Origin of the sequence: Cypionkella aquatica (assembly GCF_030161095.1) — a bacterium.
Classification (GTDB): Bacteria; Pseudomonadota; Alphaproteobacteria; order Rhodobacterales; family Rhodobacteraceae; genus Cypionkella; species Cypionkella aquatica.
The window spans coordinates 56557-112859 of record NZ_BSPP01000001.1 but is presented as its reverse complement, the minus strand read 5'-3'; the positions used below and the strand labels follow the sequence as shown (position 1 = coordinate 112859).

Genomic DNA, 56303 nt, shown 5'->3' with positions numbered 1-56303 from the left:
TGTTCACGATCCAGGAAGCGTTGCAACTGCTCGGCTTGGCCCACCTCAAGCCACAGCTTGATCAGGATGATGCCTTCATCGACCAGCATGCGTTCAAACTCGGGCAGTTGGCGGAAGAATTTCGCGCGCTGCTCGGGGGTGCAAAAGCCGAAAACATGCTCGACAATGCCGCGATTGTACCATGAGCGATCGAAAAAGGCGATCTCACCCGCCGCAGGCAGCCAATCGACGTAGCGCTGAAAATACCATTGCGCGGCCTCGCGGTCGGTCGGTTTCGGCAGCGCCACGATGCCCGCGACGCGTGGGTTGAGGTTTTCATGGGCTGCGGCAATCGCGCCACCTTTGCCCGCAGCATCGCGGCCTTCAAACACCACCACCATGCGCTTGCCAGTCGCCTTGATGTCGGCGGCCATGCGCACAAGCTGCACTTGCAGCGCCTCCATCTGGGTTTTGTAGTCGGATTTCTTCAGTTCTTCGCGGTAGGGATAGTCCTTCCACAGAATTTCATCCTTGCTGGCCTTTTCAATGGTCTTGCGCACCTCTTTCGGGGCGGCTTCCTTGAAATAGCGGCTGATCGCGCCGTCAAAGGGCAGGTCCATGATATCCTCCGGTTCGGGTTTGACCCACTATGGCGATTGCGGCGGGCTGTGCAATCCAGAGCGTTGAGCGGCGCGCGCAATCGCCGCAAGCGCCGCCGTGCGATGGCTGTAATGGGGCATGTGGCCCGCGCCGTCCAGCACGGTCAAATGCGCGTTGGGCATGCGGGCGGCAAACGGAGCTGAATGGATTGCCAGCGGCACGGTGGTGTCGGCGGTGCCGTGGATCATCTCTATCGGCAGGGTCAGCTGCGGATAAAGCGGTTCTTGTGCGACAATTTCAGGCCGCAGATCATTCACTTGCGCAAAATTCGCCCGCAAGGTGGTGCGCCGCAGCGCCAGTTTCGCCGCAATCGCTGTGGCATAGCCGGGCGGCACCGGATCGGGGGAAAACACGGCGGCGATGCTGCTGTCCACAAAGCTGTCTGGCACATAGGCTGCGGCAAGCGGCGGGATCAGGGCGGCACCGATGCGGCTGTCGCTCAGGCGGTAAAAGATGTCGAGCGGCCCCGGCCAAGGCAGGCTGGGGGCCGATATCAGCACCAAAGCGCGTGGTTTCAGCGGCGCAAACAGCGCCCAAGCCAAAGTGACCGAACCGCCGTAGCTTTGGCCGACAATGATCGGATCGTGCACGTTCAGTTGTGCGGCGGCGTCGGCAAGATGAAGGGCCTGTCCACGGATGGATTGATCGGGGATCGGGTCAGACCAGCCCAGACCGGGGCGATCAAAGGCAATCACCCGGTAGGATTTTTCCAGATCGGCGGCCAGCGCCACCGTCAGATCGCGCGCATTGCCCGAGGCACCGTGGATCAGGATCAGATCCGGGCCAGCGCCTGTGACATAGACATGCACCTGCACGCCGTTCACCGTCAAAAACTGGCCCTGCGCCGGAAACTCGGCCAGGATCGCGGCCTCGCGGCTTTGCGCGCGGTAGAGTGTGACGCCCGAGACGCCGCCCAAAAGCGCCGCTGCAATCAACAATTTACCGGCCAATTTCTGCCATGTCATAAGGCGTGCTCTGATAGATCTCATTGATCCAATTGCCATAAAGCAAATGGGCGTGGCTGCGCCAACGGTTCAACGGAGGTAGTGCTGGATTGTCGTTCGGGTAGTAGTTGTCTGGCACATTGATCGGGGTTCCGGCCGCAATATCGCGGTCGTATTCCTGTTTCAGCGTGTCGCTGTCATATTCAAAATGGTTGAAGATATACAACGCCCGGTGCGCGGGGTCTTCGACCAGACAGGGGCCGACCTGCTCGCTGCCCAAAAGCGTGCGCAGGCCGGGGGCGGCGGCGATTTCGGCGTCTTTCATCTCGGTCCAGCGGCTGACCGGGATGACAAATTCATCGGAAAACCCGCGCAGGAAAGGCGAAGTCGGGGCAAGGTTCTGATGGCGAAAGCACCCGAACGCCTTGTGATCCAGCATATGTTTGGCGACGCCGTGGAAATGGTTGATCATCGCCATGCCGCCCCAGCAAACGCCAAAGGTGGAATGGACGTTGGTTTGGGTCCAATCCATCACCTCGCGCAGCTCGTCCCAATAGGTGACGTCGCTGAACTCCAGATGTTCAATCGGCGCACCGGTGATGATCAGACCATCGAATTTATCGGATTTCACCTCGGAAAACGGGCGGTAGAAGGTTTCCATATGCTCTGCCGCAGTGTTTTTCGCCTGATGTTCCGACATGCGGATCAATTGCAGATCAATCTGCAGCGGGGTGGCCCCGATCAGGCGGGCAAATTGGTTCTCGGTCTGGATTTTCTTCGGCATCAGATTCAACAAACCGATGCGCAACGGGCGGATTTCCTGTGCCTGCGCCCGCTCTGGCGACATCACCATGACGCCTTCGTTCCGCAGAACGTCAAAGGCGGGCAGGGTGGCGGGCAGGGTGATCGGCATGGGTTTATCCTGATAAACGAGTGAGTTAGGCGTGGTTGTTCGTGCGTTCAAGTGCCGTCGCGATCATATCATCGAAATCGGCGGGCGATTTGACCTGTGCCACCTCTTCGGCGGTGACGGTGATGCCCCAGCGCGCCATCGCGGCATAGCGCGGTTGGCGGTGATCCAGCAGGCGGGCATAGCCAAAGCGCAGGAAGGCATCCGGGTCAACCGAGGTTGCGGATTTACCTTGCAGATCAAGATACTCCGCCCATAACTTCAACAAGAAGTCCGGCCGGTAATACATCGGCTTGGGGCTGCGATCAAAGCGGCGGGCCAATTCGGCCTTATGCGCATCCGAGCCTTTGATCCAGACCAGAAGCTGATTGCCCGCCAGCGCCTGCATCACCGGATCTTGCGGGTTTTCGGCATCGACCACTTCGCAGATCGAACCCGAGGTATCGCAGATAAAGTTCTGATAGCCATAGATATTCTGCGCACGCTCGACAAAGCGCGGCACGTCCAGCATCGCCGAAATTTCAGCCTGCGCATGTTGGGCTTGGCGGCGCTGATATTCTTCAAACGCAATGCCACCGCGCGCCGGATCACCGGGCTTGCCGAGATAAGTCGACAACGGCGCGAGATTGTTGAAAGTGATGTTCGAGGCGATATAGACCGAATCCGTCATCAAGAGTTCGCGCAACAGCGGCACTTTCATCGCCTCGCGCTTGAAATTGTCCGCGATGTATTCGTTCATATAGCGGGTGCCGATGCGGTAATCGACCGAGTAGTGGAACCAGCCGCCCGCGCCCGCTTGCCCCCCCATGACCTGAACAGAATCGCGCAGCATGTTCGACAGGTAGGTTTTGCCAAGGCCGGACATNTGCCAAAGAGCAAAACGCGCTTCTGCTCGGCGGCGCGAAAATGTTGTGCTGAGGTGTAGATCATCGCGGCCTCCGGGGTTTGGCAGGCTTTTGTTACAGGCGCAGGCCGGGAGGGGGAAGCGAAAATAAACGCGGCCCCGCAAGCACTGCGGGGCCGCAAAGTTAAAGACTGAGGATCAGAACGCGTAGGAAATCCGCATCCCAACTCCGATCGCCGAATTGTCCGAGAAATTCGAGGCCGTAGTGGAGTCGTTCAACGAAGTCTTTGCATCGCCGATGCGGATATAGGACACGCCGCCCGAGATTTTCAGCTTGCTTGCAGTGGTATAGGCAGCCCCGATGGTGATGCTGGTTTTGCCATCATGCGGCCCAAGGTTTGACGCGAAACCGCCGCTCTGATCCTCAAAACCGATCGAAACCGAGCCGGACCAGTTTTCGTTAAACCGACGGCCGACGCCCAAAGTATAGGTCACTGTGTCAGAGTCATACGACACCAACGGCGACGGGGCGGGATAGCCAGCAGGGTCGATCACGAAGGATGACCAATCCACCCAGCGTATCGAGCCGAACACCAGCGTATCTTTGGCGACACCAGACTGGAACTCAAGATTGACGCTTTGCGGCGAATCCACCGAGGTTGTGCCCGCCACATCCGCGCCGCCGGTCAGCAGGCTGGATTCAACTGTTTTGAAATCATGGCTGATTTTGGAATTATAGGTCAGTGCCACCCGCAAGGCGATCTCTGGTTTTTCATAAGCGACGCCGACCAGATAGCCCAGCCCGCTCGATTGATCCGACTCGACCTTATAGCTTGCCACGAAAGGCACCGAAGCCTTGGCATCCATCAGCTCGTAGCGCAGACCGCCAAAAATGCTGATGTTGTTGTCGGTTTTATACTTTAGCACCGTGGTCAGCGCGGTCGAATTCAGTTCCGCCGTGGAGCCTTGGGCGAAATAGTTGGTGCCCGCCGGATAGCTGACCTTCGCGCCAAACGGCTGGTCGAAAATCACACCCAGATCCCAGTGGTCATTCAGTTTGGTTTTCACCGCCATGCCGATCTGGTTATAGCCGCCCGCCATATCGCCGGACGAAAACCCACCCAAACCAGCCACGGCCGTACCAGTGACGTCCGGCGAGACATGGCCGAAGCTGAGTTCGACATAATCGCCGTCCTCAAAGATCGAAGCGATGCTTTGGCCCGAGCGATCAAGACCCCCTGCCTGTGCCAGCGTCGTGGTCAGTGCCAGCGCGCCGACGGCTGTGATGATGTGCTTCATGGTATACTCCCCGTAACCGATGCTGCATCTTGGCATGTCCCTGCTTTGCCGAGGGTTAATGCGTTCAATGCGGTGATTTGTCACGCTAAGCGGAACTTGGCGCATCGGTCAATCAATGACGCGGCGTCACCACTTTGGACAGAGTCAGATGTGACCTTTCGGCCTGATTTCCGCGCGGATGTTCAGCCAGATGCCAGCGAAGATCACCGCAGCCCCAAGGATCACATAGGGGTCCAGCGGCTCGGCATAGACCAGCGCGCCCACGATGGCGATCAGCGGCAGGCGTAGGAAATCCAGCGGCATCACATAAGAGGCGGGCGCGATCTTGAGCGCAGCGGTGACACAATAATGCGCGGTGACACCGGCAAGGCCGATCACGCAGAGCCAAGGCAGCGTCTGGGCGGTGGGCAGATGGAAGATGCCATCGCTCAACGCTGCGGCAAGGCCGAAAAAGAACTGCATCAAGGTCAGCCAGAACAAGATGCACAGGATAGAGATGCCCTTGGTCAGTTTTTTGGTGACGACATTGGTGGTGGCAAAGCAAAGCGCTGCCCCGGCTGCGGCCAGCACACCATGGTTGATATGCGCCATATCAGGGCGGGCGACAATCAGCACGCCGACAAAGCCCAACGCGGCCGCGATCAGGCGCGTTTTGGTCAGCTTTTCACCCAGCAGCAGGGCGGCAAGCAGCACGACCCAAAGCGGCGAGGTGAATTCGATGGCAAACAATTGCGCCAGCGGGATCATGGTCAGGCCCCAGAACCACAGGTTTTGCCCGGTGAAATGGATGACATTACGCACGGTATGACCACCCAGATTGCGCGCCGTAATCTCGGACAAACGTCCAGTTGCGGTCGCAAGTGCCACGACCAACACGAAACCGACAGCCGAGCGCACGGTCATGATCTCAAACGTGTCGTGGCGCGGGCCAATCTCTTTTGCGGCAATCGCCATCGCGGAAAACGCAAGGATCGAGCCGATCATCCAAAAAGCTGCGCGGATGGCGGGGGAAAGGGGGGCTTTGGAGGTGTTCATCCGCTGATCTGACTGCTCATGGCATGGGGGTGCAGGGTTTCGGCATCAGGCTCGGTGCCATCAAGGCGGTCGGCTTTGCGCAGGGCAGGGAACATCCATGCCCAAGTGCCGGTGACGATCATCGTGCCAATGCCGCCGAACACCGCAGCCCCGACCGGACCAAGGAAACGCGACACCACGCCAGATTCAAACTCGCCCAGCTCGTTCGAGCCCGAGATGAACAGGCCCGACACCGAAGACACCCGACCGCGCATATGGTCGGGGGTGACGATCTGCACCAAGGTTTGCCGGACATAGACCGAGATCATGTCAGCCGCCCCCAGCACCGCAAGCGCCGCAACCGACAGATACATATTTTTTGACAGCCCAAACACCACCGTCGCCAAGCCAAACGCGCCCACCGCCCAGAACATCCGCACGCCGGCGCGGCGCTTCAAAGGCCAACGCGCCAGCGCCAAGGCGACCAGCACCGCGCCGATGGCCGGGCCAGAGCGCAGGATGCCAAAGCCCTCGGGCCCGACATGCAGGATGTCGCTGGCGAAAGCGGGCAGCAAAGCGGTGGCGCCGCCGAGCAGCACCGCGAACAGATCAAGCGAGATCGCGCCGAACACGATCTTGTTGTGATAGGTATAGGCGAGGCCTTCTTTGATCTGCTCCCACTGGCCACCGGGTTGCCGGAGGGGGGTGGTGTTGGCGCGCATCCGCAGAATGATCAGCACGCCCAGCACATAAAGCACGGCGGTGGTGCTGTAGGCGGCCGCGGTAGAGATTGCACAGAGCATACCGCCCAACCACGGGCCGATGATCACCGCACCTTGCCAGCTGAGGGATTTCAAGGAGATCGCCTGCGGCATGTCGGCTTTCGGCACCAGCATCGGCACCAAAGCGCTGGCCGCAGGTGACAGAAAGGCGCGCGATGCGCCGAACAGGGCTGCGATGGCAAAAATCGCGGTGAAGCCGGGCGCGGGATGGATGGCCAGCGCCACCAGCCCCAAAACCCCGATGGTTTCCGCCAAAAGTGCCAGTATCACGATCTTGCGGCGCGAAATGCGATCCGCGAGGGATCCGGCCCAAAGCGTCAGCGCGAACAGCGGCAGGAATTGGCACAGACCCACCATGCCAACCAGAAACGCGCTTTGCTCAATCGACATCGTGGCGCGGCCAAGGCTGTAGATTTGCCAGCCGATGGTGACGGCCTCGATCTGTGCGGCGATACTGACCAAGGCCATGCCGCCCCAGAACAGGCCGAAATCGCGGTGACGCAACAGAAAGTTTTGAGAGATCGCAGTCATGCCGCAAGGCTTAGACCTATCAGCAGGGCTTTGCCAGAGGCAGAGTTGCGTGCAAATTGGCACATCAGCTATGCACTGCGCGCCCTTGCTACAAGCGGCTGCGGCGTTATGTCTTGGGTAACATTAGCTGAAATTGGACCTGAAATGACCGCTCATACCGCCATCAAGAACACCCGCAAGGCCGACCATGCGATCCATGCGCAATTCACCTCGCGGTTTTCGCCGCGTGGGTTTACGGAAAAGACGCTGACAGAGGCCCAGTTGCTTTCGCTGTTTGAAGCCGCGCGTTGGGCGCCTTCAGCCAGCAACAATCAACCGTGGCGTTTTGCCTATGGTCTGCGCGGGGATGCGGCTTTTGGCAAGATTGTCGAAGGTTTGGTGCCGTTCAACCGCACTTGGGCTGAGAAAGCCGCGGCTTTGGTTGTGGTGGCCTCGCGCGGGACTGTGGAAAAAGACGGGGTTGAGACGCCCAATGCATGGGCGCAGTTTGATGCCGGGACGGCTTGGGGCTATTTCGCCTTGCAAGCGCATCACGCAGGCTTGGTGGCGCATGCGATGGGCGGCTTTGATGCGGGTATCCTGGCGAAAAATCTGAAGCTGCCCGAAGGCTATATGCTGCATGCGGTGGTGGCCGTGGGTGAGCATGGCGATATCGACAATCTGCCCGAGGCGTTGCAAGCGCGCGAAGCCCCGAATGACCGTCTGCCTTTGGCGAAAACGGTGGCGCATGGTGGCTTTGTCTGAGCGATAGAGAGGTGCCGTCGCGCGGGGCATCGAGCCCCTTGCGACGGCGCTGCCGGGGGATGGATCGGGGCTGTTGTGCTGCGTGATGGCGCGGAAGGGGGGCCAGCCCCCCAGCTTACGCTCCCCCCGGGATATTTATGAACAGGTGAAACGAGGCAGTTGCAGCTGGGGGGGACTCAGTCGCCGATGGCTTCGACGCGGAAATCGCGCAGGATCGGTTTTGTCGCCTCGAACCACGCGCTGGCGCGGGTGCGGGTTTGATGGGCGTTGAAATCTTCCTGCGTGCGGAAGGTTTCCATCACCTCCCACACCAGCGGATCGTCGGTCGGGGTGATTTCAAACGACAGGCAGCCCGGTTCGGCGCGCGACAGCCGCGTGTGCTCGGCGACATGTGCCTGCACTGCGGCGGCTTCTTCGGCGGTTGCGCAGATCAGATGCCCGCGCAACCTAATCATGGCGCAACCTAATCATGGTGGGGCCGGATCATTCGAGTTCAATCGTGCCGGGCGGCTTTGAGGTGATGTCGTAAAACACCCGGTTGACGCCTTTGACCTCGTTGATGATGCGGGTCATGGTTTCGCCCAAGAAATCATGGGTGAAGGGATAGGTGTCGGCGGTCATGCCATCCACCGAGGTGACGGCGCGCAGGGCCAAGGCGTAGTCATAGGTGCGCCCGTCGCCCATCACGCCGACGGTTTTCATCGGCAGGATCGCGGCGAAGGCTTGCCAGATCTCGTCATACAGGCCGTGCTTGCGGATCTGGTCGATATAGACCGCATCGGCTTGGCGCAGGATGTCGAGCTTTTCGGTGGTGATTTCGCCGGGGCAGCGGATCGCAAGGCCGGGGCCGGGGAAGGGGTGGCGGCCGATGAAGCTGGCGGGCAGGCCGAGTTCGCGGCCCAAGGCGCGGACTTCGTCTTTGAAGAGTTCGCGCAGGGGTTCGACCAGTTTCAGGCCCATCTTTTCGGGCAAACCGCCGACATTGTGGTGCGATTTGATGGTGACAGAGGGGCCGCCGGAGAAGCTGACGCTTTCGATCACATCGGGATAAAGCGTGCCTTGGGCGAGGAATTCTGCGCCCTCAATCCCATTGGCGTATTTCTGGAACACGTCGATGAACAAGCCGCCGATGATCTTGCGTTTGGTTTCGGGGTCAGAGACGCCTTGCAGCTTGCCCAAGAACAGTTCGGATTCGTCGGCGTGGATCAGGTTGAGGTTGTAGTTGTCGCGGAACATGGCGACCACCTGTTCAGCCTCGCCCAGACGCAGCAGTCCGTGATCGACGAACACGCAAGTCAGCTGGTCACCAATGGCTTCGTGGATCAGGATGGCGGTGACAGAGCTGTCCACGCCGCCCGAAAGCGCGCAGATCACCTTTTTGTCGCCCACGCGCTGCCGGATCGCGGCGATGGCTTGTTCGCGGTAGGCGTCCATCGTCCAATCGCCGCTAAAGCCTGCCAGTTTCACGAAATTCTCATAGAGTTGCGCGCCCTTCGGGGTGTGATGCACCTCGGGGTGGAACTGCACGGCGTAGAAGTGGCGCGCTGGGTCGGCGGTGACGGCGAAAGGGGCGTTCGGCGAGGTGCCGTAGACCTGGAAGCCGGGGGCGATTTTGGAGACGTGATCGCCGTGGCTCATCCAGACCTGTTCGCGGCCATCGGCAAACCAACCATCTAGGATCGACAGTTGATCAGCGGTTGGAGTGACGAAAGCGCGGCCAAATTCGGCGGTGCCGTGGCCGTGTTCGACCAAACCGCCAAGTTGCTGCATCATGGTCTGCTGGCCATAGCAGATGCCCAACACCGGCACGCCCTGGCTCCAGAGCGCTTCGGGGGCGCGGGGGGAGCCTGCGCGCGTCACCGAATCCGGCCCGCCCGACAGGATCACTGCCTTTGGCGCGAAGCTTTGCAGGAACGCATCATCCACTTTGTTGTAGGGGTGGATTTCGCAATAAACGTTCAACTCGCGCAGGCGGCGCGCAATCAGTTGCGTGACCTGAGAGCCGAAGTCGATGATGAGAAGGCGATCATGATGTGTCATAGCCTCGGGTAGCCTTTGGGGCCGGGAATCGCAAGATCGGATGCAGCGAAAATTCTTCTGCGCAGAATTTTTGGGGGCCGTTCAGCCTGCCTCGGTGTGCGGCCTCATCGCCTTGGGGGTAATTTTGCAAAGCGGATGACCATAAGTCGCTGCTGGGATGGAAGCATGTCGGTTTTGGCGGTTATGTGGCGTATTCAGGGGGCGGGGGCAGTGGGCTTCACGGCATAAGCGTATCAAAACAGTGCCGCGCGGGCGGCTGAGGATGGAGATTGCGATGAGCGATGTTGCAGAAACGGGTGGACGGCGGGCGCGGGGCGGTGGCGGGGCAACCCGGCGGGCAGAGCGCACGGCGGTCAGCTTTGAGACCGCGAAATTCATCCAGCGCAACATTCCGAACTTTGAAATTCTGAACGAAGAAGCCTTGCAGATCATCGAATACAACGCGGAAACCGTGTTGGAAGAGATCGGCGTCAATTTTGTAGAAAACGAAGCCGCGCTGGTGCGTTGGCGCGAAGCGGGCGCCGATGTGCGGGGCGAGCGGGTGCATATTCCGCGCGGCCTTGCGCGCAAGTTGTGCGCGACCGCGCCCAAAACATTTACCCAATACGCCCGTAACCCCGAGCGCAGCGTTGAGGTCGGTGGCCGCAATCTGGTGTTGGCCCCGGTTTATGGCCCGCCCTTCGTGCGCGATCTGGAAGGCGGGCGGCGCTATGCCACGATCGACGATTTCCAGAAATTCGTGAAGCTGGGCTATATGTCGAAATGGCTGCACCATTCCGGCGGCACGGTCTGCGAGCCAACCGATGTGCCGGTGAACAAGCGCCACCTTGATATGTTGCGCGCGCATATGGTGCTGTCGGACAAGCCCTACATGGGGTCGGTGACAGAGCCCAGCCGGGCGGCGGATTCGGTGGAAATGTCCAAGCTGTTGTTTGGCGCGGATTTTGTCGATCAGAACACGGTGATGACCAGCCTGATCAACATCAACTCGCCGATGACCTTTGATGGCATCATGATGGGCGCTTTGGAGGTTTACGCATCGAACAACCAAGCCAGCATCGTATCGCCGTTCATCGTCGGTGGTGCTATGGCGCCGGTGACGGTGGCAGGCACGCTGACGCAGGTATTGGCCGAGATTTTGGCGGGCGTGTCGTATTCGCAGCTGGTGCGGCCGGGCTCGCCGGTGATCGCGGGGGCGTTTGTGACCTCGATTGACATGAACTCGGGTGCGCCGACCTTTGGAACGCCAGAAGCCGCACACATCACTTACGGCACCGGACAGTTGGTGCGGCGTTTGGGTCTGCCCTATCGCTCGGCGGGGTCGTTCTGCGGATCAAAACTGCCCGACGCGCAGGCGGCCTATGAAACCGCGAACAGCTTGAACATGGGGCTGTTGGCAGGTGTGAACTTCATGCTGCATGCCTGCGGTTGGCTTGAAGGCGGTCTTGTGTCGTCGTTTGAAAAATTCGTCATGGACGCCGATCAGCTTGGCACTTTGCACCATCTGGCGCAGGGCGTGATGATGGACACCAATGGGCAGGCCATGGATGCGATCCGTGAAGTGGGCCCCGGCGGTCACTATCTGGGCTGCGAGCATACGCAAGCCAACTTCAAAACCGCATTCTGGCGCTCGGACCTGCTGGATTACAAGCCGTTCGAGACTTGGGCCGAAGAAGGCGCGCGCGACACGCAGACGCTGGCTGCAGAGCGCGTCAAGAAAATGCTGGGCGATTATGTCGCCCCGGCTTTGGATGAAGGCATCCGTGAGAGCATCGACGATTATGTGGCGCGCAAGAAGGCTTCGATGCCCGATGCGTTCATGTAATCTGCTGGGTTCAAGTCACAAGTAGAAAAGATCAGTTTAACGAGTGCTTAGGTATGAGTGGTAAGGGGCCCGCAGCGTTGCGGGCCTTTTGCTTTGTGGGCCACTGGGTGGGCGGATGCTGGCGTTACACCGCCTTGGGGCTGCGCGGCAGCAGTCGCACCTCGGCCATCAGGGCGATCAGCACCTCGATGTGACGCGCCACCGAATAGCTGGCAGCGCCGCTTTGGCGAATATCCTCCAGCCGTTCTTCTTCGACCAACAGCCGCGACACCGCGCGTTCGGGCGTTGGCATGCTGTCAACCAGCCGTTTCAGATCACGGTCGCGGCGGTAATCGACCACACCACAGCGGGCGGCACGGATCAGCAGGCGCGGGCGGCGCAGGGTTTCAAGCAAAGCGCGGAAATCGGTCATCGGACAAGCCTCCATTAAGTGGTGGAGCTTGCTTAGCACGGCACAACTGTGCGTTGCGCAAAGCCGAGTTGCAGCGCGCGCGAAGTTCCGAGATTGTTTAAGATTTGTAAACAATTATCGGAGTCAGGTCAGAAATTAACGATTGGGTAATCAATGCCTTCCACGCTTGTTAACGTTTCGGCGAGGTTTGATCAGGAAGGCGCGTCGGCGCGACAAAACATGATGCAACGCAATCTCTCTACCGTTCAATCTCTGCCGGGCTGGCTGCCGGATGCGGTGCGGCTCTATCTGGATCATACCGAAGATGGTCAATCTTATCGGTCACTTGCACGAAGAGAGGGCCGGCATGCCTCGACGGTGATGCGGGCGGTGCGCCGCTATGAGACCCGGCGTGATGATCCGTTGCTGGACGAGGCGCTTTGTGCGCTCAGCCACGGTCTGGACTCTGGCCTGCCCCTAATCAACAAGGATGATGACGCCATGACAGCCCCTTTGCGCCCGCATATGATCGTTGCCGATGAAGCGACAATCCTTTCTGAGGGCAAACGTATCCTGCGCCGTCTGGTGGAACCGGGCGCTGTCTTGGCCTTTGCGCCGGATATGGAGAAAGCCGTGGTGATGCGCGAGTTTCCCGATGGCCATTCCGCGCGGACGGCGGTGGTTGAACGGGTGATCGCGCAAGCCTTTGCGCTGAAAGACTGGATCAGCTGTCGCAAGCCGGGGCGGGTGGCGACATACGAGATCAGCACGCTTGGCCGCGCGGCGTTGAAGCGGATGGTTGCGGACGAGGATCGCGGCGGCGGCTTCGCCGAAGCGCAAGCTGCCTTCGGAGGCACGCCGCGCGGTTGGGATGCGCGCCTTCCAAGCGACGAGGCGGGCCCCCGCCGCATCCGCTACAATCTGGCCGAAAGCCCGGTTGCGGTGCTGGGGCGCAGGCGCGACAAGGATGGCAAGCTTTATCTTGAACCCGAGTTGGTGGTCGCAGCCGAACGTCTGCGCGAAGATTTTGAGCTGGCCCAGATGGGCCCCCGCGCGGCGCAGAATTGGGAGCGTTTTCTGACCGGCGCTGATCGTATCCCGCCGCGCGCCGAGCCTGGCATGGCCGAGGCGCCCCGGGCGGCGCGCGACCGGGTGGCGGCGGCCTTGCGCGATCTTGGCCCCGGTTTGGGCGATGTGGCGCTGCGGGTCTGCTGCTTTCTGGAAGGCATCGAGACCGCCGAGCAGCGTCTGGGTTGGGCCGCGCGCTCTGGCAAGGTGGTGCTGCGCATCGCGTTGCAGCGCTTGCGGCGGCATTTTGACGAAACCTATGGCAAATTGGGCCCGCTGATCGGTTGAACCGATCCGGGCGGCAGCCACAGCCGCCCGGATCAGCGAGGATTGCGCGATCAGTCGGCGCGGGTCAGGCCGATTTTATAGACCAGCCCCGCCACAGCGCCTCCGGCCAGCGGTGCCGCAATGAAGAGCCACAGCTGCGCCAAAGCGGTGCCACCGACGAACAAAGCCGGGCCAATCGAGCGCGCCGGGTTTACCGAAACCCCGGTCACATTGATGCCAACCAGATGGATCGCGGTCAGCGTCAGACCAATCGCAAGCCCGGCAAACCCCGCACTTGCGCCTGCTCCTGTAGCGCCCAAAATCACTGTGACGAAGATAAAGGTCATCACAAATTCAAACACCAAGGCTGCGGTGGCCGAGTATTCGCCCAGATAGCCCGCGCCATAGCCATTGGTGCCCAAACCGCCGGTCCAAGCTGCCGTGCCCGAGGCCACCAGATACAAAATCCCAGCGCCAAGGGTCGCTCCAATCACCTGCGCCACCGCATACCCTGCAAACTCTGCCACGGACATCCGGCCCGCCGCCACCATACCAAGGCTGACCGCCGGGTTCAGATGCGCGCCGGAAATCGCCCCAATGCCGTAAGCCGCCGCCACAATTGCCAGACCGAAGGCCAGTGAAATCCCGGTAAATCCAATCTCAGCGCCGCCAATCACCGCAGCGCCGCAGCCGAACAGCACCAGAATGGCGGTGCCAAAGGTCTCTGCTATCAATTTGTTGCCCATTCTTGTCCCCTTACACTTGTTACACTTGCATAGGGCTGCGCGGTGAACGCCGCAGTGAACGCCGTTGCCAAGCCCTGTCGGGCAGACTATTTGAAGAGGACGACCGATATAGGGGGAAAAACCGTTGCGCGATCTCAAGCTGCCCGACCAACGCCACCCTGAAAAGGCGCATAAGCCTGACAATGCGCAGCCGAAAAAGCCCGATTGGATCAGGGTGCGTGCGCCAACCTCGGAAGGTTACAAGAAAACCCGCGATATTCTGCGTGACAAAAAGCTGGTGACCGTCTGCGAAGAGGCTGGTTGCCCGAATGTCGGCGAATGTTGGTCGCAGGGCCACGCCACCATGATGATCATGGGCGAGATTTGCACCCGTGGCTGTTCGTTCTGCAATATCGCCACCGGCAAGCCGAAAAATCTTGATGCGTTCGAGCCGGGGCGGGTCGCCCATGCGGTCTCTGAACTGGGGCTGAACCATGTGGTTGTCACCTCGGTTGACCGGGACGATCTGGAAGATGGCGGGGCCGAGCATTTCGCCCAGACCATCCGCGCCATCCGGCATCGTTCCCCCGGCACCACGATTGAGATTCTGACGCCGGATTTCCTGAAATGCCCGCCCTCGGCACTGGAAAAGGTGGTCGAGGCGCGGCCGGATGTGTTCAACCACAACCTTGAAACCGTGCCGGGTCTTTATCCAACCGTCCGCCCCGGCGCGCGGTATTTCCACAGTTTGCGGCTGCTGCAAAAGGTGAAAGAACTTGATCCGACATTGTTCACCAAATCGGGCATCATGGTCGGCTTGGGTGAAGACCGCCAAGGCGTGCATCAGGTGATGGACGATATGCGCGCGGCGGATGTCGATTTTCTGACCATTGGCCAATATTTGCAACCGACGCCGAAACATCACCGGGTGGATCGGTTCGTTACGCCAGATGAATTCAAAAGTTACGAGCAAACCGCGTTCGGCAAGGGCTTTCTGATGGTGTCGGCGACGCCCTTGACCCGATCCAGCTATCACGCCGGTGACGATTTCGCGCGGCTGCGTGAGGCGCGGTTGCAGAAACTGGGCCGGGCCTGAACTGGGCCGGGCTTTACCTGAGACTGGCTTAGAGGATCGGGGCCTAGGCCGGCGGCTGGAAGCGCTGATAGATGGTCTGAAACGCGGGCGTGGCCTCTAGCGTATCCGTCAGCCGCTGCAATGACGGGTAATCGGCAAGGCCGATCAGCGCGCCATGCACCTCGGCCACAAAGCGCCAAGCACAGGCCACTGCAATATCGGCATGGCTCAGCGTGCCGAACCAAGTGGGGCCGGGGCGGCTGGCAAGATCGGCCTCTAGCGCGATCAGCACTGCAGAAATCTGATTTCGGCAGCGCGCCTCAAAACTGGCAGAAACCGTGGCGTGCAGCGCGCGTTCATAAAACAACGACACCGCTTTATCCGCCAGACCACAGCCCAAGGCCGCGACCTTCATCACCCGGTGGCGGTCCGGCTCGGCGCGCGGAAACAACGGCGCGTCGACCAGATGATCGAGATAATCCAGCATCATATGGCTGTCGGTCAGAACAAAGCCATCGTCCAGCACCAGCGTCGGCACACGGGTCAGCGGGTTGTAATGGCGCAGGCGGTCGGCGTCGCCGAATGAAGACCAAGGACGATGCTCGAACGCCATGCCGTAAAGCGTCAGCGCAATGCCGACACGGCGCACGAAGGGGCTGTCATATTGGCCAATCAGAATCATTCACTGCACCTCTGGCACAAGTTGCAGATAAGCCGCGACCGCCTTGCGATCCTCCTCGGGCAGCTTGGCCATATTCTCAACCACATGCGCCATATGCCCACCAACCGAGTCAAAATCTGGGGTGAAACCCGAGGTCAGATACTCCACCACCTCGGACTCAGTCCACTTCAGTTTGGCGGGGGTAATGTTCGGAGTGCGCCCCTTGCCATCGGGGTTGGGCGCACCCGCCAGCCAGTTGCCACGCTGCAAACCGCCCAAAGCATTGCGCGGCGTGTGACATTCACCACAATGCGCCATCGCTTCGACAATATAGCGGCCACGCGATTGCTCGGGCGTCAGATCACCTGCAATCACCCAATCATCGCGCAAAAACAACAGCTTCCAGATGCCTAGACTGCGGCGGATGTTGAACGGAAAGCCGATCTGATGCGGTTTGCTGGCCTCGGTCGACGGCGGCAGCCCATCCATGAACGCCTTCAGATCAGCCACATCTTGCGGCAGCATCTTGTTGTAAGCGCCGTAAGGCAGGGCAGGGTAAAGATGCGCACCCTCTGGCCCCACCCCCATCGTCACCGCATTGGCAAAGGTGATCAGGCTCCAACCGCCAATGCCCTGCGTGGGATCGGGCGAGATATTGGGCGCAAGAAACGTGCCAAAGGCCGAGGGAAACTCTTGCCCACCCGACAATACCAGTTCCGCCGCACCGCTGGCATCGGGGGCCGCGTGGCAGGACGCACAGCCTGTGGCCCAGAACACTTGCTCGCCCTTGGCGGCATCCCCATTCAGCCCGGCATAGTCATTGATATCAACAGTCTGCGGCGCTGTTGCCAGCATGAAGCCCGCTAAACCCAGCAGAACGATCCCCAGCAATGCTGAAAGCAGACGCGACATGGTGGCAACCTTTGCTTTGGCCCTGTGGTCAGACCAATTACTGCAAACAGGTTACACCAGATTACCAGTTTGGGAAGCGACGATTTCAGCGACCCATATCGGCGGCGGAGGCTAGCGGATTTTCGCTTTGCCGTTGGTGCTCAGCCAGTCTGGCCAGCCCCAAAACTGCTCAACCCCCCATAAAACAAAGCACAGCGCGATCACGCCCAGCACCAGCTTTACCCGCCACAGCGGCGGCGGATTGCGCGCCCAACGTGACATGCGGATCAGCCAGATCGGGTTCATGGATCAATGAACCGCACTTTGCCGATATAAGGCAGGTTGCGGTTTCGTTGCGCATAATCAATGCCGTACCCTACGACAAACTCGTCGGGAATATCGAACCCGGTCCATGTCGCCTTGATATCCACCTCGCGCCGGGTTGGTTTATCCAGCAGCGCGCAGACCTCAAGCCGCCTTGGCGCGCGCGACATAAGCAGGGTTTTCACATGATGCAGGGTAAAGCCGGTATCGACGATATCCTCTACCACCAGCACGTCTTGCCCTGCGATCTCACCGCGCAGATCCTTCAGAATCCGCACTTCGCGGCTGGAATGCATCGCATCGCCATAGGACGAGGCCTCCAGAAAATCAACCTGCACTGGCAGATCAATCTCGCGCACAAGGTCCGCGATGAACACGAACGATCCGCGCAAAAGCCCGACCACGATCAACTTGTCGCAATCGCTGTAATGCGCGGTGATCTCTCGCGCCAAAGCTTCGACCCGGGCGGCGATGGCCTTGGCCGAGATCATTTGGTCGATGACATAAGCGGGCTGCGACATGGGGGCCTCTTGATTTCCGTTGGTTTTCTACTCAATACCTGTGCTTAAGTCACGCGATAGGTTGCTGATGCCGCATCACCAAGAAACCAAGCACCTGCCTTACACAGCTGTACAGATGTACGAGCTTGTTGCGGATGTGGCGCGCTACCCGGAATTCCTGCCTTGGACTGCTGCCGCCCGCGTGCGCACCCGCGCGCCGATTGCTGGCGGCGGCGAGGTGCTGGAGGCCGACCTTGTGATCAGCTTCAAAGTGTTCCGCGAGCGTTTCGGCAGCCGCGTCACCCTGTTGCCCGCGCAAAACCAGATCCTGACCGAGTATATTGATGGCCCGTTCAAGCATCTGAAATCGGTGTGGCGCTTTGTGGAAACCCCGACCGGCTGTGATGTGTCGTTCGAGGTGGATTTTGAATTCCGCAACGCGATCCTTGCGGGCATCATCGGGCTGGTGTTCAATGAGGCGATGACACGGGTGGTGCGCGCGTTTGAGAGCCGCGCCGCCAAGCTGTACGGCTGATGCGCGCGCTGATCCTGGCACTGCTGCTGCTCGCAGCCCCGCTGGCTGCCCCGGTGGCTGCCGCACCGCAACTGGTCCATCTGGGCGCACGGCATTATCTGATCGAGATGCCCGATCATCCGACCGGGGCGATGATCCTTGTGCTGCATGGCGGCGGTGGCACTCCTGCGCAATTCGCAGACATGACAGGGTTTTCCGCGCCTGCTCTGGCCGAGGGTTACGCGGTGATCTATCCTGCGGCCAGCCAGCCAAAACGCATCACCATGTGGCAAACCGACGTTGAAAAGCCGGGGCGGGCCGATGATTTCGGCTTTCTTGATCAGGTGACCCGCGATGCCGCCACGCGGTTTCAGCTTGATCCAGCGCGGATCTATATGAGTGGATTTTCCAACGGTGCCGCGATGGCCGAGGCTTATGCAATGGCGCGGGCAGGGCGGATCAAGGCGGTGGCCGCAGTGTCGGGCACGCTGGATCTGCGCCGCACGCTTCAAGCCCAGCCCATGCTGATCATCCACGGGACGGCGGACCCTCGGGTGCCCTATCAAGGCGGGCGCGGGGCGAAATCCAAGGTAAAGACCAGCTTTGATGCGATCCCGGCGCAGGTTATGGCGCTTGTCGCGGCCTTTGGTGATCTGTCGCAGGCTGATCGGCTGATCGACCCGGTCGATGATGGCATGCAGGTGACGCAAAGCGATTACAGCAACGGCCAAGGCGTGCAGTTGCGGCTGCTGTCCATCTCCGGTGGTGGTCATGGCTGGCCGGGGCGGCTCAGCCCCAAACCCAAAGCCAGCGACATCTCGGCCACTGCCGAAGCCTTGCGGTTCTTCGCCCTGCACCCCTGACGCCGCTTTAGCGCATCGCCCGGATCAACAGGCCCAAAGCATGATCGCGCGCGGCATGCCGCACTTTGTCACGGCCCAAGGCGCCAAATTCCACCGTCTCGACCAGCACGGGCTTGCCGCGCAGCGCCAGACCAAAGCACACACGCCCCTCGGGCTTGAACTCTGATCCGCCAGGCCCGGCGATCCCTGTGGTCGAAACCGCCAGATCAGCCGCCGAATGTGCCAATGCCCCTTCGGCCATCGCGGCGGCAACCGGTTCGGACACCGCGCCAAATTCGGCGAGAACTTCCGGGGAAACCCCGAGCATGTCGATCTTGGCTTGGTTGGAATAGGTGACAAAACCGCGATCAAACATATCCGACGATCCGGCCACATCGGTCAAAGCCGCCGCCACCAGCCCCCCTGTGCAGCTTTCGGCGGTTGCAATCCGATACCCCCAATAGCGCGCCAGCCGCAGCAGTTCAGACATGGATCACCCCCAGAAAATCAGCGGAATGTGATAGGCCGCCGCCGCCACAATCGTGGCCAGCCCAGCAAACAACCCCGCCCACAAATCGTCAAGCATCACCCCCGCCGGATCGTGACGCCGATCCGCGCGACCAACCAGCCACGGCTTCCAGATATCGAACAGCCGAAAGAACAAAAACGCAGCCAGCGGCGCAGGCCAAGGCAAAAACCCCTCATGCCCGCGTGCCCAGAACGCAGCCGAGGAAAACAGCAGCGCCAGCCATTGGCCCGCGACCTCATCAATAACGAATTCTGATGGGTCAGCCGTCGGCGTATCGCGCAGCTCGACCGAAACCGCCCAGAACCCCAACCCCGTGACAGCAACAGTTGCCAGCAGCAGCACCGGAAAGCCGCAGTAGCGGTCAATCAGCAGTGCCAAAATCACAGCAACGAGTGACCCCCAAGTGCCCGGCGCGGGCCGCAGCAGCCCCACACCGAACCAGATCGCCAAGGCGCGCGTCATGCCCGCACCAAGGCGCAAGTCGCCATCGCGGCAATACCTTCTTCGCGGCCCGTAAAGCCCAGCCGTTCGGATGTGGTCGCCTTCACCGAAATCCGCTCCAGGGCGACGTCCATGATCGCGGCCAGTGCGCTGCGCATCGCCTCGGCATACGGGCCGATCTTGGGCCGCTCGCAAATCAGCGTCACATCGCAATTGGCCAGTGCAAAGCCGCGCGCCCGCGCCAAGCGCATGGCATGAGCAAGGAAAATCTTGCTGTCCGCGCCCTTCCACTGCGGGTCAGAGGGCGGGAAATGCCGGCCAATATCGCCCTCGGCCAGCGCGCCATAGATGGCGTCGGTCAGCGCATGCATGCCCACATCGGCATCAGAATGGCCCAAAAGGCCACGGCCATGCGGCACTTTCACGCCACACAACCAGACACCATCGCCGTCACAAAACGCATGCACGTCAAAGCCGTTGCCCACCCGCAGATCCATCTGCCGCCCCCTTAAGATCGCCTCGGCCCGCGCAAAATCGCCGGGATAGGTCAGTTTCAGATTGTCCTCGTCGCCCGCCACTATCGCGACCTCGACGCCAAAAGCACGCGCCACCGCAACATCATCGGCAGCGTCTCCCAGATGGGCGCGATGCGCAGACAGGATCGTTTCAAAGCAAAACCCCTGCGGTGTCTGCGCCCGAAACAGCCCATCGCGCGCCACGGTGCCCGCCACCATGCCGTCCGCCCCGCGCCACAAAGCATCCGTCACCGCAAGCGCCGGTGCCGCAGCCTTGGCATGGTCCAGCGCCGCGATCACCCGCGCAATCACCGCAGCTGACACCAGTGGCCGGGCGCCATCATGGATCAACACGCGGGCAATGTTTCGCCCGGCCAAAGCCTCTAGCGCATTGCGCACCGATGCGCTGCGTGTCGCACCCCCGGCGACGATCAGCACATCCAGACCCAAAGCCTCGGCCCGCGCCGTGTCATCGGGATGCACCACCAGCACCCGCAGCATGCCGTCAAACGCCGCCAAAGCCTGCGCCACCACCGGCTGCCCGGCCAGCATCTGCCATTGCTTCGGGACATCGCCCCCGGCGCGCAGGCCGCGTCCGGCGGCGGTGATGATCGCGGCTGTTGTCATGCGGTTTCCTTTTGCCCCTATCTAGGCCACAGCTGCCAGCCTGACAATCTGCCCCGACCCATCTGCATCTGGTCGCGAAATGCAGCACGACCGCCTAATTATTGTGCATTGCTCAGAAATAGGGCATGAAGCAGAGACCCAGCCCTTGGCGAACCCCCGACCCAAGCGCATGTTCCAATTCAAAGGAGCCGCAATGTCCCTGCACTTAGGCGCAATCTCTCTGCACCCCCCGGTGATTCTGGCACCGATGGCGGGGATCACCGATCTGCCGTTCCGGCGGATGGTGGCGCGCTTTGGCGCGGGGTTGGTTGTGTCTGAAATGATTGCCTCTGAAGAGGTGATGAAGGCGCAACCCCTGGCCCGCGCCCGCGCCGAGTTGGGCTTTGCCGAGGCTGCAACCTCGGTGCAGCTGGCGGGCCGCGACCCTTATTGGATGGCCGAGGCCGCGCGCTATGTCGAGGCGCAGGGCGCGCAAGTGATCGACATCAACATGGGCTGCCCCGCCAAACGGGTGACGGCCTCGGGCGGCAATGGCGCTTGTGGTTCGGCGCTGATGAAAGAGCCCGAGCTGGCGCTGGCGCTGATTGAATCGGTCGTGAATGCGGTGACGGTTCCGGTGACGCTGAAAACCCGGCTGGGCTGGGATGATCAAAGCCTTAACGCCCCGCAGATTGCCAAATCTGCCGAAGGGGCAGGGGTGCAGATGATCACCATTCATGGCCGCACCCGCTGCCAATTCTACAAAGGCCGCGCCGATTGGGCGGCGATTGCGGCGGTGAAAGCTGCGGTCTCGGTTCCGGTGATCGCCAATGGCGATATTATCGACATCGCCACAGCACGGGCTGCACTGACGCTGTCAAAAGCCGATGGTGTGATGGTCGGGCGCGGTGCCGAAGGCGCGCCGTGGCGGCTGGCCGAGATCGCCCATGCGCTCTACGGCACCACAGCGCCGCAAATTCCCACCGGCGCAGTTCTCGCCGATCTGGTGATCGAGCATTACGATCATATGCTGGAGTTCTACGGCCCCGAGCTTGGCCTGCGCGTCGCCCGCAAACATCTTGGCTGGTATCTGGAAGTTGCAGGTATCACGCAAAACCGCGACGCCATTCTGACCACCACCGAAACGACCCAAGTCCGCGCCCTGATCCGTGATAGCTTCGCCCAAGCGAGAGAGGCCGCATGACACAGTTCGACGGCCCCGCCCTTTGGGCATCCTTGCCACTGCCCGCGTTGCTGATCGGCCCCACCGGGTTGATCCTTGATGTGAACCCACCTGCCGAGACGTTCCTGAATGCCTCGTCAAAAAGCCTGATCGGCCAGCCGCTTCTAGACCGCTTGTCGATCGATGCCCCGATGGAAGATGCGCTGGCCCGTGTCCATGCCCATGAATCGCCGCTGTTCATCGCCGAAGCTGATGTTACGACGGGTGAGCGCGCCCCGGTGCAATGCGCTTTGCAGATGGCACCGTTGCAAGACAGCTTGGGCTGCGTGCTGCTGCTGATCTCGCCGCGCGAAATTGCCGAACGTCTGGGCCGCTCTATGCAGGTGACGTCGGCGGCCAAATCCGCCATCGGCATGGCCGAGATGCTGGCGCATGAGATCAAGAACCCGCTTGCCGGTATTTCGGGCGCGGCACAATTGCTGGCGATGGGGTTGGCAGCTGAAGATCTGGAACTGACCGATCTGATCGTCGAAGAAACCCGCCGCATCGTCAAACTGCTGGAACAGGTCGAGCAATTCGGCAATCTGCGCCCGCCGGCACGACGCGCCGTCAACATCCATGATGCCTTGGACCGCGCCCGCAGATCAGCCTTGGTCGGTTTCGGCGCGCATATGAGCATTGTTGAGGATTACGACCCCTCGTTGCCCGCGACCTTTGCCGACAACGATCAACTGATGCAGGTGTTCTTGAACTTGTTGAAGAACGCCTCAGAAGCCGCTGATCCCAAAGGCGGAACCATCCGGCTGCATACGTTCTACGACCACTCCCTGCGCCGTCGCCGCAAAGATGGCTCGGGGTCAACTCTGCCGCTGCAGGTCGAAATCATCGACGACGGCCCCGGCATCCCGGCCAGCATCGCCACCGACATATTCGAGCCATTTGTGTCGGGCCGCGAGAACGGCACCGGGCTTGGCCTCGCCTTGGTGTCCAAAATCATCTCTGACCATGAGGGCTGGATCTCGGTCGACTCCGCCCCCGGTCGCACAATTTTCCGCATTTCCCTACCGCTCGCACCGCGCGAGTTACCCGAGGAGTCCCACTAAATGGATGGCACCATTCTTGTCGCCGACGACGACCGCACCATCCGCACGGTTTTAACGCAAGCGCTGACCCGCGCGGGCTGCAAAGTCCATGCGACCTCCAGCCTGATGACGCTGATGCGTTGGGTGGAAGAGGGCAAAGGCGATCTGGTGATTTCCGATGTGATCATGCCAGATGGCAACGGCCTTGAAGCCCTGCCGCGCATTGCTCAGTTGCGTCCCGGCCTGCCGGTGATCGTGATTTCGGCGCAAAACACCATCATGACCGCGATTCAGGCCGCCGAGGCCGAGGCGTTCGACTATCTGCCAAAACCCTTCGATCTGCCCGATCTGATGAAGCGCTCGGCCCGCGCGCTGGATCTGAAGCGCCACGCGCCCAAACCCACCGCCGCCCCGCGTGAGATGGGCGACGATCTGCCCTTGGTTGGTCGCACACCGTCGATGCAGGCTTTGTACCGCCTTGTTGCCCGCGTAATGAACGCCGATCTGCCGGTGCTGATTTCCGGCGAATCCGGCACCGGCAAATCGCTGATCGCGCGCGCTGTGCATGACTTTTCGGATCGGCGCAGCCAACCGTTCATCACCGCGCAAGCCACGGATCTGGCTGGCGTTGACGGCATCGCAACCCTGCTGGCGCGTGCCAAAGGCGGCTCTTTGGTGCTGGATGAGGTTTCCGATTTCGACGAAGACGCCCAAGCGCGTCTGGTGCGGATGCTTGACGTGATGGGCGACCATGCCCCCCGCATTATGGCCACCAGCCAAGCCGATCTGGGCCAAAAGATGGAGGCAGGCGTTTTCCGCAAGGATCTGTTCTACCGCCTTGGTGGCGTCAACCTGCAAGTGCCGCCCCTGCGCGAACGCGTCGAAGACATCCCCTTGCTCGCCGAGCATTTCCTTGCCCGCGGCGAGCGTGACATGGGCCTGCAACGGCGCCTGTCGCCCGATGCCATGGCGATCGTGCGCGCCTATCCGTGGCCCGGCAACGTGCGTCAGCTGGAAAATCTGCTGAAACGCCTGTTGGTGACAGCGACCGAACCAGAGATTTCCAAGGCAGAGATCGAGCAAGCCTTGGGTGCCGCCCAACCCGTGCAGATCAGCCGGTCGGGTGGCATGGATGGCGAGAAACTTTCCGCCTCGGTGGCGCGACATTTACAGCGCTATTTCGACCTGCACGGGGGCCAACTGCCGCCCGCAGGTGTCTATGACCGGATTTTGCGCGAGATGGAGATCCCTTTGATCGAGATCGCGCTGGATGCAACTGGTGGCAATCAAGCAAAATGTGCCGATTTGCTGGGCATCAACCGCAATACCTTGCGTAAGAAGATCACAGACCTCGATATCCGCGTGACACGGCGGCGTAAGCTGATGTAAAACCGCCACAGGGGAGTGCTTTGCGCGTAACGTGGCGCGGAAAGCACAACGCTGTGGCGGAGCTGACACTCCGCAGGGTCTTGGGGGGATCAGTGCAGGGCGCTTACCGCAGTCTGACATGGGCAAAACTGGCGCGCCTGCGCCGGATGCGGCGTGTGCAAAACGGGCTGACCTTTGGCCTTGTGTTCCTTGGCCCCATGCTGGCCGTTGCGACATTTCTGGCGCTTGGCCCGCTCAGCCAACGCGCCACCTCGCCGGGGCTTCGGCTGATCCTGCTCACCGATATGATCTACATCCTGCTGGTTGCCGCATTGGTGCTGGCCCGCGTGATGCGGATGATCGCGGATCGGCGCTCGCAATCGGCGGGCTCGGCCTTGCATTTGCGCCTGACCGGGGTGTTCGCCTTCGTCGCCTTGGTGCCGACGATTCTGGTGGCTGTTTTCGCCGTGCTGACGGTGAATATCGGGCTGGAAGGCTGGTTCTCCGACCGCGTCAGCAACGTGGTCTCGGCCTCACTGACCGCAGCACAGGCCTATGAGGATGAACAAACCAAGGCATTGAAGGACGATTCCTCTGCCTTAGCTGCCTTCCTTAACCTTGCAAAACAAAAGACATTTTTCCTGCAAGACGATCAGGTGCGCCCGATTTTGACCCAAGGTCAGGCCGCCATCCAGCGCGGCATGAAAGAGGTTTATCTGATCGACGGCACTGCCACCCTGAAAACCCGGGGCGAGCGGTCGTATTTGTTCGATTACGAGCCGCCAAAGCCCGAGGAACTCTCTCGCGCCAAATCCGGCGAGGTGGTGGTCATTCAGGATTGGGCCAACGATGAGTTTCGCGCGCTGGTCCATCTCGACGCCTTCGCCGACCGATATCTTTACGTCTCGCGCAAGGTCGATGGCGGGATTTTGTCTCTGCTCGATGAAACCAAGGAAACTGTGCGGCTCTATCAGCAGCTGGAATCCGACCGCGGCAAGGTGCTGTTCAACTTTGGCCTGCTTTACATCGGTTTTGCGCTGATCCTTGTATTGGCCGCCGTCTGGCTGGGCCTTTGGTTTGCTGAACGTCTCAGCCGTCCGGTGGGCCGCTTGGCTTATGCCGTGGGCCGCGTCAGTGCCGGTGATCTTGACGTGCAGGTGATCGAGGAAGAAGGCGATGACGAAATCGCCACTTTGTCGCGTGTTTTCAACCAGATGACGCATCAACTTAAAGGTCAGCGCGATGCGTTGGTGGACAGCCACCGCCAGACGGAACAGCGCCGTCGTCTGTTCGACTCTGTGCTGTCAAACGTCACCGCCGGGGTGATCGGTCTGGATGCCGAGGGCGATATAGATTTCGCCAACCGCGCCGCCGAGCGTCTGTTAGAGCTTGCCGATGGTGCCGCAGAGGTGCCTTTGGCTGCGGCAGTGCCGGAATTTGCAGCGCTGTTTGATCGTCTGCGCGACCACGGCGGCACGGCGGTGCAAGAAGAAGTGCGTCTGACCCGGAAGGGCAAGTTGGAAAGTTTGCTGGTGCGCATGTCGGTGCGGCGCAGCGATTCCGGGCGGTTGGAAGGCTATGTTGTGGCGTTTGATGATGTGACAGAGCTTGTCTCAGCGCAGCGCATGGCCGCTTGGGGCGACGTTGCGCGCCGCATCGCGCATGAGATCAAGAACCCACTGACCCCGATCCAGCTTTCTGCCGAACGCATCAAGCGCAAGTTCCGCAGCCAAGTGCAAGACCCCGAAGATCTGGACCAGTATACTGAAGTTATTGTGCGTCAGACCAATGACTTGCGCCGCATTGTTGACGAGTTTTCCAAGTTCGCCCGCATGCCTGAACCCGATCGACGGGAGACCGATCTGGTTGCCCTGCTGCGCGCGGCGGTCATGTTGCAAGAAAACGGCCAGCCCACCGTCACCTTCCGCCGAGAGTTGGTGGCGGGGCCGCTGATGTTGGAACTTGACGGAACCATGATCGGTCAGGCGCTCACAAATCTGATTAAGAACGCAGGCGAAGCCATTGAAACTCTGCATGAAAAGTCAAAACCAGAAGGTCACGTTCCAGAAATTCGCATCAGTCTCAGCGTCGACGACTCCGATGCCACAATCCGTATCATGGATAATGGCATCGGCCTGCCGCCAGATCGCGCCCGGCTGTTTGAACCCTATGTCACCACCCGCGAAAAAGGCACGGGTCTTGGCCTGCCTATCGTGAAGAAAATCATTGAAGAACATGGCGGTACGCTGACACTTGAAGATGCGCCCGTCTTTGAAAACAACGCCCATGCCGGAGCGATGGCGGTGATCCGTTTGCCACGCGGACCGCGCAAACGGACAGGGCGCAACACGGCCGCAACCGGCCAGGGGGAAGTATGAGCAATATTCTGATCGTTGACGATGAAAAAGACATCCGCGAACTGATTGGTGATATTCTGAAGGACGAAGGCTATACCATTCGTCTTGCAGCAAATTCCGACGATTGCATGTCCGAGATCAACGCCGAAGCGCCCAGTCTGATGATCCTGGATATCTGGCTGAAAGACAGCCGGATGGATGGCATCGACATCCTGAAAACCGTCAAGCGCGACAATCCCGATATCCCGATCGTGATTATCTCGGGCCACGGCAATATCGAAATCGCGGTCGCTGCGATCAAGCAGGGCGCTTATGATTTCATCGAAAAGCCGTTCAACATTGATCAGCTTATGGTCGTGGTCAGCCGCGCCATGGAAATCTCGCGGTTGCGGCGCGAAAATGCTGATCTGCGTCGTCGTGATGTCAGCTCGTCCGAGATGATTGGATCAAGTCCGTCGTTCAGGGCCTTGAAATCACAGCTGGAAAAGGTCACCAAGTCGAATGGGCGGGTGATGTTGGCGGGGCCTGCTGGGGCGGGCAAGGAAATGGCCGCGCGCTTTATTCATTCCAATTCCAACCGGGCATCGGCGCCATTTATCTCGGTCTCGTCCGCAACGATTGATGCTGACCGGATGGAGGACGTGCTTTTTGGCCGGGAAACCAGCGACCGCGGTGTTGAAAAAGGCCTGCTGGAACAAGGCCATGGCGGTGTTGTTTACTTTGATGAAGTCGCCGAGATGCCGCTTGGCACGCAATCGAAAATCCTGCGGGTGCTGACCGATCAGCAATTCACGCGCGTCGGTGGGGCCGATAAAGTCCGCGTTGATCTGCGGGTGATCTCGTCCACCAGCCGCGATCTGCGCGCTGAAATCGCCGCCGGACGCTTTCGGCAAGAGCTTTACGACCGCCTGAATGTGGTGCCAATCGCAGTGCCATCCCTGGCAGAACGGCGCGAGGATATTCCTGAATTAACAAGCACTTTCATCGAAATGTTCCACCGAACCCAAGGCCTGCCGCAGCGCAAGCTGACCGAAGAGGCCGAGGCGATGTTGCAAACCATGCAATGGCCCGGCAACATTCGTCAGCTGCGCAACGTGATCGAGCGCGTGCTGATCCTTGGCGAAGGCTCGGGCGCGATTGAAGCGCGTGAGTTGCCGGGGCAAGACGCGCCAACCGATACTGGCGGGCGCATGGTTCTGGGCGGTGCGATGGCGACGCTGCCGCTGCGCGAGGCGCGCGAGGTGTTTGAACGCGAATATCTTCTGACCCAGATCAACCGTTTTGGCGGCAATATCAGCCGGACCGCAGGATTTGTTGGCATGGAACGCTCGGCCTTGCACCGCAAATTGAAATCTTTGGGCGTGGTCACCACCGGGAAATCCGGCGGGCGCGGGGATGACGAGGATGACGCCTAGGCCGGATGTGTTGCAGAAAGAATCCAATCTTGAACGGCGGGTCAAATGCTTACGTTTTCCTCTGGAATCTGGCAAGTTTGCGCGACATACTTAAATATCGAAGCGCGATAGGGCGCGCTTTTCGGTGCGACTGGCGATAAGGATAAGAAAAAATGGCCGCAGACAAACAGAATTTACAAGATGCGTTTCTCAATCACGTCCGGAAATCGAAGGTTCCGGTGACGATTTTCTTGATCAACGGTGTAAAATTGCAGGGTGTGATCACTTGGTTTGACAATTTCTGCGTGCTTTTGCGCCGCGACGGTCAATCGCAACTGGTCTATAAACATGCGATTTCGACCATCATGCCGGGTGGTCCGGTTAACCTTTATGAAGGTGAAGACTGATCTCTGATCTGCCAGAAGACGATGATTGGCCGTTTGAGAACGGCAGCATCGACGCCCATTCAACGGCGGCGGCGCCGACGCGCGCCTATGTGTTGCACCCCGACCTAAAGGCCGTGAAATCGCGGCGTTTGCCTGAGCATGGGCTGGCAGAGGCGGTAAGCCTCGCCGCCGCTCTGCCGGGTTTGCAGGTTCTGGGGGCCGAAGTTGTGCGCCTGCCACGGGTGCAACCGAGCACTTTGTTTGGCTCGGGGAAGGTCGAAGAGCTGACGGCAACGATGAAAGGGCTCGAGATTGATCTGGTTCTGGTCGATGGTCCTGTCACGCCCGTGCAGCAGCGGAATCTTGAAAAAGAATGGGGAGTCAAGCTGTTAGACCGAACCGGTCTGATCCTTGAAATCTTCGCCGACCGGGCGCGCACCCGCGAAGGCGTGCTGCAGGTAGAGCTTGCGGCGTTGTCCTATCAACGTACACGACTGGTGCGGGCCTGGACCCACCTTGAGCGCCAGCGCGGTGGCTTTGGCTTTGTTGGCGGCCCGGGCGAGACGCAGATCGAATCTGACCGCCGGGCGATTGATGATCAGGTGATCCGCCTGAAACGCCAGCTGGATCGGGTGGCGAAAACCCGAGAGCTGCACCGCGCTTCCCGCCGCAAAGTGCCGTTTCCGCTGGTGGCCTTGGTGGGCTACACCAATGCCGGCAAATCGACGCTGTTTAACCATATGACCGGGGCCGAGGTGCTGGCGAAGGACATGCTGTTCGCCACGCTGGACCCGACAATGCGCGGCGTGGTGTTGCCGTCCGTCAATGGTGCGGCGGGGCGCAAAGTGATCGCGTCGGATACCGTTGGCTTTATTTCCGAACTGCCGACGCAACTTGTGGCCGCGTTCCGCGCCACTTTGGAAGAGGTTCTTGAGGCCGATCTGATCTTGCATGTCCGCGACATCAGCCACCCAGAGACCGCCGAGCAAGCCGCTGATGTTGCTGATATTTTGACCAGCCTTGGCGTCAACAAAGCCGTGCCGATGTTTGAGGTGTGGAACAAGCTTGATCTGGTGGCGCCCAGCCAGCGTGAGGCTTTGCAGGTGCAAGCCACCAATCGCGCCGGGGTTTTCCCGGTGTCGGCGCTGACGGGCGAGGGTGTCGCTGCGCTGCTGGAAGCGGTTTCGGTGGCTTTTGACGAGGCAAAGACCACAGCCGTGTTGCAGCTGACCTTCGCCGAGGGTAAGCGGCGGTCGTGGTTGCATGATGCGGGCATCGTGCAGGCAGAGCAACAGGACGAGTCAGGTTGGCAGATCACTGTGCTGTGGACAGCGCGGCAGTTGGGGCGCTACCGCGAGTTCAAGTAATCAATGAACTTTGCGCGGTAGCGCTTTGTTATTGCGGCAATTCTGGCGTCAAAACCATATCGCCAACGGCACCTGCACGCGCCAGATCTGGGTCGAGGGACATCGGGATATATTCGCCGCGCCGCCACAACTCGGACAGATCATCGTAAAACCGCGACAGCGGATGCCCGGATTGCCCGGTGGCTTGGATGAAGACCGAACTGTCCGGGTCGGCAAAGTCGTAAACCCCACGGTAGCCGCCCGCATGCACATTCAGATAGGGGTTCGGCCCGGTGCCTTTGGTGCGCCCGCGCAGCAAAGTCGTATCACCGCCAGAGGTCGATTGCCGGATGTTGACGAAATAACGCAGCACCGGCACTTCGCCCAAAACCGGGTGATCATGCGTCGCCTGATGCGCGTCACCCCAGCGCCAGCTTTCGATGTTCGGGCCGTAAACCTCTGACAACTCAAGCAAAGCCTGATCCAAGGCAATCCGCGCGATATCAGTGCAAGTCTCAACAGCTGCCGATTGCACCACATCACACCAGACCGAAGCGCCACCGATATTGCGGTAAACCCGCTCGATGAACACAGGCTCGGGATGGGTGAATTGATCCGCCAACGGGCCGATTTCATCGCGGGTCAGACGGTCTTGCAACGCACGCAGCCATGCCTCTGCGATCAGCGGTTCCGGCAGATGTTCGTTCATCTCGCCGTTCCATTTCGCCATCAGATCCAAAGCCTTCTGCCGCAGCCGTTCGGGCGTGCCCTCAGCCGCAGGTTCGCCGGTGAACCACAGATCGGCACCGATCAACGGCAGCAGATTGCGCGCGGTGGGCGAGACTGTATCCAACTGCGCCTCGATAAAGCTGTCGCGGGTATGCACTTCGCGGGTTTTCATCAGCGCCAGCCAGCGCTGAATGCGCTGGGTGTCGCCCCACTCAAAGCTGACATGCAGCGGGAAGGGGCGGTCTACAGTCTTGTTGTTGGTATTGCCCAGCAAGCCACTGGCCGGATTGATGAAACTTGGATTGTCCTCATAGGGCAGCATGCCGGTCCAACGGTTTTTTCCCTGCCAACCGGGCGCGGGCATCCGCCCCTGCGTCGCATTGGCCGGATCACGCGCTGGCATCACGCCGATGGTCTGCATCGCAATGCCATTGGCATCCGCCAGCATCAGGTTTTGCGACGGCGCCACGAACAATTTCCCCGCCGCAATCGCCTCTGGCACTGAACCCGCGCTCATCAGCTTCATCGCCGCCGTCATCGAGGTATCTTCCCCTGACAGCGCCGTCCACTCCAGCGCCGCCACCGAGCCTGCAGGCGTGACCGAGGCCAGATCGTAATGCGATCCCGGCAGGATCGGCCCAGCTTCCGACCAGCGCAAGGTCAGCGTCACCGGATCTTCGCCCTTGATGTTCAGAATGGTCTGACGCGAGGTGAATTTCTTCGGCCCCTCGGGCGTCAGATATTCCTGCGGATTGGCCGGGTTCAGCTTTTCGATGATCACATCCTGATCGTCGAGATAGCTGGTGGTCAGCCCCCAACCCAGCCGCTCTGATCGCCCGACCAGCACCACGGGCATGCCCGGAATCGTCCCGCCAATCACCCCGCCGGTCGGCAATTGCAGCCGCGCCAGATACCAGATCGAGGGCGCAGTCAGGCCCAGATGCGGGTCATTGGCGAGCAGGCTTCCGCCCGCCGCCGCCTTGCTGGGACTGGCCGCCCAAGCGTTCGAGGCCCCGGCAAAATCGCGGGAATGGAACGGCGACAGCGGTGTGTCGACATAGGCGGTCTGCGTCGCAGGCTCGGCCATAGCCCCCGGCATCAGGCTGGCATAATCGGGCAGGGCGGCGATGCCTTGGCCCGGATCGTCGGGCAAAATGTCGCTCAGACGCGGCGCGGGCAGCACCAAAGACATCTGCGCGCGCAAAACTTCATCCTCCATATGCGAGGAGAGTTGGAGCGCCATCAGCTTGAGGATTGCCAAGCTGTCAGCAGGAGACCAAGCCGCGATTTCATTGGAAAAGAAGAAAAACTCGGGCGCGCCACGGCCCCGCGCGCCCAGATTAACCTGCGAAATCCAAGCGTTAACGCCTGCCGCATAGGCATCCAGCGCCATTGTTGTACGTTTGTCCTGCACCTTGACCGAAAGCTGCGCCAGCCCGTAAAAATCCAGACGCCGGATCAATTCGTCAATCTTCACCGTGCGCGGCCCGAAAATCTCGGACAGCCGACCCTGTGCTGTGCGCCGCAGCATCGTCATCTGCCACAACCGATCCTGCGCATGGGCAAAGCCCAAGGCAAAATAGACATCCTCTTCGGTTTTGCCGAAAATATGCGGCACATCGTTGTTGTTGCGCACGATCTCAACCGGTGCAGAGATGCCCGTCAGGGTGAAATCCTCGTTATAGTCCGGCAAGCTGCGGCTGAGCACATAATAGGCCAGAACAGCCGCCAGCAGCCCCAAAGCGATCAACCCGGTGAAGATGCGCAAAAGCCAACGGAAGGCGGTCAACATGGGGCGGAGTCCTTGACGGCAGAGGTTCCTTGCCTTCCTAGTCCAAAGCCAGAATAGGGGCAATGTAGGGCGCGGAAGATCATGGCAAAACTGGCATTTCTTGGCCTTGGGGTGATGGGCTATCCGATGGCGGGGCATCTGGCGGCCAAGGGGCATCAGGTCACGGTGTACAACCGCAATCCGGCGAAAGCGCAGGCTTGGGTGGCGCAACATGGCGGCACGTCGGCGGCGACCCCGCGTGAAGCCGCGATCGGTGCCGAATTTGTGATGGCTTGCGTTGGCAATGACGACGATCTGCGCAGCATTTGTCTGGGCGAAGATGGCGCATTTGCGGGCATGAATGCCGCGATTTTTGTCGATCACACCACGGTGTCAGCAGCGGTCACGCGCGAATTGTCGGCTGTCGCCTTGGCCCAAGGCCTTGGTTTTGTTGATGCGCCGGTATCGGGCGGGCAGGCCGGGGCGGAAAACGGTGTGCTTTCGGTCATGTGTGGCGGCGCGCAATCGGACTACGACCGCGCCGAGCCGGTGATCGCCGCCTATGCCCGGATTTGCCGCCGTTTGGGTGACAGCGGGGCAGGGCAATTGGCCAAGATGATGAACCAGATTGCGATTGCCGGGCTGGTGCAGGGCCTGTCCGAGGCTTTGGCCTTTGGTGAGAAAGCCGGGCTAGATGGCGCTGCGGTGGTCGAGGTGATCTCTCAGGGGGCGGCCGGATCTTGGCAGATGGCCAATCGTCACAAGACCATGCTGGCCGAAAAATTCGATCACGGTTTTGCGGTGGATTGGATGCGCAAGGATCTGGCAATCTGTCTGGCCACCGCCGATCAGATCGGCGCTTCGCTGCCAGTGACCGCTTTGGTCGATCAGTTCTACAAGGATGTGCAGCGGATGGGCGGCGGGCGGCATGACACCTCCAGCTTGATCCGCCGTTTGAAATAGCAAAAGCAAAGCGGCGGGCGCAAGGCCCGCCGCGTTGATCTTAAACGATAATTCTTGTGTACTTCACGCCCGCCAAGGTCGCCCCCGCCATCAGACCCTGCTGGCCGAACACGAAAGCGATCACTGGATCAAGCTCTGTCGTTTCTTTCCCAATCGAGCCACCCTCGGCCGGAGTGGCATAGCGGATGTCGGCGCTGGCGGCCCAACCGGGCGAGCGGCGGAAATCCTGCAACGCCTGATCTGTGGTGAAAAACAGCATATGCGCATATTGCTGTGCGCCAATCTGAAACCCGATCGAGGCTTTGGTCGCCGAATAGTAATCCACCGTCGTGCCCTGAATTTGCAGCACACCGCGGCCATAAGCGCCGCCAAAGCCAAAGCCAGCCTCGGTCACCAACGGCATGGTCAGAATACCGCTTGCCCGACCCGCCAATTGCTTGGTGCCGGGGAAATTGTTGAACAGGTAAGCCTGCGTCTCGCGCACCCGCGCGTCAATCTGCGCACCGCCCTGCGATCCGACCCCGTTGCCGACAACCGTGTTTTGACACGCAGCCAACATCCCAGCACCGCCAAGTGCCAGAAAACCGCGTCTGGAAAAATCTGTCATATCCGCCCTCATGCCCCAAAAGGGGCTCTTTGACCCCGTTGCGCCGATTATAGCGCGAATACAGCCGCTTGTCATCAACCGCAGCTTAAACAGGCGATGCTCCGCCCAACAGTCTTGCCACCCGCGGCGCAAAATAGGTCAGCACCCCGTCACATCCTGCGCGCTTGAACGCCATCAGGCTTTCCACCATCGCGCGGTCGCCATCAATCCAGCCGTTTTGCGCGGCGGCCATGATCATCGCGTATTCGCCCGAGACTTGATAGGCGAAGGTCGGCGCGCCAAACATCGCCTTCACCCGCTGACAGATATCCAAATAGGGCATCCCCGGCTTGATCATCACCATATCCGCCCCCTCGCGCAGATCACGCTCGATCATCCGCAAGGCCTCATCGCTATTGGCCGGGTTCATCTGATAGGTCTTTTTATCACCCTTCAAAGCGCCCGTTGCGCCCACCGCGTCGCGGAACGGGCCATAAAACGCCGAGGCATATTTCGCGGCATAAGACATGATCGCCACATCTTTATGACCCGCAGCCTCCAGCGCCACCCGGATCGCGCCAATCCGCCCATCCATCATATCGGACGGCCCCAGAATATCCGCGCCCGCCTCGGCCTGCACCAAGGCCTGTTTGACCAAAGCGGCCACGGATTCATCGTTCAGAATGATGCCATCGCGCACCAACCCATCATGCCCGTCGGCATTATAGGGGTCGAGCGCCACATCCGTCATCACCGCGATCTGCGGCACAGCATCTTTGATCGCCCGAATGGCGCGGTTGGTCAGATTATCGGGGTTCCAAGCCTCCTCACATCCCACAGTTTTCAGGCTGGCATCGGTATAGGGAAACAGGCAAATCGCCGGAATTCCCAAATCTGCAGCCTCTTTCGCTGCTTCTACCACCAGATCTACTGACAAACGGTTAACGTCGGGCATCGAATGGATCGGCTCGCGCAGACCCACACCATCGCGGACAAACACGGGCCAGATCAGATCGGCAACGCTCAGGGTGTTTTCCTGCACCATGGCCCGCACGGCGGGGCTTGCGCGCAGACGGCGGAATCGGGACTGTGGCATCGCGGCAGAGATCGGGCGCATGGTCTATCCTGAGACTGGCAAAAAGGCTTGCGGTTGCCTGCTCTGCCTGCCATGGAAAGAGCCGCGTCTCAAGCAGACATTCTGGCGCAGGCTAAATTCGTGATGCGGCCCCAAACGGTTAAGCGAAGGATGAGACTCCGTTGAATTTATATCAAGTCCTGTTTGAATTGATCGATATGCGGTCATTTTCAAACCTTTGGTATTGGATCATGCTGGCGGTGATGTGGTCCTCGGCCAGCCATTGGGTGCTTGGGGTGCCGTTCGATGTGATCAGCCGGGCACGCCGCAAGGGGGGCGATCTGCAGGATGATCTAGAGGTTCTGGTGCGCATCAACACCGGGCGGATGCTGGATATTGCCCGCACGGCAGGGGTTTGGCTGGTGGCGTTCTTGTGCTTTATCCTCAGCGCGTTGCTGATGCTGGCGATCTGGTACGAGATCGAATTTGCCCAAGCCCTGCTGTTTTTGCTGGTGCCGATGTGCATCCTGTCGCTGATGTCGCTGCGCACCGCCCGGATGATCGAGGCGGGCGAGAATGCAGGCACTGCCTTGCACCGCCGTCTGGTTCGTCACAGGATCAGCACGCAAGCCCTTGGGATGGTTTCTATTTTCGTGACCTCGATGTTTGGCATGTATGTCAATCTCAACATCGGCGTGCTGGGGTAAAGCGCTATGGCCGACCGGATTATCTTAGGCGGCGCGCCCGAAGGCTACGACGCTAAACTGCTGGCGCGTGAACTTGCGCGCGGGGCGCCCGTCATCCACATTGCGCGCGATGACAAGCGGCTGGAAGCGATGCGCGCGGCTTTGGCGGTGCTGGCGCCCGAAGCCGTGGTGCTGGATTTGCCCGCCTGGGATTGTCTGCCCTACGACCGCATCTCGCCCAACCCCGAAATTCTGGCCCGCCGCATGTCCACGCTTGCGACGCTGGCTTCGGGTTTCAACGGCCCGTTTGTGCTGCTGACCACGCTGAATTCTGCGATGCAGCGCCTGCCCGCGCGCAATGTGATGCAAACCGCCTCGTTTGTCGCCCGCGTCGGTGATCGGGTGGATGAGCAACAATTGAAGGGCTTTTTGGCCCGCATGGGGTTTTCGCCGGTCTCCACCGTGGCGGAACCCGGCGATTTTGCCATTCGCGGTGGCATCGTTGACATTTACCCGCCCGGCGATGGCGGCCCGGTTCGCCTTGATTTCTTCGGCGATGTGCTGGATGGCGCGCGCCGCTTTGACCCGGTGTCGCAGCGCACCACCGAAAAGCTGAAAGCCGTCGAATTTGCGCCGATGTCCGAGGTGATCTTGGATGACGCCGCGATTGCGCGTTTCCGCCAGAACTACCGCGTCGAATTTGGCGCGGGCGGCTCAGATGATCCCTTGTACGAGGCGGTTTCCGCTGGCCGCAAGCATCAGGGGATGGAGCATTGGCTGCCGTTCTTCCACGCAGGGCTTGAGACGATTTTTGATTATTTGCCAAAGGCTTCCGTGCTTCTGGATGATCAAGTGACACCGGCACGCCTGTCGCGTTGGGACGGCATCGACGACCAATACGACGCAAGGCACGAGGCGATGACCGCCAAGGGCCGCATGGATTCGGTCTACAAACCCTCGGCCCCCGGTCTGCTTTACCTTGACGATACCGCATGGGAAGCAGCCATAGCCGATCACCGCGTGGTGCAACTGTCGCCCTTGCCGCAAGCCCCCGGTCCGGGCGTCTTGGATGCACTGGGTCGCATTGGTCGCAGTTTCGCGCCAGAACGACAGCAAGAAAACGTAAGTCTTTTCAGCGCATTGTCGGCGCATATTAAAGCCCTATCTCAAGATGCTCAGGTGGTGATCGCCTCTTGGTCCGAAGGCGCACGCGAGCGGCTCAAGGGTCTGCTTGACGATCAGGGCCTGCACCATGCGCAGGAAATCAAGGATTTCCGCGATCTGCCCGAAGGCCGCGGCGGCCTCTTCCTGATGATCTGGGCGCTGGAGGCTGGCTTTACCGCCCCCGGCCTTGCGGTGATCTCGGAACAAGACGTGCTGGGCGACCGGCTCGTGGCCAAACCGCGCAAGAAGCGCAAAGCTGACAATTTCCTGCGCGAAGTGGATACGCTTTCCGTGGGCGATCTGGTGGTGCATGTCGAACACGGCGTTGGCCGCTATCTCGGCTTGGAAACCATCACCGCTCTGGGTGCGCCGCATGCCTGCGTCGCCTTGGAATATGCTGAAAACGCAAAGCTTTATCTGCCCGTCGAGAATATCGAACTGCTGTCACGCTACGGCCACGAAGAAGGTCTGCTTGACCGTTTGGGCGGCGGCGCGTGGCAGGCCAAGAAGGCCAAGCTCAAGCAACGCATCCGCGAAATTGCCGACAAGCTGATGCGGATTGCTGCCGAACGGGCGCTGCGTCACGCCCCCATTCTGGAAGCGCCGCATTCGATATGGGAGGCTTTTGCCGCCCGTTTCCCCTATACCGAGACCGACGATCAGTTGTCGGCCATCGGCGATGTGGTGGCTGATCTGGAAAAAGGCAGCCCGATGGATCGCCTGATCGTCGGGGACGTGGGCTTTGGCAAAACCGAAGTCGCCATGCGCGCGGCTTTTGTGGCGGCCTTGGCGGGGATGCAGGTTGCGGTGATCTGCCCGACCACCTTGCTTGCCCGTCAACACTACCGCAGCTTTGTCGAGCGCTTCCGTGGCTTCCCGATCAACATCAAACCTCTGTCGCGCTTCGTGTCGAACAAAGACGCCAACATCACCCGCACCGAGATGGCCGAAGGCCGCGTCGATATCGTCATCGGCACCCATGCCCTGCTGGCGAAATCCATCCGCTTCAAGAACCTCGGCCTGTTGGTGATCGACGAAGAACAGCATTTCGGCGTCACCCACAAAGAACGGCTGAAGGAAATGCGATCAGAGGTTCACGTTCTGACCCTGACCGCCACGCCAATCCCGCGCACGCTGCAACTCAGCTTGACCGGCGTGCGCGACCTTTCGATCATCGCCACCCCTCCAGTCGACCGCTTGGCGATCCGCACCTATATCTCTGAGTTCGACACCATCACCATTCGGGAAGCTTTGCTGCGCGAACGCTTCCGCGGCGGCCAAAGCTTTTACGTTGTCCCGCGCATTTCCGATCTGCATGAGATCGAGGATTTCCTGAAAACCCATGTGCCCGAGGTCAGCTATGTGGTCGCCCACGGCCAACTGGCGGCGGGTGATCTGGACGAGCGGATGAACGAATTCTACGACGGCAAATATGATGTGCTGATCGCCACCTCTATCGTCGAATCCGGTCTGGATATCCCCACCGCCAACACCATGATCGTGCACCGCGCCGATATGTTTGGTCTTGCACAACTGTACCAGATCAGGGGCAGGGTCGGGCGATCGAAAACCAGAGCCTATTGTTATCTCACCACAAAACCCCGCGCCCCCCTGACGCCGCAAGCCAACAAGCGCCTGCGCCTGATGGGATCGCTGGACAGCTTGGGCGCGGGCTTTAACCTCGCCTCCCACGACCTTGATTTGCGCGGTGCGGGCAACCTTCTGGGCGAGGAACAGTCCGGCCATATCAAGGAAGTCGGCTACGAGCTGTACCAGTCGATGCTGGAAGAGACGATTGCCAAGATCAAATCCGGCGAACTCCAAGGGCTGAGTGCGGTCGATGACCAATGGTCGCCGCAGATCAACCTTGGCGTGCCGGTGATGATCCCGGAAACCTATATCCCTGATCTGGATATCCGATTGGGGCTTTATCGCCGCTTGTCGAGCCTTGCCACCAAGGTCGAACTCGAGGGCTTTGCGGCAGAATTGATCGACCGTTTCGGCCAGATCCCCAAGGAAGTGAACACCCTGATGCTGATCGTGCGCATCAAGTCGATGTGCAAACGCGCTGGCATCAGCCGGATTGATGCGGGCACCAAGGGCGCCACCGTGCAATTCCACAATGACAAATTCGGCAATCCGGCGGGTCTGGTTGAATTCATCAAGGCGCAGGGCCCTGCCGCCAAGATCAGCGGCAACAAGATCGTGCTGATGGGCGAGATGAAATCCGAATCCGATCGCATCAAGGGCGCGTTCAACATCGCCCGCGATCTGGCGGAAAAGATCGTCAAGCCGAAATGAAAAAGCGCGCCCGGCGAAGGGCGCGCTGTCACAGATCGCACAATCAAATCAGCGCTTGATCAACCACATCAGCGCCAAAGCCCCGGCAATAAACACCGCAGCCCCCGCCATCAGCGGCAAAGCCGTGCCGTCAAACATCAGCCCCACCGGCACTGCCAGCACCACCGACAGCACCGTCGCCACCGATGTCATCACCGAGGCCGCCAAGCCCGCGATATGGCCCACAGGCTCCATCGCCAGCGCGTTCAGGTTGCCCATCGTCATCGACATCATTGAAAACAGCGCAATGCTCCACAGGATATGCGCCGGAAACGCCAGCACTTCCGGCATCAACCCGGTCGCAATCAGCCCCAGCAGCACCAAGGTCAGCGCCAGCACCGACGCATAAGCCATCGTTGCCACCGGCCGCATCCCCAAACGCATCACCACGCGCGAGTTGATGATGCTGCCCGAAGCAGACCCCAACGCAATGAACGCAAACCACAAAGGAAAGCTCTCGGCGCGGTCAAAGCGTTGCTCAAAAATCCCCTGCATCGACGACAGGCTGCCAAACAGCGCTGCCATCGTCAGCGTCTGCGCCGCAATCGACACCACAACGATGCGATAGGTGAACAGCTCGCGGGTCGAGGCCCAAAGCGCGCGCAGATCCAGCGGTCGGCGGTGCTGGGGCGGCAAAGTTTCATGCTGGCGCAGGCCAAACCACAGCATCACCACAGCCACGATCACCACATAAACCAGAAAAATCGCGTGCCAGCCCGCCAAAGCGATCACCGCTTGCCCCATCAACGGCGCCACTGCAGGCACCATGATGAACACCATCATCACAAACGACATGATCTTGGCCATCTCGCGGCCCTTGAACAGATCACGCATGATCGCCATCGACACCACACGGGCGGCGGCCACCGCCATGCCTTGCAGCACGCGCGAGATCAGCAATGCCTCAAGCGAGTTGGCGAAATAGCAGGCAATCGCCGTCAAGGCATAAAGCCCCGCTCCGGCATAGATCACTGGCTTGCGGCCATAAGCATCCGACAACGGCCCGACAAACAGCGTCCCCAACCCCATGCCGAACACAAAGCTGGTGATCACCAACTGCGCACGGTTTGGCGCATCGGGCGACAAGGCGGCAGCAATTTCTGGCAGCGCAGGCAGCATGGCGTCAATAGAGACCGCCACCATGGCGAACAAGGCGGCGGTCAGGGCGATAAACTCGCCCTGCGAGATACGTTTGGTCGTGGTCATTTCACTTACTTTCTTCGGCAGCCTTCGCCACCAGTTCTTCAATCACCTGCGCCCAAACCTCGACAGGTTGCGCGCCAGAGACGACATATTGTTGCGCGATCAGGAAGGTCGGCACTGCCGTCACGCCCTTTTGCCGCGCATCAACATCACGCGCGCGCAGATCGTCCAGATCGGCGTCGGTGGCCAAAAGCCGCGCCACCGCGACGGGGTCCATGCCGATTTCTTCGGCAATATCAGCCAGCTCTTCCACATCGCCAATATCGCGGCCATCGCGCCAATAGGCCCGGAACAGGGCCGAGACCATCGCCGCCTGTTTGCCCTCGATCCCCGCCCAATGGATCATGCGATGCGCATTCATCGTGTTGGGCAGCATCTCGGGCTTGTCGGGGTCCATCGCCACGCCAGCCGTCTTGGCCATGCTGCGCAAATGGTCGTGGATCTGATCGACCTTGGCCTCGCCCCCGAAACGCGCCACCAGATAGGGGCGTTTTTCCACACCTTCGGCAGGCATATCCGGGTTCAGCTGAAACGGATGCCAGGCGATTTGAAACGGGTGTTCAGGATGCGCCTCCAAGGCGCGGTCCAGATTGGCTTTACCGATCAGGCACCACGGGCAAACCGGATCAGAGAAAATATCAAGGCGGATCATAGCGCAGGCTCCGAAAGCAGGGCAGGGCCATTCAAACCGAATGGTTCAGTTCGATAACGCCATCCGCCCGCCACTGCAATCCGCCATCAACGCACAGCCGCGTTGCACTGGTTGCACGCCAAGCCCGCTTGCCGTAAGGACAGCCCCATGTCCAGCGACCCCAAACGCATGATCCGCATTGCCCGCGAGCAGGGCGCCGACTCTGGCCAATCCACGCCAGAGCCGCTTGATTTGGGCATCCGGGTGCGCGAATTGCGCAAGGCCAAGGGCTGGACGCTGGAGCAAGCCTCGGTGCAGGCGGGTCTGGCGCGGTCTACCTTGTCGAAAATCGAAAATGGCCAGATGTCGCCGACCTATGATGCGCTGAAAAAGCTTGCGCAGGGCATGGGTGTATCGGTGCCGCAGCTGTTCACCCCGGCGCAGGCCGCACAGGTGTCAGGCCGCATCGTGGTGACGAAATCCGGCGAAGGGCAGGCCCATGCCACCACCACTTACGAGCATGAACTGCTGGCAGGGTCTTTGACCAAAAAGCAGATGCTGCCGTATCGCGCCACCATCCGCGCCCGCGCGATGGAAGATTTTGACGGCTGGGTGCGTCATGGCGGCGAGGAATTTCTGTTTGTGCTGACCGGGGTGATCCGCCTTTACACCGAATTTTACGAACCGGTCGATCTGCGTCGCGGCGACAGCGCCTATTACGATGCCTCGATGGGGCATAATGTCGTCAGCCTCAGTCAAGAGGATGCGACGATCCTTTGGGTGACGTCGCTGGCGTGACGCCTTCTGGTGCGCTGTGTTGCTCTTGGGGCTGTAAGAGGCGCTGTGCCACAAACCAAAGCTTTGCAAATAGGCGCGCGACTGCCCCCGTCGGGCGCAATGCAGGCCTGCCGGGGGGCGGACAGGTGCGACCCGATCGGTGTGTCCCCAAATCGCGCAAGAGACGCCGCGATGAAACACCCCCGCAAAGCCTTGACCTTCCCCGCCGCCGCGTCGCAAAGTCGCACACACCCCGCGCCCAGACCTGCTGAAAAGCCCGTCCTGCCAGCGGGTTGCGGAGGGATCAGATGCGACTGGCTTTGCTGACAGACATTCACGCCAACCGTGAGGCGTTTGAGGCTGTCTTGGCTGACCTGTCGCAGCGCCAGATCGACCAGTTGGTTTTCTTGGGCGATATCGTCGGCTACGGCCCCGATCCCGGCTGGTGTGTCGATCAACTTGAAGCGCTTGTCGCCAAAGGCGCGCTGGCCCTGCGCGGCAACCATGACCGCGCCGTGACCACCCCCGACAATGTCCTGAATTCCAACGCCCGCCGGGTGATCGACTGGACGGTGAACCGGCTGAACGCGCGACAAAAGCTGTTCCTGTCCGAACTGCCGCTGACCATCGCCGATGGCGACACCTTGTTCACCCATGCTTCGGCCAATGATCCCGCCGATTGGCTCTATATCACCACCGAATCCACCGCCCGCCCCAGCTTTCTGGTCTGTGATGCACGGTTGATCTTTTGCGGCCACACCCACCGCGCAGCGCTTTACTCTTGCGATCTTGCGGGCCGTGTTGGCCAGATCAACCTTGCCGCCGGGCAAACCATGCCTCTGCTGCACTCGCGGCGCTGGCTGGGGGTGATCGGTTCTGTCGGTCAGCCGCGCGATGGCAGCACCTTGGCCAGCTACGCCATTCTCGACCGTGATCTGAACGAATTAAGCTTTCGCCGCGTCGCGTATGATGCGACCACCACCGCGCGCAAATCGCGCGAGGCGGGTCTGCCAGAGGCGCTGGCGCAGCGTCTGATGAAGGGGATTTGAATGGCGATCAGACCGCATCCGGGCTTGGAAATCGACGGCTTCACCCTGCATCAACAGCTGCACAAAGGTGGATTCGCCACGATATGGGAGGTCACCCACGCGCTTTACCGCACCCCGATGGTGATGAAAGTGCCAACCATTCTTGATGGTTACGACGGCCCCACCATTGTCGGGTTTGAGGTCGAGCAGATGATCATGCCGCGTCTGTCTGGCGTGCATGTGCCGCGGGTGATGGGGCAGGGTGATTTCGCGGTGATGCCCTATATCGTCACCGAACGCATCCCCGGCACCTCGATGTACAGCTATTTCAAACGCGCGCCCCGCCCGGTGGCCGAGGTGATCGAACTCGCCGCCCGCATGGCCGAGGCCCTGCACGACATCCACCGCCAACAGGTGATCCACCTTGATCTGAAGCCCGACAATTTCCTGCAACGCCCCAGCGGTGAAATGGTGCTGATCGACTACGGCCTGTCGCGCCATGACCAGTTGCCCGATCTTCTGGCCGAAGAATTCACCATCCCGATGGGCACCTTCCCCTATATCGCGCCCGAACAATACCTGCGCCAACGCGGCGATCTGCGATCCGACCTCTATGCTTTGGGCGCGATGATTTACGAGTTGGCCACCGGGAAAATGCCCTTCGGTCAGCCCGAAAAGCTGTCGCAAGTCAAACAGCGGCTCTGGCGCGACCCGCTGCCGCCCCGCGCCATCCGCGCCGATATCCCCGAATGGCTGCAAGAAATCATCCTGCGCGCTCTAGAGGTCGATCCCGCAAAACGCTACCAATCCGCCGCCCAGATGATCTTTGATCTGACCAACCCGATGCAGATCCGCCTGACCGCGCGCGGCCATAAACTGCAGCGCGACCCAAGCCTTGCCGTGTTCAAACGCTGGCGCACCATGCGCAATCTGCGCGCCTTCGCGGCCCCGCCGTCGGTCGCAGCACAAATCGAGCGCGCCCCGATCCTGCTGGTTGCCGTCGATCTGTCCCCCGAGATGGAGCCGCTTTGCCAAGCGATCTATCTGCAAATCAAACGCATGCTGGTCAACCGCCCCGATGCCCGCGTCGCTTGCGTCAATGTGATCAAAACCGCCCGTTTGGGCATCGACCAAGCCACCGATGCGGCTGGCAACAACCTGCATGTGGCGCGGCTGGTCGCGCTGAAAACCTGGGCCGAGGGCATTGATCTGACCGAAGATCGCCTCACCTACAGCATCCTCGAAAACACCGACCCAGCTGCCGCGATCATCGACCATGCCGAGGCCAACCGCGTCGATCACATCCTGATGGGCGCGCGCGGCCATTCGACAACGCGGCGCTTTCTAGGCTCGGTTTCCGCCAAAGTCGTGGCCGAGGCCGCCTGTTCCGTCACGGTGATCCGGCTGCCCGCCAAACCCGTCGATACCGATCCGAACAGGATCAGTTGAACCAGCCGCCCACGGTTTGCGCCCCTGCCGACATATCACGGCCCACGCCATCGACAGTTGCACAGCCCGCAAGCACACTCAGCACCACCATCATCACCAGTTTGCGCATCGGCTTACTCCTGATACCACCAGACCTCGGGCTGAAACCCCGGCCAATCGCCGTAAATTGGCAATTTTTCGGGGAAATGCAACTGCTTGGCATGCGCAATCCGGCCGATATTCTGATACCACACCGGCACGAAGTATCGCCCAGCCGTCAAAACCCGGTTCAAAGCCTCGACCGCTGCCACAAAATCACTGCGATCGGATGCGGCCAACATGCCCCCGATCAGCCCATCCACCGCGTCCGATTTGATGCCCGCCCAGTTCCGCGACCCCGGTGCTGCCCCGTTCGCGGCACCAAAATAGCGATATTGTTCGGTGCCCGGCGACAGCGACAAAGCGATCTGCTCTTGCGTCATGTCGAAATCATAAAGGTTGGTGCGTTCAGAATATTGCGCCGCGTCCACCGTGGTCAGCTTGGCCTGCACGCCGATCTGCTTCAGCGCCTCGATGTAGATATTCGCGGCAGCGATGAAATCATCCGCACCATTGCTCAGCAGAATTTCAAAGGCAAAAGCCGTCCCCTTGGCATCTTTCAAAACACCGTCCTGCACCGTCCAGCCAGCTTCCTCCAGCAAAGCGTTGGCGCGGCGCAGATTGGCGCGGTTGGCGGGTTTGCCATCCGACACCGGCAGCGCATAACCCTCGATCGCGCCCAGAGGCAGATCGGCGCGATAGGGCTCCAGCAGCGCCAACACCGCACCCGTCGCAGGCACCGCCACATCGCCCGCAAGGTCCGAGTTGCTGAAATAGCTGGTGATTCGCGGCACGGCCCCCGCATTGAGCGTCTGGTTGATCAGCTCGAAGTTGAACACGGCGATCAGCGCCTCGCGCACCCGCCAATCGGCAAAAATTGGCTTACGGCTGTTGAACACAAAGCCGTCCATCCCCGAGGGGCGATGGTGCGGAATTTCCGATTTCACCACCTCGCCCGACAGCACGGCGGGAAAGCTGTAATTGTTTTGCCATTTGGCCGGGTTGGTTTCGCGGTAGCTGGTCAGATCACCGGATTTGAACGCCTCGAAATGCACATCCGGGTTGCCGAAATATTCAACGCGGATTTCATCCAGATTGTGCAAGCCACGGGTGATCGCCAGATCCTTGCCCCACCAGTCGGGATTCTTGCGGTAACTGACAAAGCGCCCGGCCTCGAACTTGTCCACCACATAAGGCCCCGAGCCGATGGGCGGCACCATCGTCGTCGCACTGAAATCGCGGCCCTGCCACTGCGCTTTTTGCAAAATCGGGCGCAGGCCCAGCAGCAAAGGCAGCTCGCGGTTCTGGGTGGCAAAGGTGAACTTCACCTTTCTGTCACCGGTTTTCTCGGCCTTGGACACCGCATTATACACCGAGGCATAGCGCGGATTTCCCAAAGTTCCCAAGGTTTCAAACGACCACAGCACGTCTTCAACCGTCACCGGGCTGCCATCCGAGAATCGGGCGCCCTCACGCAGGGTAAATTCTGCGTATGTGCGCGCGTCATCGGTATCGACCGATTCGGCCAAAAGTCCATAAAGCGAGAACGGCTCATCGAAAGATCGCGCCAAAAGAGTCTCGGTGGTGAACAAGGCGATCCCCGTCGGCGCGCGGCCTTTCAGGATGAACGGATTCATCGAATCGTAACTGCCGTTCTCGCCCAACACGATCCGCCCGCCCTTGGGCGCATCCGGGTTGGCATAGGGCAGCGACACAAAATCAGGTGGCAGGGCAGGCTCGCCATACATAGCAATGGCGTGACGCGGTTCAGCTTGCGCGAATCCCCCCCCAAGACTGGCTGCCAAAACCAGCGTCAAACCGAAGCTAAACCTGTGCAAATTCGCGAAATAATCCCGCTTCATTCTGGCAACAATCCCCTAAACCCAACTTTTATTGACCCCCAACCTATGCGGGCAATCCAACCTTTTCAAACTTTTAACTTGGAGAGCGCCGCCAACAGGGCTATAAGATACCCACTGCTCGATAGGTTTCTTGCCTGTATGAAACCTGCCTCAATAACTTAACGCCCGCTTCGTGCGGGCGTTTTTTTTGGGCCGGGGCCTTCCCTTCGCAGATGCAGCATGTAGCCTGCCCTCGAAACAAAAGCCCGCAACAGGAGGCTGCCATGCTGAAAGGCAAACGCGCAATTATCACCGGATCAAATTCGGGCATCGGGCTTGGCGTCGCCGAAGAACTCGCCCGTGCCGGGGCCGATGTGGTGCTGAACAGCTTCACTGACCGCGCCGAGGATCACGCCTTGGCCGCCGATCTGGCCGCGCGGCACGGCGTCACCGCCCGCTACATTGCCGCCGATATGTCGAAAGGCGCGGACTGCCGCGCGCTGATCGAACAGGCGGGCGGCTGTGATATTCTGGTAAATAACGCAGGCATCCAGTTCGTCGCCCCGGTTGAAGACTTCCCGACCGAGAAATGGGATCAGATCATCGCCATCAACCTGACCTCGGCCTTCCACACCACCGCCGCCGCTCTGCCCGCCATGCGCGCCCGTGGCTGGGGCCGTATCGTTAACATCGCCTCGGCGCATGGCCTCACCGCCAGCCCGTTCAAATCCGCCTATATCGCCGCCAAACATGCCGTGGTCGGCCTGTCAAAGACAGTGGCGCTGGAAACCGCAGGGCAGGGCATCACCTGCAACGCGATCTGCCCCGGCTATGTGCTGACCCCTCTGGTCGAGGCGCAAATCCCGGATCAGATGAAAGTGCATGGCATGGACCGCGAAACAGTCATCCGCGAGGTCATGTTGCTGCGCCAACCGTCCCGCCAGTTCGCCACCGTTGAACAGATCGGCGGCACCACGGTCTATCTCTGCTCTCCGGCCGCCGATCAGGTCACCGGCACCACGATTTCCGTAGATGGCGGCTGGACGGCGCTCTAGCGCGGTCCTGAACTCCCTAAAACTTGTCTAAAGTTTTTCATCTGTTCCTAAATATCCCACGGGGGAAGCGGATTTGCAAAATCCGCGCGGGGGTGTGAAACCCCCGTCCGCCGCCGCCCCAGCGAAGTTTCAGCTTACTGCGCCAAAGGTTAACCGCAGGTAAACCGCCCCCAGCCAAGCCATTGAAATATCACACCGGCACCTCTTGTCCACGCGTGGACACCCGTTACCGCGCCGCAATCGCCGCCAGAGTTTCCTTCGGCTGCGGATAAACCAGCCCCGCCGAGACGATCATCTTCACCGCCTCATCCGCCTTCATATCCAGAAAAATCACGTCCTTTTCCGGCACGAACAACAGCATCCCCGACGTCATCGGCGTCAGACCAACAAACACCGCCACCATCGGGCTGCCCCCGGGCAGCTTCGCCGCGATCTCCCCCTTTGGCGTGGTTGCCACCATCCCCACCGCCCAATATCCGGCGCGCGGAAATTCGACCAGACAGGTGCGCTCAAAGCTTTTCTCAGACTTCGCAAAGAATGTCTCGGTGATCTGCTTCAGCCCCGAATAGACCGAGCGCACCAGCGGCACGCGGTCCACCACCGTCTCGGCCCGCCGCATCACCGTCCGCCCGATCAGGCCCCGCGCCAGCCAGCCGACCAGTGCCGTAAAGACCAAAAACACCAGCACGCCGACGCCGCGCACCGGGAAATCGACCTCGGGGCCAAAGCTGCGGTGCAAGATCGCCTCGGGCTGATAATAGGAAGGGATCAGCGGCAGGATCCAGCCGTCAATATAGCCGATCACGCCCCAAACCACGTAAATCGTTAGGCCCACCGGCAGCACCACCACCAGCCCGGTCAGAAAGGACGCACGAAAACCGGCAAACATCGAACGGCGCGGGGTGGGATCAGCCATGACTACTCCTAAGTTGCTGGCAACCTAAGCAGCCCCCAGCACCTTCACAATGGGCTCAGGCCCGCAACGCCACGATTTCACGCGCAATCGCAGCCCCCAGCCGCGCGTTGTTCAAAACGAGGGCGATGTTGGACACCAAAGACCGCCCCTCGGTCAGCTCAAAAATCCGCTGCAGCAGAAACGGCGTCACTTCTTTTGCGGCAATGCCCTGCGCTTCGGCCTCAACCAAAGCCTGCTCAATCGCCGGATTGATTGCCTCACGCGGGATTTCATCAGCCACAGGGATCGGGTTGGCCACCAACTGCCCACCCGGCAGGCCCAACTTGGTCCGCATCAGCTGCGCCGCCGCAATTTCCGCCGCCGTATCCATCCGCAGCGGTGATTTCAGCCCGGAATCGCGCGACCAGAACGCCGGAAACTGATCCTGTCCAAAGGTGATCACCGGCACCCCCTTGGTTTCCAGATATTCCAGCGTTTTCGGCAGATCGAGGATCGCCTTCGCCCCCGCCGCGATCACCGTCACCGCCGTCTCGCCCAGTTCCGGCAGATCGGCAGAGATATCAAACGAGGTCTCGGCCCCGCGATGCACGCCGCCAATACCGCCCGTGGCAAACACATCAATCCCCGCAAGCCGCGCACAAATCATCGTCGCCGCCACCGTCGTCGCCCCGACCGCGCCCTTGGCGATGCAGGCCGCAATATCTGCGCGCGAGATTTTCATCACATGCTGCGCTTGCCCCAAAGCATCCAGCTGCTGATCCGTTAAACCGATCAGAATCCGCCCATCCATCACCGCAATCGTCGCAGGTGTGGCGCCGTGTTTGCGAATTTCCGCCTCGACCGCGCGGGCAGCTTCAACATTCTGCGGGAATGGCATGCCATGCGTGATGATGGTGGATTCCAGCGCCACAATCGCAGTGCCAGCGGCACGGGCAGCGGCGACTTCGGGCGAGAATTGCAAAAGGTCGAGGGTCATGACGGTTGTTCTCCTGAAACATAAGTTGCGGCAGCTTGCAGGGCTGCTGCCAAGGCAGCCGCGCGCGCATCTCCGCGTCGGTCGGCCACGATATGCGCGGCCATGAAAGTGTCGCCCGCGCCGGTGATCCGCGTCACCATCACCGGTGGCGGCGCGGCTTGGATCACGCCTGCATTGCGCGTGCCCTCGGCACAGGCTTTGCCACCGTTCGTTACCAGAACACGGGCGGCACCATGCGCAAGCAGGCCCTCGGCAGCCTCGGCAGCGCTGGCGTAATTGGATTTTCCGATCAGGCAGGCTTCTTCCAGATTGACGTAAAGCGTGGCGCGCGGATGCTGCAGCAACGGCAACAAACGCTCGGCTTTTCCGGGGCTTGCCGGGGCCACACGCAGATCGGCGCTTGCGAACAGTGGCGAATGGGCGATCTCGGACAAAAGTGCGACTGTCAGATTTCCGTCTAGTGCGACCATACCCGCCCAAGGCCGTTCAGCGCTGCCCAGCCGCCCATCCGCCAAAGGCCGCAAGATCTTGTCGCCCGCCGCCTCCAGCGAATGTGCGTCGGCAATTGCCGCAATCAACCCATTCGCGCCCTCGATTGCCATATAGATGTCGGTCGGCAAATCCTCTGATCGGTAAAGCTGATCGGTGATCATGCCCATGCGCAGGCAGGCCGCGACCAATTCATCGCCTTCCGCATCCTTGCCCACGGCAGAGAGCAGGGCAGGGGTCAGACCAAACCGCGCCAAGGTTATGGCAATATTCATCGCCACCCCGCCGGGCAGCCGCGTGATGCGCCCCGGCACGTCAGAGCCCAACCGCATCGCAATCGACGAGCGGCCAATGATGTCCCACAGCACGGAACCGATGCAAAGAATGTCTGGTGTCATATCGGTGTCATCGCAAGGATGGTCCGGATTTTCAAGGCTTGTTGTCTTGCCAGATTTGGCCGCAGACAAATCTGGCCGCGCCTGCCTGCCCCCGGCAGGCGCGTTTCCGCGCCAGCCCAGTCAGGCGTGGCCAGATTGTGAAGCGACTGGTTTGCGGGACAACACCCCTTGCTCAAGGCCTTTCAGGCTTATGAGCAACAAAGCGAAAAACGCTCCACTGGAGCGTTTTCTTCGCTTTGCCCCTAAGCTTGCCCCATCCGGTTCCAGGCATCCAGCCCTGCGACCTTATAGGCCTCGGCCAAGGTCGGATAGTTGAAGGTGTTCTCGACAAAGAAATCCACCGTGCCATGCAGGTTGATCACCGCTTGGCCGATATGGATCAACTCGGTCGCACCTTCACCAACGATATGCGCGCCCAACAAGCGCCGGGTGGTCACGTCGAAAATCAGCTTCAGAAACCCAGCCGCGACCCCCATGATATGCCCGCGCGAGGTTTCGCGGAACCGCGCAATGCCACATTCATAGGCAATCCCTGCCGCACGCACCTGTTCCTCCGACATCCCCACGGTCGAAATCTCGGGCACCGCATAGATGCCATACGGAAAGGTTTCGGGCGGCGGCGGCAGACTGATGCCAAAGGCATGGCAGGCCGCAACCCGGCCTTGCTCCATCGAGGTCGAGGCAAGGCTTGGAAATCCGATCACATCCCCCGCCGCATAGATATTCGGCACGCTGGTCTGAAACGTGCGCGGGTCCACCGCCAACCGCCCGCGACTGTCCACCGCAATCCCCACAGCCTCAAGGTTCAGCGAGCCCACATTCCCCGTCCGCCCCGCCGCATACAAAAGCACATCCGACTGCACCTTGCGGCCATCCGCCAAGGCCACCACCACCCCCAACGGCCCCGAAGTGATCTCTTTCACCGCCGCACCCAGCCGGATGCTCATGCCGCGTTCGCGCATCTGGTGGATGAAATCGTCGCATATCTCGCGGTCGATGAAATCGAGGATGCTGTCGCGCGTCTCAATCAACGTGACCGGCACATCCAAAGCCGAGAATATCGTGGCATATTCCACCCCGATCACCCCGCCACCAATCACGGTCAAGGTGCGCGGCAGCTTTTCCAGCTCCAGAAACTCGTCGCTGTCAAACACGCGGGTGCGATCGAACGGCACAGTCTCGGGCCGATGTGGCCGGGTGCCCACCGCGATCAGGGCATGCTTAAAGCCGACATGGCTGACCTCGCCAGCCTCAGTTGTAAGCTCCACCTCATTTGGCCCCACAAACCGCGCGGTGGCGAAGATGCTTTGCACCGTGTTGCGCATGAACTGGTGCTGCAACACCTCAACCTCATGGTCCAAGGTCTTGTGCAGCCGCTCGACCAGATCAATCGCCTGAATATCCTTCTTGACCCGGTAACCGCGCCCATAAAACCCGCGCTCGCGCCAGCCCGACAGGTTCAACACCGTCTCGCGCAGGGTTTTTGATGGGATCGTGCCGGTATGCACCGAAACCCCGCCCAACCGCCGCCCCTTGTCCACCACCAGCACCGATTTGCCCAGTTTCGCCGATTGCACCGCAGCCCGTCGCCCCGCAGGCCCCGAGCCGATCACCAACATATCCACCTGATCCATCTGTCTTCCTTTGGGCATTTTACCGAAGCAAAGTCTGTTCCGCGCTGTTAAGCAAGGTTTATGCAACCGATATGAAGCCCGCTTTAACGCCAAACCCCGAACGCGCCCGCTTTTTGCGCAATCCTGCTTGCATCCCCAAACACCTTCCGCTAAAGCCGCCTCACTTCACAGGTGAGGCTTGGGCTTTGCGGGGAGAAATCCCGTAAACTCCGCCGGTTGGACCATCAGGTCTAAGACAGCTTTGCCGAGGATTAAACCGGAAAAGGATAAGACATGGCTCTTCCCGAGTTCTCCATGCGTCAGCTGCTTGAAGCAGGCGTTCACTACGGCCACCAGACCGCACGCTGGAACCCCAAAATGGGCCCGTATATCTACGGCGACCGCAACGGCATCCACATTCTCGATTTGACGCAGACCGTGCCCTTGCTGGACGCGGCTCTGAAAGTCGTCCGTGATACCGTCGCCAAAGGCGGCCGCATCCTGTTCGTCGGCACCAAGCGTCAGGCCCAAAAGCCGGTTGCAGAAGCGGCCGAGCGTTGCGCACAATTCTACATGAACCACCGCTGGCTGGGCGGCACGCTGACCAACTGGAAAACCGTTTCCCAGTCGATCGCACGCCTGAAAACCATCGACGAACTCTTGGGCGCAGGCGGCGAAGGCCTCACCAAGAAAGAGCGTTTGATGATGGAACGCGACCAGTCCAAGCTGCAAGCCTCGCTTGGCGGCATCCGTGAAATGGGCGGCACCCCCGACCTGATCTTCGTTGTGGACGTTGGCAAAGAAGACCTCGCAATCCTCGAAGCACAGAAACTGGGCATCCCGGTTGTAGGCATCGTCGACACCAACAACTCGCCCAAAGGCGTGGATTACGTGATCCCCGGCAACGACGACGCCGCCCGCGCGATCCAGCTGTATTGCGAACTGATCGCCAAAGCCGCTTTGGACGGTATGTCGGCCCAAATGGGTGCGGCTGGTATCGACCTTGGTGCTTTGGAAACCGCGCCGGAAGAAGAAGCTATCGCTGACGCCTGATCTGGCTTTACGCGACTGATACACGGCGGGAATAGGGGTAAACCAGCTTCCCGCCGCACTCATTTCTTGAATTTCAGGAGAGACGATATGACCGTCACCGCACAAATGGTGAAAGAACTGCGCGACAGCACCGGCGCAGGCATGATGGACGCGAAGAAAGCCTTGGTTGAAACCAATGGCGATATGGAAGCCGCCGTCGATTGGCTGCGCACCAAAGGTCTGGCGAAAGCCGCCAAGAAAGCCGACCGTGTGGCCGCTGAAGGTCTGGTTGGCGTCGCCGTTATGGGTGGCCGTGGCGTTGCGGTCGAGATCAACTCGGAAACCGACTTCGTTGGCAAAAACGCTGACTTCCAAGCCATGGTTCACAACATCACCAAAACCGCTTTCCGCGCTCACACCGTGGAAGAGCTGAAAAACGCTGACCTCGCTGGCCAGCCGGTGCATGTGGTGATCTCCGAAGCCGTGGCCACCATCGGCGAAAACATGAACCTGCGCCGCATGGCATCGGTTGAAGGCGATCATGTCGCCGCCTACGTTCACAACTCGGTCGCTGACGGTCTGGGCCGTATCGGCGTTCTGGTTGCGATCAAAGGCAGCGAGCACACCTTCGCCAAGCAAGTCGCGATGCACGTCGCCGCCACCAACCCGCTGGCTTTGTCCGAAGCTGATCTTGACCCGGTTGTGGTCGAGCGTGAATTGGCTGTGCAAACCTCGAAAGCTTTGGAAGAAAACGCAGCCTCGGCCAAGCCGAAGCCCGATGCGGTGATCCAGAACAACATCATTCCCGGCCGCATGAAGAAATTCTTGGCTGAGAACACCCTGATGGGCCAGATGTTCGTGATGAACCCGGAAATCACCGTTGCCGAAGCCGCAAAACAAGCTGGCGTCGAGATCATCGCTTTCGTCCGTATGGGCGTTGGCGAAGGCATCGAGAAGAAAGAAGAAGATTTCGCAGCCGAAGTTGCGAAAATGGTTTCGGCCTAATCTTTCGCTGTATCCTAGGGCAGGGGGCTGGTGGCAACACCGGCCCCTTTGCTATTAAAAACCGGCATTTTCACGATGTTGTTCTAGATATTGTAGGCATAATTTTATCAACCACAACCTATAGAATTTTGTCCCAGCTGGGACAAAATCAAACCTGTCCCCGCGGGGACAGAAAAAAAAGCGGCACAGCTCTGGGGGCTATGCCGCTTTGTGCTGCACCACGGGGATGAGGACCAGCACATCTTGTCAGCGCCTTGGCTGAAATAAGCCGCAGCGCTTTTGTCAGGGCGGGGATTGCCCAAATTGTGCAGGGGTGCCGGATCTGAAAATGCAAACCCACACCGCCTGCCGTCCCAAAGGCTAAAGCCCTCTAAGCATGGAACACCTTCAAGATGTCAGCTTACGCCGCGTCAGCCTAGTCGGGGAATCCTTACCTTGCGGCGACCGAGCTGTGTTGGCTGTCCATCGGATCACGTTGGAAGATCAAATTCATCAGCGCCGCCTTTGCCACCGCCTGCGCCGTGGTATCAACCGACAAAGTCTCGCGCGCCAGCCGCAGATGCTTTTCGACCATCGCCGCCGAAACCCCCATCAGCAGCGCCACATCTTGGCTGGTCTTACCGTCCGCCACCCATTCCAACGCCTCACGCTGCCGCGTGGTCAGCGCACGTCTGCGATTGGAAAACGGCAGCTGGATCAGCCGCAAATGCAACATATGCGCGACGGATAACAGCTCATCGCGTTTGTCGGCAAACAGCAGATCCACCGTCTCGGCGCTGATGCCGGGATTGGCGATCAACCCCATCGCCCCCTTGGCCCGGGCCGAAGTTTCGGGAAAACTGATCGAGATTCCAGCAACGATACCCGCCGCAATGTTGTGCTTGACGGTCTCAACTTCCTCGTCCGTCAACCGCCCCGCCAGCATCGCCTCGCGCACCCAAGACCAAGTGCAAGCACCTTCATTGTTCTGCGCCCAGCGAAACGCCGGCGTTTTGGCATAAAACCCGTTGCGGAAATATCCCTTGGCGTAGGCGTCATTGCCAGTGGTCAGAAACAACGCATCATCCGGGTCGCCAATCGTGCGGGTCGAGCGAAACCGGGTAAAGCCGTAATTCACCAACCCAAAGCCCAGCTTGGCAAAATACCCCGTAGCCAGCCGCCAAACCTCATCAGCACTGGTGGCCTGCGCAATGTTCACCAACAGCGGATAAATTGCTGTCACGATCTGTCCTGCCTATATATTCCCCGCAGCGATCCTAGGCGCGCAAGGATTTGAAGTATAGGCGCAATCAGGGCAGGGCGCTCAGATCGCCGCCGCCCGGATCGCCGCGATATTGACACCGTAAGGGCCAGGGTTGTCCACCGATCCACCCTTGAACACCGCAGACCCCGCCACCAGCACATCCGCACCCGCCGCAACCACCAAAGGCGCGGTTTCCACCGTCACACCGCCATCAATCTCGATATGAATCGGCCGATCGCCAATCATCGCCCGCAATGCCCGGATTTTCTCCAGCTGCGAATGGATGAACTTCTGCCCGCCAAACCCCGGATTGACCGTCATCACACAGACCAGATCGACCATATCCAGCAGATGTTTCACAGCATCGACGCCCGTGCCGGGGTTAATCGCCAAACCCGCCTTTTTCCCTGTGCCACGAATAGCTTGCAACGTGCGATGAATATGCGGACCAGCCTCAAGATGCGCCGAGATCAAATCAGCCCCAGCCTCGGCAAATGCCTCAATATAGGCATCCACCGGCGAGATCATCAAATGCACATCCATAAAGCCCTTGATATGCGGTCGGATCGCCGCACATGTCGCCGGCCCAAAGGTGATGTTCGGCACAAAATGCCCGTCCATCACATCCACATGCACCCAATCCGCCCCCTGAGCCTCAATCGCGCGACACTCCGCTCCAAAGTTGGCAAAATCAGCAGCAAGGATCGAAGGCGCAATCTTGATCTGGCGGTCAAAGCTCATGGCAGGTCCAATCTAAAGAAATCAAAAGCTTCATAACGTGTTACACGGTGTCAGGTCTAGCCCTGTAACGTTATTATATTACATAATATTGCTTATCGGATAAATATACTTAACAGCAATCAACGCCCTGCCACAGCAGTTCAAAGACATAAAAGTGAAATGGTGCACCCAGCACGATTCGAACGTGCGACCTTCGCCTTCGGAGGGCGACACTCTATCCAGCTGAGCTATGGGTGCCTGCGATTGCTATAGCGGTTACTGCTTTGGCCTGCAACGCGAAATCAGCCAAAAAGATCGCGGCACAGCTCCAACCCCGAAATCAGCGCATCGACTTCTTCAACTGTGTTGTAAAGCCCGAACGAGGCCCGGCATGTTGCACCGACGCCGAAATGCTGCATCAGCGGCATCGCGCAATGCGTGCCCGCGCGCACAGCAATACCGCGCTTGTCCAAAACGGTTGAAATATCATGTGCATGT

General features: G+C 60.1%; 53 protein-coding genes, 1 tRNA gene and 1 pseudogene (2 of these 55 only partly in view). 22 read left to right on the top strand and 33 right to left on the bottom strand.

What is annotated here, in order from left to right:
* The 7 genes and pseudogenes from ppk2 to QQJ98_RS00525 all read right to left on the bottom strand — a co-directional run.
* Positions 1–599, bottom strand: the 5' portion of a protein-coding gene (ppk2, locus tag QQJ98_RS00555) for a polyphosphate kinase 2 (protein WP_284323368.1). 274 nt of this gene lie to the left of the window's left edge; only the first 599 of its 873 coding nucleotides appear in the window; its start codon is at positions 597–599; its stop codon lies beyond the left edge, outside the window.
* A 27-nt stretch (positions 600–626) separates the two neighbouring features.
* The gene (locus tag QQJ98_RS00550; protein ID WP_284323367.1) at positions 627–1604 is read right to left on the bottom strand and encodes an alpha/beta fold hydrolase; all 978 of its coding nucleotides are present in this window, start codon (positions 1602–1604) and stop codon (positions 627–629) included.
* Positions 1579–2496 (bottom strand): homoserine O-acetyltransferase MetA, encoded by a 918-nt coding sequence (metA, locus tag QQJ98_RS00545; RefSeq protein ID WP_284323366.1) that lies wholly within the window; start codon positions 2494–2496, stop codon positions 1579–1581. Before metA ends, QQJ98_RS00550 begins: the two co-directional genes overlap by 26 nt.
* Positions 2497–2521: 25 nt before the next feature.
* Positions 2522–3423 (bottom strand): annotated as a pseudogene (locus tag QQJ98_RS00540) (ATPase).
* A 112-nt stretch (positions 3424–3535) separates the two neighbouring features.
* Positions 3536–4636: an OmpP1/FadL family transporter gene (locus QQJ98_RS00535; protein WP_284323365.1), complete on the bottom strand. Its 1101-nt coding sequence runs from the start codon at positions 4634–4636 to the stop codon at positions 3536–3538.
* A 144-nt stretch (positions 4637–4780) separates the two neighbouring features.
* Positions 4781–5671, bottom strand: a complete 891-nt coding sequence (locus QQJ98_RS00530; protein ID WP_284323364.1) for a DMT family transporter — start codon at positions 5669–5671, stop codon at positions 4781–4783.
* A complete protein-coding gene (locus QQJ98_RS00525; RefSeq protein ID WP_284323363.1) occupies positions 5668–6963 on the bottom strand; it encodes an MFS transporter in 1296 nt (431 codons plus the stop codon). The genes QQJ98_RS00530 and QQJ98_RS00525 overlap by 4 nt, the downstream gene beginning before the upstream one ends.
* A 144-nt stretch (positions 6964–7107) precedes the next feature.
* On the opposite strand from QQJ98_RS00525, the gene QQJ98_RS00520 reads away from it, so the two are divergent.
* Positions 7108–7707 (top strand): nitroreductase family protein, encoded by a 600-nt coding sequence (locus QQJ98_RS00520; RefSeq protein WP_284323362.1) that lies wholly within the window; start codon positions 7108–7110, stop codon positions 7705–7707.
* A gap of 176 nt (positions 7708–7883) precedes the next feature.
* Here QQJ98_RS00520 and QQJ98_RS00515 read toward each other — a convergent pair whose 3' ends face one another.
* Both QQJ98_RS00515 and guaA read right to left on the bottom strand, forming a co-directional pair.
* On the bottom strand, positions 7884–8162 hold the full coding sequence (locus QQJ98_RS00515) for a putative quinol monooxygenase (RefSeq protein ID WP_284323361.1): 279 nt from the start codon (positions 8160–8162) through the stop codon (positions 7884–7886).
* 28 nt (positions 8163–8190) lie between these two features.
* On the bottom strand, positions 8191–9747 hold the full coding sequence (guaA, locus tag QQJ98_RS00510; RefSeq protein ID WP_284323360.1) for a glutamine-hydrolyzing GMP synthase: 1557 nt from the start codon (positions 9745–9747) through the stop codon (positions 8191–8193).
* Between the two features lie 274 nt (positions 9748–10021).
* On the opposite strand from guaA, the gene QQJ98_RS00505 reads away from it, so the two are divergent.
* A complete protein-coding gene (locus tag QQJ98_RS00505; RefSeq protein WP_284323359.1) occupies positions 10022–11572 on the top strand; it encodes a trimethylamine methyltransferase family protein in 1551 nt (516 codons plus the stop codon).
* Positions 11573–11696: 124 nt separating this feature from the next.
* Here the strand turns inward: QQJ98_RS00505 and QQJ98_RS00500 are convergent, their stop codons facing one another.
* On the bottom strand, positions 11697–11984 hold the full coding sequence (locus QQJ98_RS00500; RefSeq protein WP_284323358.1) for a DUF6477 family protein: 288 nt from the start codon (positions 11982–11984) through the stop codon (positions 11697–11699).
* 222 nt (positions 11985–12206) lie between these two features.
* Here QQJ98_RS00500 and QQJ98_RS00495 point away from each other — a divergent pair, with 222 nt between their 5' ends.
* Entirely contained in the window at positions 12207–13319 is a 1113-nt protein-coding gene (locus QQJ98_RS00495; RefSeq protein ID WP_284323392.1) for a DUF6456 domain-containing protein, read from the top strand.
* 50 nt (positions 13320–13369) lie between these two features.
* Here the strand turns inward: QQJ98_RS00495 and QQJ98_RS00490 are convergent, their stop codons facing one another.
* On the bottom strand, positions 13370–14044 hold the full coding sequence (locus tag QQJ98_RS00490; protein WP_284323357.1) for an aquaporin: 675 nt from the start codon (positions 14042–14044) through the stop codon (positions 13370–13372).
* A gap of 124 nt (positions 14045–14168) precedes the next feature.
* Here QQJ98_RS00490 and lipA point away from each other — a divergent pair, with 124 nt between their 5' ends.
* A complete protein-coding gene (lipA, locus tag QQJ98_RS00485; protein WP_284323356.1) occupies positions 14169–15119 on the top strand; it encodes a lipoyl synthase in 951 nt (316 codons plus the stop codon).
* A gap of 43 nt (positions 15120–15162) precedes the next feature.
* Here lipA and QQJ98_RS00480 read toward each other — a convergent pair whose 3' ends face one another.
* The 4 genes from QQJ98_RS00480 to hpt form a co-directional block, all read right to left on the bottom strand.
* Entirely contained in the window at positions 15163–15780 is a 618-nt protein-coding gene (locus tag QQJ98_RS00480) for a glutathione S-transferase family protein (protein ID WP_284323355.1), read from the bottom strand.
* A complete protein-coding gene (locus tag QQJ98_RS00475; protein WP_284323354.1) occupies positions 15781–16671 on the bottom strand; it encodes a c-type cytochrome in 891 nt (296 codons plus the stop codon).
* Between the two features lie 111 nt (positions 16672–16782).
* A complete protein-coding gene (locus QQJ98_RS00470; protein WP_284323353.1) occupies positions 16783–16956 on the bottom strand; it encodes a hypothetical protein in 174 nt (57 codons plus the stop codon).
* Positions 16953–17495, bottom strand: a complete 543-nt coding sequence (gene hpt / locus QQJ98_RS00465; protein WP_284323352.1) for a hypoxanthine phosphoribosyltransferase — start codon at positions 17493–17495, stop codon at positions 16953–16955. The genes QQJ98_RS00470 and hpt overlap by 4 nt, the downstream gene beginning before the upstream one ends.
* 67 nt (positions 17496–17562) lie before the next feature.
* On the opposite strand from hpt, the gene QQJ98_RS00460 reads away from it, so the two are divergent.
* Positions 17563–18009: a type II toxin-antitoxin system RatA family toxin gene (locus QQJ98_RS00460; RefSeq protein ID WP_284323351.1), complete on the top strand. Its 447-nt coding sequence runs from the start codon at positions 17563–17565 to the stop codon at positions 18007–18009.
* On the top strand, positions 18009–18851 hold the full coding sequence (locus QQJ98_RS00455; RefSeq protein ID WP_284323350.1) for a CE1 family esterase: 843 nt from the start codon (positions 18009–18011) through the stop codon (positions 18849–18851). Before QQJ98_RS00460 ends, QQJ98_RS00455 begins: the two co-directional genes overlap by 1 nt.
* 7 nt (positions 18852–18858) lie before the next feature.
* Here the strand turns inward: QQJ98_RS00455 and QQJ98_RS00450 are convergent, their stop codons facing one another.
* From QQJ98_RS00450 to QQJ98_RS00440, 3 genes are read right to left on the bottom strand one after another with little or no spacing between them, the layout of a single operon-like run.
* Positions 18859–19320, bottom strand: coding sequence for a CinA family protein (locus QQJ98_RS00450; protein ID WP_284323349.1), 462 nt, complete (start codon positions 19318–19320; stop codon positions 18859–18861).
* Positions 19321–19323: 3 nt separating this feature from the next.
* Entirely contained in the window at positions 19324–19821 is a 498-nt protein-coding gene (locus QQJ98_RS00445) for a phosphatidylglycerophosphatase A family protein (RefSeq protein ID WP_284323348.1), read from the bottom strand.
* Positions 19818–20942, bottom strand: a complete 1125-nt coding sequence (locus tag QQJ98_RS00440; protein WP_284323347.1) for a bifunctional 2-C-methyl-D-erythritol 4-phosphate cytidylyltransferase/2-C-methyl-D-erythritol 2,4-cyclodiphosphate synthase — start codon at positions 20940–20942, stop codon at positions 19818–19820. The genes QQJ98_RS00445 and QQJ98_RS00440 overlap by 4 nt, the downstream gene beginning before the upstream one ends.
* Positions 20943–21135: 193 nt before the next feature.
* On the opposite strand from QQJ98_RS00440, the gene dusB reads away from it, so the two are divergent.
* The 7 genes from dusB (at position 21136) to hflX (ending at position 30058) form a co-directional block, all read left to right on the top strand.
* A complete protein-coding gene (gene dusB, locus QQJ98_RS00435; RefSeq protein WP_284323346.1) occupies positions 21136–22125 on the top strand; it encodes a tRNA dihydrouridine synthase DusB in 990 nt (329 codons plus the stop codon).
* Positions 22122–23207: a two-component system sensor histidine kinase NtrB gene (locus QQJ98_RS00430; protein WP_284323345.1), complete on the top strand. Its 1086-nt coding sequence runs from the start codon at positions 22122–22124 to the stop codon at positions 23205–23207. The genes dusB and QQJ98_RS00430 overlap by 4 nt, the downstream gene beginning before the upstream one ends.
* Positions 23208–24575 (top strand): response regulator, encoded by a 1368-nt coding sequence (locus tag QQJ98_RS00425; protein ID WP_284323344.1) that lies wholly within the window; start codon positions 23208–23210, stop codon positions 24573–24575.
* Between the two features lie 146 nt (positions 24576–24721).
* Complete coding sequence (locus QQJ98_RS00420) at positions 24722–26932, top strand: sensor histidine kinase NtrY-like (RefSeq protein ID WP_284323391.1); 2211 nt, start codon at positions 24722–24724, stop codon at positions 26930–26932.
* Positions 26929–28326 carry a nitrogen assimilation response regulator NtrX gene (gene ntrX, locus QQJ98_RS00415; protein WP_284323343.1) on the top strand — a complete coding sequence of 466 codons (1398 nt, stop codon included), beginning with the start codon at positions 26929–26931 and terminating at the stop codon, positions 28324–28326. The genes QQJ98_RS00420 and ntrX overlap by 4 nt, the downstream gene beginning before the upstream one ends.
* A 152-nt stretch (positions 28327–28478) precedes the next feature.
* Positions 28479–28712 carry an RNA chaperone Hfq gene (hfq, locus tag QQJ98_RS00410; protein WP_054006118.1) on the top strand — a complete coding sequence of 78 codons (234 nt, stop codon included), beginning with the start codon at positions 28479–28481 and terminating at the stop codon, positions 28710–28712.
* A complete protein-coding gene (gene hflX, locus QQJ98_RS00405) occupies positions 28712–30058 on the top strand; it encodes a GTPase HflX (protein WP_431307770.1) in 1347 nt (448 codons plus the stop codon). Before hfq ends, hflX begins: the two co-directional genes overlap by 1 nt.
* Before the next feature lie 28 nt (positions 30059–30086).
* On the opposite strand, the gene QQJ98_RS00400 is transcribed toward hflX, so the two are convergent.
* Positions 30087–32558, bottom strand: coding sequence for a penicillin acylase family protein (locus tag QQJ98_RS00400; RefSeq protein ID WP_284323341.1), 2472 nt, complete (start codon positions 32556–32558; stop codon positions 30087–30089).
* A gap of 81 nt (positions 32559–32639) precedes the next feature.
* On the opposite strand from QQJ98_RS00400, the gene QQJ98_RS00395 reads away from it, so the two are divergent.
* Positions 32640–33500: an NAD(P)-dependent oxidoreductase gene (locus QQJ98_RS00395; protein WP_284323340.1), complete on the top strand. Its 861-nt coding sequence runs from the start codon at positions 32640–32642 to the stop codon at positions 33498–33500.
* 40 nt (positions 33501–33540) lie between these two features.
* On the opposite strand, the gene QQJ98_RS00390 is transcribed toward QQJ98_RS00395, so the two are convergent.
* Both QQJ98_RS00390 and hemB read right to left on the bottom strand, forming a co-directional pair.
* Positions 33541–34107, bottom strand: coding sequence for a lipid-binding SYLF domain-containing protein (locus QQJ98_RS00390; protein WP_284323339.1), 567 nt, complete (start codon positions 34105–34107; stop codon positions 33541–33543).
* 85 nt (positions 34108–34192) lie between these two features.
* The gene (gene hemB / locus QQJ98_RS00385) at positions 34193–35203 is read right to left on the bottom strand and encodes a porphobilinogen synthase (protein WP_284323338.1); all 1011 of its coding nucleotides are present in this window, start codon (positions 35201–35203) and stop codon (positions 34193–34195) included.
* 176 nt (positions 35204–35379) lie between these two features.
* Here hemB and QQJ98_RS00380 point away from each other — a divergent pair, with 176 nt between their 5' ends.
* Together QQJ98_RS00380 and mfd are read left to right on the top strand one after the other, a co-directional pair.
* Positions 35380–35868, top strand: a complete 489-nt coding sequence (locus QQJ98_RS00380) for a component of SufBCD complex (RefSeq protein ID WP_348523117.1) — start codon at positions 35380–35382, stop codon at positions 35866–35868.
* Between the two features lie 6 nt (positions 35869–35874).
* Positions 35875–39312, top strand: coding sequence for a transcription-repair coupling factor (gene mfd / locus QQJ98_RS00375; RefSeq protein WP_284323336.1), 3438 nt, complete (start codon positions 35875–35877; stop codon positions 39310–39312).
* 48 nt (positions 39313–39360) lie between these two features.
* Here mfd and QQJ98_RS00370 read toward each other — a convergent pair whose 3' ends face one another.
* Entirely contained in the window at positions 39361–40557 is a 1197-nt protein-coding gene (locus tag QQJ98_RS00370) for a multidrug effflux MFS transporter (protein ID WP_284323335.1), read from the bottom strand.
* 1 nt (position 40558) lies between these two features.
* Positions 40559–41206: a DsbA family oxidoreductase gene (locus tag QQJ98_RS00365; RefSeq protein ID WP_284323334.1), complete on the bottom strand. Its 648-nt coding sequence runs from the start codon at positions 41204–41206 to the stop codon at positions 40559–40561.
* Positions 41207–41353: 147 nt separating this feature from the next.
* On the opposite strand from QQJ98_RS00365, the gene QQJ98_RS00360 reads away from it, so the two are divergent.
* The 3 genes from QQJ98_RS00360 to QQJ98_RS00350 all read left to right on the top strand — a co-directional run bounded on the left by QQJ98_RS00360 (position 41354) and on the right by QQJ98_RS00350 (position 44439).
* On the top strand, positions 41354–41983 hold the full coding sequence (locus QQJ98_RS00360) for a helix-turn-helix domain-containing protein (protein WP_284323333.1): 630 nt from the start codon (positions 41354–41356) through the stop codon (positions 41981–41983).
* A 287-nt stretch (positions 41984–42270) separates the two neighbouring features.
* Positions 42271–43011 carry a metallophosphoesterase family protein gene (locus tag QQJ98_RS00355; protein WP_284323332.1) on the top strand — a complete coding sequence of 247 codons (741 nt, stop codon included), beginning with the start codon at positions 42271–42273 and terminating at the stop codon, positions 43009–43011.
* The gene (locus tag QQJ98_RS00350; RefSeq protein ID WP_284323331.1) at positions 43012–44439 is read left to right on the top strand and encodes a bifunctional serine/threonine-protein kinase/universal stress protein; all 1428 of its coding nucleotides are present in this window, start codon (positions 43012–43014) and stop codon (positions 44437–44439) included. It abuts the gene before it with no gap.
* Here the strand turns inward: QQJ98_RS00350 and QQJ98_RS00345 are convergent.
* Both QQJ98_RS00345 and QQJ98_RS00340 read right to left on the bottom strand, forming a co-directional pair.
* The gene (locus tag QQJ98_RS00345) at positions 44432–44548 is read right to left on the bottom strand and encodes an entericidin EcnA/B family protein (RefSeq protein ID WP_284323330.1); all 117 of its coding nucleotides are present in this window, start codon (positions 44546–44548) and stop codon (positions 44432–44434) included. The two genes, QQJ98_RS00350 and QQJ98_RS00345, sit on opposite strands and share 8 nt — an antisense overlap.
* 4 nt (positions 44549–44552) lie before the next feature.
* Positions 44553–46379, bottom strand: coding sequence for an extracellular solute-binding protein (locus tag QQJ98_RS00340; RefSeq protein ID WP_431307769.1), 1827 nt, complete (start codon positions 46377–46379; stop codon positions 44553–44555).
* 263 nt (positions 46380–46642) lie between these two features.
* Here QQJ98_RS00340 and QQJ98_RS00335 point away from each other — a divergent pair, with 263 nt between their 5' ends.
* Positions 46643–47413 (top strand): 3-hydroxybutyrate dehydrogenase, encoded by a 771-nt coding sequence (locus tag QQJ98_RS00335; protein WP_284323329.1) that lies wholly within the window; start codon positions 46643–46645, stop codon positions 47411–47413.
* 226 nt (positions 47414–47639) lie between these two features.
* Here QQJ98_RS00335 and QQJ98_RS00330 read toward each other — a convergent pair whose 3' ends face one another.
* From QQJ98_RS00330 to sthA, 4 genes are all read right to left on the bottom strand, one after another.
* A complete protein-coding gene (locus tag QQJ98_RS00330) occupies positions 47640–48329 on the bottom strand; it encodes a DUF502 domain-containing protein (RefSeq protein WP_284323328.1) in 690 nt (229 codons plus the stop codon).
* 55 nt (positions 48330–48384) lie between these two features.
* A complete protein-coding gene (locus QQJ98_RS00325) occupies positions 48385–49305 on the bottom strand; it encodes a pseudouridine-5'-phosphate glycosidase (RefSeq protein WP_284323327.1) in 921 nt (306 codons plus the stop codon).
* Positions 49302–50192, bottom strand: a complete 891-nt coding sequence (locus tag QQJ98_RS00320) for a PfkB family carbohydrate kinase (protein ID WP_284323326.1) — start codon at positions 50190–50192, stop codon at positions 49302–49304. Before QQJ98_RS00320 ends, QQJ98_RS00325 begins: the two co-directional genes overlap by 4 nt.
* 242 nt (positions 50193–50434) lie before the next feature.
* A complete protein-coding gene (gene sthA / locus QQJ98_RS00315) occupies positions 50435–51826 on the bottom strand; it encodes a Si-specific NAD(P)(+) transhydrogenase (RefSeq protein ID WP_284323325.1) in 1392 nt (463 codons plus the stop codon).
* Between the two features lie 273 nt (positions 51827–52099).
* Between sthA and rpsB the strand changes: the two genes are divergently transcribed.
* Both rpsB and tsf read left to right on the top strand, forming a co-directional pair.
* Complete coding sequence (rpsB, locus tag QQJ98_RS00310; protein WP_284323324.1) at positions 52100–52858, top strand: 30S ribosomal protein S2; 759 nt, start codon at positions 52100–52102, stop codon at positions 52856–52858.
* A gap of 87 nt (positions 52859–52945) precedes the next feature.
* Positions 52946–53842: a translation elongation factor Ts gene (gene tsf, locus QQJ98_RS00305; protein ID WP_284323323.1), complete on the top strand. Its 897-nt coding sequence runs from the start codon at positions 52946–52948 to the stop codon at positions 53840–53842.
* A gap of 430 nt (positions 53843–54272) precedes the next feature.
* Here the strand turns inward: tsf and QQJ98_RS00300 are convergent, their stop codons facing one another.
* The 4 genes from QQJ98_RS00300 to QQJ98_RS00285 form a co-directional block, all read right to left on the bottom strand.
* On the bottom strand, positions 54273–55064 hold the full coding sequence (locus QQJ98_RS00300; protein ID WP_284323322.1) for a helix-turn-helix transcriptional regulator: 792 nt from the start codon (positions 55062–55064) through the stop codon (positions 54273–54275).
* A gap of 81 nt (positions 55065–55145) precedes the next feature.
* On the bottom strand, positions 55146–55826 hold the full coding sequence (rpe, locus tag QQJ98_RS00295) for a ribulose-phosphate 3-epimerase (protein ID WP_284323321.1): 681 nt from the start codon (positions 55824–55826) through the stop codon (positions 55146–55148).
* A gap of 160 nt (positions 55827–55986) precedes the next feature.
* A tRNA-Arg gene (locus tag QQJ98_RS00290) sits at positions 55987–56063 on the bottom strand.
* Between the two features lie 44 nt (positions 56064–56107).
* Positions 56108–56303 carry the 3' end of a cysteine desulfurase gene (locus QQJ98_RS00285; protein WP_284323320.1) on the bottom strand. The gene runs 1025 nt beyond the window's last position, so the window shows 196 of its 1221 coding nt (coding positions 1026–1221); the start codon falls outside the window, past its right edge; it ends in the stop codon at positions 56108–56110.

Excerpts from the sequence above, each read along its gene's own strand:
- QQJ98_RS00550 (WP_284323367.1), bottom strand. The coding sequence starts at position 1,604 with ATGACATGGCAGAAATTGGCCGGTAAATTGTTGATTGCAGCGGCGCTT.
- metA (WP_284323366.1), bottom strand. The coding sequence starts at position 2,496 with ATGCCGATCACCCTGCCCGCCACCCTGCCCGCCTTTGACGTTCTGCGG.
- QQJ98_RS00535 (WP_284323365.1), bottom strand. The coding sequence starts at position 4,636 with ATGAAGCACATCATCACAGCCGTCGGCGCGCTGGCACTGACCACGACG.
- QQJ98_RS00530 (WP_284323364.1), bottom strand. The coding sequence starts at position 5,671 with ATGAACACCTCCAAAGCCCCCCTTTCCCCCGCCATCCGCGCAGCTTTT.
- QQJ98_RS00525 (WP_284323363.1), bottom strand. The coding sequence starts at position 6,963 with ATGACTGCGATCTCTCAAAACTTTCTGTTGCGTCACCGCGATTTCGGC.
- QQJ98_RS00520 (WP_284323362.1), top strand. The coding sequence starts at position 7,108 with ATGACCGCTCATACCGCCATCAAGAACACCCGCAAGGCCGACCATGCG.
- QQJ98_RS00515 (WP_284323361.1), bottom strand. The coding sequence starts at position 8,162 with ATGATTAGGTTGCGCGGGCATCTGATCTGCGCAACCGCCGAAGAAGCC.
- guaA (WP_284323360.1), bottom strand. The coding sequence starts at position 9,747 with ATGACACATCATGATCGCCTTCTCATCATCGACTTCGGCTCTCAGGTC.
- QQJ98_RS00505 (WP_284323359.1), top strand. The coding sequence starts at position 10,022 with ATGAGCGATGTTGCAGAAACGGGTGGACGGCGGGCGCGGGGCGGTGGC.
- QQJ98_RS00500 (WP_284323358.1), bottom strand. The coding sequence starts at position 11,984 with ATGACCGATTTCCGCGCTTTGCTTGAAACCCTGCGCCGCCCGCGCCTG.
- QQJ98_RS00495 (WP_284323392.1), top strand. The coding sequence starts at position 12,207 with ATGCAACGCAATCTCTCTACCGTTCAATCTCTGCCGGGCTGGCTGCCG.
- QQJ98_RS00490 (WP_284323357.1), bottom strand. The coding sequence starts at position 14,044 with ATGGGCAACAAATTGATAGCAGAGACCTTTGGCACCGCCATTCTGGTG.
- QQJ98_RS00480 (WP_284323355.1), bottom strand. The coding sequence starts at position 15,780 with ATGATTCTGATTGGCCAATATGACAGCCCCTTCGTGCGCCGTGTCGGC.
- QQJ98_RS00475 (WP_284323354.1), bottom strand. The coding sequence starts at position 16,671 with ATGTCGCGTCTGCTTTCAGCATTGCTGGGGATCGTTCTGCTGGGTTTA.
- QQJ98_RS00470 (WP_284323353.1), bottom strand. The coding sequence starts at position 16,956 with ATGAACCCGATCTGGCTGATCCGCATGTCACGTTGGGCGCGCAATCCG.
- hpt (WP_284323352.1), bottom strand. The coding sequence starts at position 17,495 with ATGTCGCAGCCCGCTTATGTCATCGACCAAATGATCTCGGCCAAGGCC.
- QQJ98_RS00460 (WP_284323351.1), top strand. The coding sequence starts at position 17,563 with ATGCCGCATCACCAAGAAACCAAGCACCTGCCTTACACAGCTGTACAG.
- QQJ98_RS00455 (WP_284323350.1), top strand. The coding sequence starts at position 18,009 with ATGCGCGCGCTGATCCTGGCACTGCTGCTGCTCGCAGCCCCGCTGGCT.
- QQJ98_RS00450 (WP_284323349.1), bottom strand. The coding sequence starts at position 19,320 with ATGTCTGAACTGCTGCGGCTGGCGCGCTATTGGGGGTATCGGATTGCA.
- QQJ98_RS00445 (WP_284323348.1), bottom strand. The coding sequence starts at position 19,821 with ATGACGCGCGCCTTGGCGATCTGGTTCGGTGTGGGGCTGCTGCGGCCC.
- QQJ98_RS00440 (WP_284323347.1), bottom strand. The coding sequence starts at position 20,942 with ATGACAACAGCCGCGATCATCACCGCCGCCGGACGCGGCCTGCGCGCC.
- dusB (WP_284323346.1), top strand. The coding sequence starts at position 21,136 with ATGTCCCTGCACTTAGGCGCAATCTCTCTGCACCCCCCGGTGATTCTG.
- QQJ98_RS00430 (WP_284323345.1), top strand. The coding sequence starts at position 22,122 with ATGACACAGTTCGACGGCCCCGCCCTTTGGGCATCCTTGCCACTGCCC.
- QQJ98_RS00425 (WP_284323344.1), top strand. The coding sequence starts at position 23,208 with ATGGATGGCACCATTCTTGTCGCCGACGACGACCGCACCATCCGCACG.
- QQJ98_RS00420 (WP_284323391.1), top strand. The coding sequence starts at position 24,722 with ATGCGGCGTGTGCAAAACGGGCTGACCTTTGGCCTTGTGTTCCTTGGC.
- ntrX (WP_284323343.1), top strand. The coding sequence starts at position 26,929 with ATGAGCAATATTCTGATCGTTGACGATGAAAAAGACATCCGCGAACTG.
- hfq (WP_054006118.1), top strand. The coding sequence starts at position 28,479 with ATGGCCGCAGACAAACAGAATTTACAAGATGCGTTTCTCAATCACGTC.
- QQJ98_RS00400 (WP_284323341.1), bottom strand. The coding sequence starts at position 32,558 with ATGTTGACCGCCTTCCGTTGGCTTTTGCGCATCTTCACCGGGTTGATC.
- QQJ98_RS00395 (WP_284323340.1), top strand. The coding sequence starts at position 32,640 with ATGGCAAAACTGGCATTTCTTGGCCTTGGGGTGATGGGCTATCCGATG.
- QQJ98_RS00390 (WP_284323339.1), bottom strand. The coding sequence starts at position 34,107 with ATGACAGATTTTTCCAGACGCGGTTTTCTGGCACTTGGCGGTGCTGGG.
- hemB (WP_284323338.1), bottom strand. The coding sequence starts at position 35,203 with ATGCGCCCGATCTCTGCCGCGATGCCACAGTCCCGATTCCGCCGTCTG.
- QQJ98_RS00380 (WP_348523117.1), top strand. The coding sequence starts at position 35,380 with ATGCGGTCATTTTCAAACCTTTGGTATTGGATCATGCTGGCGGTGATG.
- mfd (WP_284323336.1), top strand. The coding sequence starts at position 35,875 with ATGGCCGACCGGATTATCTTAGGCGGCGCGCCCGAAGGCTACGACGCT.
- QQJ98_RS00370 (WP_284323335.1), bottom strand. The coding sequence starts at position 40,557 with ATGACCACGACCAAACGTATCTCGCAGGGCGAGTTTATCGCCCTGACC.
- QQJ98_RS00365 (WP_284323334.1), bottom strand. The coding sequence starts at position 41,206 with ATGATCCGCCTTGATATTTTCTCTGATCCGGTTTGCCCGTGGTGCCTG.
- QQJ98_RS00360 (WP_284323333.1), top strand. The coding sequence starts at position 41,354 with ATGTCCAGCGACCCCAAACGCATGATCCGCATTGCCCGCGAGCAGGGC.
- QQJ98_RS00355 (WP_284323332.1), top strand. The coding sequence starts at position 42,271 with ATGCGACTGGCTTTGCTGACAGACATTCACGCCAACCGTGAGGCGTTT.
- QQJ98_RS00350 (WP_284323331.1), top strand. The coding sequence starts at position 43,012 with ATGGCGATCAGACCGCATCCGGGCTTGGAAATCGACGGCTTCACCCTG.
- QQJ98_RS00345 (WP_284323330.1), bottom strand. The coding sequence starts at position 44,548 with ATGCGCAAACTGGTGATGATGGTGGTGCTGAGTGTGCTTGCGGGCTGT.
- QQJ98_RS00340 (WP_431307769.1), bottom strand. The coding sequence starts at position 46,379 with ATGAAGCGGGATTATTTCGCGAATTTGCACAGGTTTAGCTTCGGTTTG.
- QQJ98_RS00335 (WP_284323329.1), top strand. The coding sequence starts at position 46,643 with ATGCTGAAAGGCAAACGCGCAATTATCACCGGATCAAATTCGGGCATC.
- QQJ98_RS00330 (WP_284323328.1), bottom strand. The coding sequence starts at position 48,329 with ATGGCTGATCCCACCCCGCGCCGTTCGATGTTTGCCGGTTTTCGTGCG.
- QQJ98_RS00325 (WP_284323327.1), bottom strand. The coding sequence starts at position 49,305 with ATGACCCTCGACCTTTTGCAATTCTCGCCCGAAGTCGCCGCTGCCCGT.
- QQJ98_RS00320 (WP_284323326.1), bottom strand. The coding sequence starts at position 50,192 with ATGACACCAGACATTCTTTGCATCGGTTCCGTGCTGTGGGACATCATT.
- sthA (WP_284323325.1), bottom strand. The coding sequence starts at position 51,826 with ATGGATCAGGTGGATATGTTGGTGATCGGCTCGGGGCCTGCGGGGCGA.
- rpsB (WP_284323324.1), top strand. The coding sequence starts at position 52,100 with ATGGCTCTTCCCGAGTTCTCCATGCGTCAGCTGCTTGAAGCAGGCGTT.
- tsf (WP_284323323.1), top strand. The coding sequence starts at position 52,946 with ATGACCGTCACCGCACAAATGGTGAAAGAACTGCGCGACAGCACCGGC.
- rpe (WP_284323321.1), bottom strand. The coding sequence starts at position 55,826 with ATGAGCTTTGACCGCCAGATCAAGATTGCGCCTTCGATCCTTGCTGCT.